Source organism: uncultured Serinicoccus sp. (genome assembly GCF_947500995.1).
Classification (GTDB): domain Bacteria; phylum Actinomycetota; class Actinomycetes; order Actinomycetales; family Dermatophilaceae; genus Ornithinicoccus.
In genome coordinates, this window is the sequence record NZ_CANMUA010000007.1 from 171458 (window position 1) to 227779 (window position 56322).

Here is a 56322-nt window from a genome sequence, read left to right on the forward strand (position 1 = left end):
GGCCGTGGAACCCGACCTGTCCTCCGCGGCCCCCTTCCTCGCCCTCGCGGCAGCCACCGGCGGGCGGGTCCTGGTGCCGGGCTGGCCGCAGCGCACCACCCAGCCGGGCGACCGGATGCGCGAGGTCCTGGCGTCCGTGGGTGCGCGCACGGAGGCCACCCCGGAAGGGCTCCTCGCGACCGGCGCGCCGGGCGGGCGGCTGTCCGGCGTCGACCTCGACCTGGGCGAGGTCGGCGAGCTCACCCCGGTGGTCGCCGCGCTCTGCGCCCTGGCCGGCTCCCCCAGCCGCCTGCGCGGGGTGGCTCACCTACGGGGGCACGAGACCGACCGCCTCGCCGCCCTGGCTGCCGAGCTGGCACGCCTGGGTGCCCGCGCGCAGGAGCTCCCCGACGGCCTCGCCATCGAGCCCGGCGACCTGGTCGGCGCCCGGGTGCGCACCTACCACGACCACCGGATGGTGATGTTCGGCGCGGTGGTCGGGGCCGTGGTCCCCGGCGTGGTGCTGGAGGACCCGGCGGCCGCCGGCAAGACCTTCCCCGGCTTCGACCTGGCCTGGGAGCAGGCGCTGGCCACGACCGCCGACGTCGACGCGGGATGAGCCCGTCATGAGCGGGCGCTACGACCACCTCGACGAGTCGGACGTGCGCGTCCGCCCGTCGCGCAAGGGCTCGCGGCCCCGGACCAAGGACCGCCCGGCCCACGTCGACGCCGTCCTCGGTGTGGTCACCGCGGTCGACCGGGGACGCTACACCGTCCGGGTGGCGGACCGGACGGTGGTCGCGATGCGGGCCCGCGAGCTGGGCCGCAGCCGCATCGTGGTCGGTGACCGGGTGGGCATGGTGGGCGACACCTCCGGGCGACCCGACACGCTCTCCCGCATCGTCCGGGTCGAGGAGCGCCGCACGGTGCTGCGCCGCAGCGCGGACGACTCCGACACCGTGGAGCGCGTCATCGTCGCCAACGCCGACCAGCTGGTCGTCGTGACCGCCCTCGCCGACCCCGAGCCCCGCGAACGCATGGTGGACCGGTGCCTGGTCGCCGCCTACGACGCCGGTCTCGACCCGCTGCTGGTCCTCACCAAGGCCGACCTGGCCTCACCGGCCGCCTTCCTGCGGCACTACGCGGCGCTCGACGTGCCCTCCGTGGTGACGGGCACGGTGCCCGGCGAGGGGGGCGGCGCGGTCGACCCGGCGGCCCTCGACCGGGTGCGCGCGGCCCTGCTCGGCCGCACCAGCGTGCTCGTCGGCCACTCCGGGGTCGGCAAGTCGACCCTGGTCAACGCCCTCGTCCCGGACGCGGCCCGCTCGACGGGTGAGGTCAACGCGGTGACCGGACGGGGGCGGCACACCTCCACCTCTGCCGTGGCCCTGGAGCTGGCGGGAGGCGGGTGGGTGGTCGACACCCCGGGCGTACGCTCCTTCGGCCTGGGGCACGTCGACCCGGCGAGCTTCGTGGAGCACTTCGACGATCTCGCCGCGGGGACCTCGGGCTGCCCGCGCGGATGCAGCCACGACGAGCCGGACTGCGCCCTGGACACCTGGGTCGAGGAGGGGCACGCGGGGCCGGCCGGGGCGGCGCGGCTGGAGTCGCTGCGCCGGCTGCTGCGCAGCCGCACCGGTGAGGACCACGGCTGAAGGCTGACCAGCGGTTACGGTGAACGGGTGCCTGGCTTCGACGACGACCTGAGACTCGCCCACGTCCTCGCGGACGCGGTGGAGCGCACCGCCCTCGAGCTCTCCGGGGCCCTGCAGGAGGAGGCCGAGGTGGACGCGGAGGGCGCGCTCACCACGCCGGCCGCCCGCCGCCTGGAGGAGCTGCTGCGCCACCAGCTGCACCGCACCCGTCCCCGCGACCGGGTCGAGGGGCGCACCCTCGACCCGACCGGGCACGGGGCGCGACGGTGGGTGGTCGACGCCATCGACGGCACGGCCAACTACGTCCGGGGCGTGCCGGTCTGGGCGACGCTCATCGGTCTCGTCGTCGAGGACGAGCCGGTGCTCGGGCTCGTCGCCGCGCCGCTGCTCGCCCGGCGCTGGTGGGCCGGCGTCGGTTCGGGGGCCTGGACCGGCCGCACGCTCTCCCGGGCGCGACGCATCGAGGTGTCGAGGACCGAGGTGCTGTCCCATGCCTCGCTGTCGACCGACGACGTGGCCGGATGGCTGCACGGGGATCATGGCGCCGGGTTCGCCACCCTCACCGACCGGGTATGGCGTACCCGCGCCTACGGCGAGTTCTGGAGCCACGCCCTGGTGGCCGAGGGCGCGGTGGACCTCTCGGTGGCCGCCTGGGCCGACGGCTACCAGCTCGCGGCGCTGGCACCGCTGCTGCGCGAGGCGGGGGGCACCGTCACCGACCTGGCCGGCGCCCCGGCCGCGTCCCCGCTGAGCTCGACGGCGCAGGCCCACCCGGTGGTGGCCACCAACGGGAGGATGCACGAGGAGGTGCTCATGATGCTGGGCCAGGGGGGCGGAGCCGAGGGCTGACCTGCGGCGGTCCGGCCGTCCGGACGCGGCCGACGCCGGCCTGCGCGACGGGCGCGATGGCATCGGGGTCGCCGACGACGACCACGGTCCAGCCCGGTCCGGACCGGACCTCGTCCCAGGCCTGCGCCGCCCGGCCCCTGGGGAGGTCGTGCACCTGCTGCAACGTCCTGGTCACCGTCTCGGGGCCGAGTCCGTCGCCGACCAGCGAGACGAGCTCGTCGGCGACGCTGTCCGCGGTGAGGTAGCGAGCGGGCGCGGTCATCGCGACGAAGTCCGCCGCCTCGCGGACCTCGTGCTCCTCCAGGGACTCCCCCGGGGTGTCGAGGATGCGCAGGGTCTCCTCCAGGGCGGGCCGCGTCGCATCGGCACGGACCGCCCCTCCGACCACGCACCGTCCTCCGACCTGCCGCGGCCGGAAGCCGAGGCGCATGCCGTAGGTCCAGCCGCGCTGCTCGCGGAGCACGCGGTCCAGGCGGGCGTGCGGAGCGCCGCCGAACAGCATCGAGAGGGCCTGGTAGGTGCCCCACCCGTGCGGGGTACGCCGGTCCGGGCCGGGCCGCGCGAGCAGCAGCTCGGTCTGCCCGGCGCCCGGCCGGGGCACGAGCACCACCTGGTCGGCGTCCGGCGCCCGCTCCGCCCGGCGCGGCCCGCCGGGAGCGTCCGGCCCGGAGGGCTCCCACGACCCCAGGGTGCTGGACAGCAGCCGGACCGGGTCCTGGACCGTCGAGAGGTCCCCGGCCAGCACCACCACCCCACCGCGCGGCCCCAGCATCCCGTGACGGGCGCGGAGGACGTCCGGGGTGAGGGCGTCCACGGACCAGGAGCTCCCCCCGACCGGCACCCGGGCCCGGTCCCCGGACGCGTAGTAGGCCTGACGCAGCTCGTGGTGCGCCCGCCCCGTCGGGTCGGCCAGCTCGTGGGCGATGTCGGTCAGACGGTGCCGCACCTGCCGCGCCACCTCCGCCTCGGGGAAGGTGGGCTCGTCGAGACACTCGACGAGCAGGTCCAGGGCGGTGCCGAGGTGCCGTCCGGTCACCTCGACACCGAGGTGCAGGCCGTGCTCCCCGGCCCCCGCGCCCAGCGCGATGCCGTGGAGCTCGGCGAGCTCGGCGAGCTCGGTGGCCGAGCGCGAGCCTGTCCCCTCGTCGAGGCAGCGGGCCATCATGAGGGTCGAGCCCTCGAGTCCTGGTGGCTCCCCGCTGATCGGCGCGGGGAGGGCGACGCGCAGGGACAGGACGTGCTGGCCGGGCAGGTCGACGACCAGGGCGTCCAGCCCGTTCGGCAGTCGGGTCCGCACCGGCTCGGGGAAGCGCCAGAGCGCCGGTTCCCCCACCCCCGGACGACGGCGGACCCGGGCGGGGCGCGTCATACCTCCTCCTCCCAGCGGTAGACGAGGGTGGCCACGGCCTCGGGGACCAGGTACCGCGCGGCGGCGCCGCCCACCTGCTCCGGTGTCACGGCCAGCACCTCGTCGACGTAGCGGTCGACCTGGCCGGGGTCGTCGAAGAGGAGGGTCGCCCGGCTGAGCAGGTCGGCCCGCTCGTCGTGGCCGGCCAGGGCCTCCAGCCAGGACCGCTCCGTGTCCGCCGCCGAGGCCTCCATCTCCACGGGCCTCGGGCCACGGTCGGCGAAGTCCTGCAGGATGTCCGCGAGCTGCGCCTCGACCGCCCGGGGGTCCACGCCCTCGGTCACGTCCACGACGACGAGGCCGAGGGAGGTGCCGTCCCGCAGGCCCAGCGCGCTCGCCGACGCCCCGCTGAGGACGTCGGCTCCCCGGACCAGCCGCTCGTGGACCCGGGAGATGGACGAGGAGGCCAGCGCGTCGAGGGCCATGGCGCAGGGCAGGAAGTCCGGGTCGGTGACCCCGGGGAGGCGGGCCGCGAGGAAGATCCGCTCGGAGGGCAGCTCCGGCCCGCCCACCACCACCTCGCGCACCGGCGCGGCCAACGGCGGGAGCGGAGGGCTCGAGGGCGGCCGTGGCCTCGTGGCGTCCTCGAGGTGGCCGAAGTAGGTCTCGACGAGGTCGAACCCCTCCTCGGCCTCGACGTCGCCGACGAGGGAGAGCACGCTGGTGCGTGGACCGTAGTGCCCCGCGTAGAAGGCACGGACGTCGTCCAGGGTCGCGGCGCGCAGGTCGGCCATCGAGCCGATCGTCGGATGGTGGTACGGGTGGCCGGCAGGGAAGACGAGCTCGCCCAGCCGGGAGAGCGCGGTGCCGTAGGGCACGCTGTCGTAGCGCTGGCGCTTCTCCTCCACGACGACGTCGCGCTGGTTGTCCAGCGTCGCCTGGGTGAGCGCCGGCAGCAGGTGGCCCTGGCGGTCCGCCTCCATCCACAGGGCGAGCTCGAGCGCGTTGCGGGGAACGGAGGCGACGTAGGAGGTGCGGTCGAAGCTGGTCGTCGCGTTGACCCGTCCACCGCGGGCCATGAGCGCCGCCATGTGCTCTCCCTCGCCCACCATCTCGCTGCCCTGGAACATGAGGTGCTCGAAGAGGTGCGCCAGGCCGGTGCGCCCCGGCTCCTCGTGGCGCGACCCGACGTCCACCCACAGGTTGATGCTGACGCTCGGGACGGCGTGGTCCTCGCTGACGACGACCTGCAGGCCGTTGGCCAGGGTCCGACGGGCGACGGGGAGGTCCAGGGTCATAGGGGTGCCACCCTATGCGCCCCGCCGACGTGTCCCGGAGGACGTCCGCCGGCGGACGTGCCCTGCGCCGGTGCGTGCGGGGTCCCCGGCGCACGACGAAGGCCCGGACCAGATGGTCCGGGCCTTCGAGCGCGTGCGACGCGATGCGTAGCGGGGGCAGGATTTGAACCTGCGACCTCCGGGTTATGAGCCCGGCGAGCTACCGAACTGCTCCACCCCGCGTCGTGGTGAGCACCACTCTACGTGATGCCGAGGTGCTCACCAAATCCCGGTCGCGAGACGCCCTATGCCCTCGCTCAGGGCTCCTGCGTCTGGGCCGCTCCGTCGTCGCTCGCGTCCTCCTCGCCGCCGTCGACGCTCACCGAGCCACCCGAGGGGTCGGCGTCGACCGCACGGTCGATGGCCTCCCGCAGCCGCTCCTGGGCCTGGCCGTAGGCCTCCCAGTCGCTCTCCGCGAGGGCGGCCTGACCGTCGTCGTAGGCGGCCTGGATGTCGGCCAGCGCCTGCGCCAGGGCACCCTCGTCGACCTGCCCGGAGCCGCCGTCGCCCTCGTCACCGGACGCCCCGTCCCCGTCGGTGGGGGTACCGGCGTCCCCGGCGTCCCCGGCCGTGGCTCCCGAGTCGCCGCCGAAGAGCTCGTCCAGCGCCCCGTCGAGGGTGTCGGACCAGGCCAGGTCGTTGCCGAAGGCCACCACGACGATGCGCTGCAGCGGGAAGGCGTTGCCGCCCTGGGCCTGCACGTAGACGGGCTCCACGTAGAGCAGCCCGCCCCCGACCGGGAGGGTCAGCAGGTTGCCCATGAGCACCTCTGAGGCCTCGGTGCTCCGGTTGAGGTTGAGGAACTGGGACAGCGTCTGCCCGAAGGCCTCGGAGTTGGCGTCCGAGGAGTTGATGTCGTTCTGGAACTGCCCGGGTCCGCGCACCGTGGTGTCACGGGGCAGCACCAGCATCCGCATCTGCCCGTAGCCGTCGCGCCGTTCGCCGGAGGTCGTGCCGGCGTCGGCGTCCACGGCGACGTACCCGGTGAGGTTCTGCCGCTCGTTGCCTCGCGGGATGTAGGTCGTGGTGAGGCTGAAGGTCGGCTCCTCCTGACCGGGCATCGTCACCGACAGGTAGTGCGGCGGCATGTCCGGCTGGTTCTCGCCCGAGACGGTCGGGTCCTCGGAGACCGCCCAGAAGTCCTGCCCCGTGAAGAAGGACCCGGCGTCGTCCACGTGGTAGCGGGAGAGCACCGAGCGCTGCACCTTGAAGAGGTCCTCGGGGTAGCGCAGGTGCGCCATCAGCTCGCCGTCGATCTCGGAGAGCGGCTGCACGGAGCTGTCGAAGGCCGACGACCACGCCTGCAGCAACGGGTCCTCCTCGTCCCAGGCATACAGGTCGACGCTGCCGTCGTAGGCGTCGACGGTGGCCTTGACCGAGTTGCGGATGTAGTTGACCTGGCCACCGCCGATCGAGGTGACGTTCTCGGCCCCCGTCTGCAGCGAGTCGAGGGTGACCTCGCCCAGCTCCTCCATCTGGCTGTAGGGGTAGCGGTCGCTTACGGTGTAGCCGTCCACGATCCACTTCACCCGGCCGTCGACCACCGCCGGGTAGGGGTTGCCGTCCAGCCGCAGCCACGGCGCCACCCGCTCCACCCGCTCGCGCGGCCCACGGTGGTCGAGCATGCGGGACTCGGTGTTGACCGAGTCCGAGAGCATGATCTCGATCTGCCGGTACTTGATGGCGTAGGCCGCGCGGCGCGCGAAGCTGCCCATGGCGACCCCGCCCCCGCCGCTGTAGGTGTTGCGCACCTCGCCGGTGTCCTGACCGCTCACCGGGTAGTCCAGCTCACGCGGGGGCTGGTCCTCGGGTGCCCCGACGATCGAGTAGTCGGGCGAGGACTCGCCGAAGTAGATGCGCGGCTCGTACTCCCCCAGCCCGCCGACCGGTGGGATGTTGCGCTCGAAGAGGATCGGCTCGCCCTCGGTCGAGCGACGGTTGCCGTAGCTGGCCACGACGCCGAACCCGTGGGTGTAGACGGTGCGGTCGTTGACCCAGTTGCGCTGGTCCGCGGAGATGCCCTCGAGGTTCAGCTCGCGGACCGCGATGACGGTGTCGACCAGCTCGCCGTCGACCTCGTAACGGTCGACGTCGAGGGCCTCGGGGAACTGGTAGTAGTTGCGGACGCCCTGCAGCTGCCGGAACGTCGGGGACACGATGGAGGGGTCCACGATGCGGATGCCGGGGATGGTGTCCGCATCGCTGCGCAGCTGGCCCGGTTCGGCCTCGGTCACGGCGTTGTAGTCGGTCCGCTCGATGTCCTCCAGGTCGTAGGCGCTGAGGGTCGAGTCGATCGCGCGCTGGATGTAGGGCGCCTCCAGCTGGGCCTCCGAGGGGTTGACCCGGAACTGCTGCACCAGCGAGGGGTATGCCCCGCCCAGCACCAGCGCGATGACCAGCAGACCGGCCAGCCCGATGACGGGCAGCCGCCACGTCTTCGTCCAGATGGTGGCGATGAAGAACGCCGCGCAGAGCAGCGCCGCCACCGCGAGGATGCTCCGGGTCGGCAGCAGCGCGTTGACGTCGGTGTAGGTCATGCCCGTGATGCGGGCGTGCTGGGTCATCGACAGCGAGAAGCGCTCGACCCAGTAGCCGGCGGCCCGGACGACGAGGATGAGCCCGAGGAGCACCGCCAGGTGGATGCGCGCCGCCGTCGTCGTGCGCTGGCCGCGGCTGCCTCCCTGCAGCTGGATGCCGCCGTAGATGTAGTGGGTGAGGAGTGCCCCGATGAGGCTGAGCCCCAGGACCAGGGTGGCGAAGGAGATGACCATCTGCCAGAACGGCAGGCTGAAGACGAAGAAGCCGACGTCCATCCCGAACTCGGGGTCGACCTCGCCGAAGGGCTGACGGTGGATGAAGAGCAGCACGGTCTGCCACTGGGCGGCGGCGGCGGTGCCGGCGAACAGCCCGAGCACCGCGGGGACGGCGATGAAGACGAGCCGGCGCACCGGGTCCAGGGCGCTGCGGTAGCGGTCGAGGGCGGCCTGCTCCGGGGTCGAGGGCGCGTAGATGGGCCGCTGCCGCCAGCCGAGCCAGAGGCCGGACCAGACGACGCCGGCCGTGACGACCGCAGCCAGGACGAACAGCCCGACCTGGTAGAGGAGCCGCGTGACGAGCACCTCGCGGAAGCCCAGCGCCTGGAACCACAGCAGGTCGGTCCACAGCGTCGCACCCCAGCCCAGCAGGCTGAGCAGGGCGAGCACGATGAGCACGGTCGGCAGGACGCGCCCTCTCGGCAGTCCTCCGCCACGGCGACCCGAGCGACCCGGGCGGCCGCCTCCACCCCCGCCACCGCCACCGGAGGACGGGCGGCCGGGTCCACCCCCACGGGCTCCGGGGTCCGCGCCGGCGCGCTCCTGAGGCCCGCCCGACCAGGCCTGTCCGGCCGGTCCGCCGCCCACACCGGCGGCACCACCGCCGCTGTCGTCGGGGTCCGGGCCGGGCTCTGGCTCGCGCTCGCTCACCGTTCCAGCGTAACTGCCGCCGCCGTGCTCCCCCGCGGCGACCCGGATGCGACGATGGCGACGTGCCTCCCACCGACCCTGACCCCTCCACGGCCACCGACCCCGCCCGCCCGAGCGCCCTGCTGCGGGCCGCCGTCGACACCGAGAAGCACGTCGCGCGCTCGGGGTGGGACCAGCCGCCCCGGTTGTTCGCGCTCGTGCGGACCGCTCTGCTGCGTGAGCGGGAGCCCTCCCTCGCCGGCCAGCTCAGCGACCCCGAGGACGACGGCTTCACCGCGGTCGAGCAGGAGCGGCTCCCCCCGACCGCCGACCTCGAGTCGCTGCTGGGCCGGATGGCCTGGCCGCCGGACGTCGAGGGCGTCGCCCTGTCGGTCGAGCGGATCGTGGTGCCCCCGGAGGCCGAGCGCGAGCTCCCGCGAGGGCCTCAGGAGGCGACGGACGCCCTCATGGCCCACCCCGACCGCAAGGACGTGCGGCTGCTGGCCGCCTGCCTGCGGGACGGCTCGCGCACCTGCCTGCTGCGTCAGCGCGACTTCGACGAGGACGACGCCGTGGCCGTCGGGCCGGACATCGCCCCCGGCCTCACGCACGCCCTCGCCTCCACCCTCGTCGACGGGACGGACTGACTCAGCCGGTCTGCTCCGCCTGGTCCTCCAGCGCCTCGGCGCAGGTGGGGAAGGAGAGCTCGCTCGCAGACGTGCTCGGGGACTCCTCGAGCTCGACGATGACCTCCAACGCGTCGTCGAAGGTCCCGACAGGGACCACCGTGAGCCCGCCGGGGTCGCTCCCGACGACCTCCGCGCAGTTGTCGCTCGGCGCGAAGAACACCTCGGCGCCGGCGTCGCGGGCGGCATACATCTTCTGGGTGATGCCCCCGATCCCCCCGACCGTCCCGTCGCCGGTGATCGTCCCGGTGCCGGCGATCGAGCGACCCCCGGTGAGCGAGCCGGGGGTGATCTCGTCGTAGACCGCCAGCGAGAACATCAGGCCGGCGCTGGGACCACCGACGTTGCCGGCGTCGATGGTGACCTCGTAGGGGTTGTCGTAGACCGGCGCGAGGTAGACGCCCACGATGGTGCGGCCGCTCTCCTCGTCCAGGCGGGTGGGCACGTCCAGCTCGATCTCCTCGCCCCCGCGGCGGACCGTGACCGGGACCTCCTCCCCGGGCTCCACGGCCTGGATCTGGTCCCGCACGGCCGTGGTGTCGCTGACCTCCTGGCCCGCGACCTGGACGATCTCGTCCTCGACCTCGAGCACCCCGTCGGCGGGGGCGTCGGCGATGACCTGGGCGACGACGACGTTCTCGTCGATCTGCACGCCCTGGGCCCGCAGCGCGACCACGGCGGCGTCGTCCTGGGAGTGCTGCATCAGCTCGGTGTTCTGCTCGCGCACCTGTTCGGCGGTGACGTCCTCGGGGAAGACCTCCTCGCGCGGCACCACGGTCGTCGACGGGTCGATGCTCGCCCGCAGCGCCTCCCACGCGGATACCGTGTCGCCGGGGCCGCCCTGGAGCCGGATGGTGGTGAAGTAGAGGTGGCCGTCGGTGTCGTCGTAGGTGGTGAGCTCGTCGTCCACGCTGACGACGTCCGCCCCGTCGATCTGTCCCAGGGTGTCGTAGACGGGCCCGGGGACGTAGATCACCCGTTGCACCGTGACGAGGTTGAGCACCGACCCCGTCAGCACGCCCGCCGCGACCACGACGAGCAGCGCCGCGGCACTGACGCCGACGCGCGTGTGCGGGGGCTGGCCCGCCCGTCCCTCCGGCCCGGCCTGCACGTCCCCGCTCACAGACCCACCCACTCGTGCTCGTGGCCGTCGAACTGCTGGCGCTTCCAGATGGGTATGCCGCTCTTCAGCTCCTCGATGAGCGTGCGGCCGGCCTCGAAGGCCTCGGCGCGGTGCTCGGCCGCGACGGCGCACACCACGGCGAGGTCCCCCACCTCCAGCGCGCCGACCCGGTGCACGGCATACACCCCGTGCACCTGCTCGTGCTGGGCCACCGAGGTCGCCAACGTGGTCAACCGGTCGGCCGCGTCCGGGTGCGCCGAGTAGTCCAGGCGCGTCACCCCGGAGCGTCCGGAGTCGTGGTCGCGGACGGTCCCCACGAAGATGGTCACGGCGCCCGCCCTGGGGTGCCGCACCGCGCGCAGGGCCTCGTCGACGGACAACGGCGCCTCGCGCACCCCGGCGACGATGCTCTGGTCCTCGCTCATCGCGTCATCATGCCTGATCTGCCTGACCGCTTCCCGGACCGCCCCCGCACGACGGCGGGAACTCTGCCGCCCCCGCCGGTGTTGAGACGAGGGAAGGGACAGCGCGCTCGACCGGTGCCCGGCGTCGCCGTCCGTCTCGTGACAGGCTGGGGCGCCGGAACCCCCGAAGGAGAAGGACGAGGACCGTGTCAGATCAGGACAACCCGGAGCGTCGCGACGAGCCCGACCCGCTCGAGGCGCTGTTCGGCGGGCCGGTCCCGCCCGAGCTGCGCGAGACCCTCAGCTCGATGGGCCTCGGCGACCTCGACCCCGACCAGGTGGCGCAGATGCGCTCCCAGCTCGAGATGCTCATGGGCGGTGGCAGCGGCGGCGACGACGGGCCGGTGAACTCCGAGCTGGCCCGGGACGTGGCCCGGCAGGCCGTGGCCGAGGACGACGCGTCGATCAGCGAGAGCACCCGGCGTGACGTCGAGCAGGTGGTCCAGGTGGCGACCCTGTGGATCGACCAGGTCACCGACCTCCCGCGACCGGAGGGCGCCGCGCTGGCGCTGAGCCGGGCCGAGTGGGTCGAGCGCACCCTCCCCCTGTGGGAACGCCTGACGGCACCGGTGGCCGAGGGTCTGCAGTCCGCGATGACCGCCGCCATGGAGCAGCAGCTCGGGCAGCTGGGCGAGGAGGGCGCTCCCCCCATCCCGGGCCTGCCCCCGGGGATGAACCCGGCGGCGATGATGGGCCAGATGGCGCCCATGGTGCGGCGCATGTCGGCCAGCATGTTCGGCGGCCAGGTCGGACAGGCCGTCGGCACCCTGGCCGGGGAGGTGCTCTCGGGCACCGAGGTGGGCCTGCCGATCCTCGGCGACGAGAGCGTGGCCATCCTGCCGGCCAACGTCGCCGACTTCGCGGACGGTCTCGAGGTCGACGCCGGTGAGCTGCACCTCTACCTCGCCGTGCGCGAGGCGGCCCGGGTGCGGCTCTTCGCCGGGGCGCCCTGGCTGGGACCGCAGCTGCTGACGGCGGTCGAGGAGTACGCCCGCGACATCAGGATCAACACCGAGGGCATCGAGGAGGCGGTCCGCCACGTGGACCCCCAGGACCCGGCGTCGCTCCAGGACGCCCTGGGCGACAGCCTGTTCTCCAACGACCACAGCCCCGCTCAGCAGGCGGCGCTCACCCGGCTCGAGACCCTGCTCGCCCTCGTCGAGGGCTGGGTCGACGTCGTGGCAGCCCAGGCCGTGGGACCGCACCTGCCCCACGCCGAGGCGCTGGCGGAGGCGGTCCGTCGCCGCCGGGCCACCGGCGGTCCGGCCGAGCGGACCTTCGCCTCGCTCGTCGGGCTCGAGCTCCGGCCGCGACGGCTGCGCGACGCCGCCAACCTCTGGGCGGCGCTGGAATCCCGCCACGGTCGCGACGCCCGGGACGAGGCCTGGGGCCACCCCGACGTCGCTCCCACCGGCGCCGACCTCGACGACCCCTTGGGCTACGTGGAGCGGCACGGCGCGCTGACGAAGGGCCTGACGGTCACCGACGAGGACATCGAGCGCCTGCTGAGTGACGGCGAGGGTCCTGGCCCGGAGGGCCGCACGGACACCTGAGGGCCGCACCGGCCTGTGGACAGCCGGCCGGCACGAGGCGCCGGGCGTGGCAGGGTCGGTCCATGACGGGCGACGGGGCGGTCGAGGGCGGGCACCGCTGGTGGCCCCCCGGCGCGGACGGCGCCGTGCAGCTCGGGGTGGGTCCCGGTGCGTGGGCGGTGGCCGGCGGACTGCCCCCGGGACCCGCGGAGACCCTGGGGTGGAGGGTGGTCGAACGGCTCGCGGCCACCCCGGTGCACCGGCACCGCGAGGTGACCGCGACCGACGTCCGTGGTCCTGGCCACCTGGTCGAGACGCTGCGTGCGCCTCTCGCGCACGCGGCGGCCCCGGTCCCCCGGTCGGGTGCTGGTGCCCCCGACCGGCCCCACGACCCCGGCCCACGGCCGGCATCGCCGTCCACGACCGGGCGTGCCGTCGTGACGGTGCACGACCACGTGGTGCCCGTCGGCACGGCCCGGCAGCCCGGGCTGGCCGGCCGGCCGGTCCTGCCCGTGGTCGCCCAGAGCACCCGGGTGGTCATCGGTCCGTGGACGGGCCTGACCGACGGACCGTGCCTGCACTGCCTGGACCTGCACCGCTGCGACCGTGACCCGACCTGGCCGGCCAGGGCCGCCGACCTCGAGGACCCGCTCACGGCCCCGTTGCCACCGGCCGTGCCGGACGAGGTGCTCCGCGTGGTGGTCGCCCTGGTGGTGCTGCTCACCGCACGGGTCCCCGCGACCGCGACCGGCGACGCCCACGAGGTGGGCCCGTGGCACCCGCACCTCGTCACCCGTCGGTGGTCCCGTCACGTCGCCTGCCCGTGGCACGCGGGCACCGGGGTCGGCTGACGACCGCCCCCGGCGCACCGCTCAGGCAGCCACCTCGTCCTTGCGGGGCCGCCCCCGGGGACGCTTGCGCGGCACCACCCGACCCTGCAGCATCAGCTCCCCACCCCACACGCCCCAGGGCTCGCGCCGTTCGAGCGCCCCGGCGAGACACTGCTCACGCAGGGGGCAGGGAGCACAGAGCTCCTTGGCGTGCTCGACCTCCGCGGGGAGCTCGGCGAACCACAGGTCCGCCGGGTGCTCGTGGCACGGCAGGGCCGCGCGGCCGAGCAGGAGCTGAGGTGCGACGGACTCGTGGGTGGCCTCGTGCTCTCGGCGCGCTGCGGGATACACGGTGGTTCCTTCCTGATGTCGGTGCTGCTGGGGTCGTGGGCTGGTCGTCATGGCGTCTGTCTTCCGAGATGGTCGGATCCAGGACCGCCGATGACGCCGGCTGACCGGCGAGCAACGAGAACGGCCGCGGATCCTCAGGCGAGGACTCGCGGCCGGAACGGGAAGGGGAAGCCTTCTACGGTGTCCGTGCTGAGCCCAGGCCCCGGGAGGGGTCGGCAACGTGCGGGAACGACGTCTGCGCGGTTCCGGCGCCGAACGGCGCGGTCGCGGACGTCCCCCCGACGAGGACCGTGGCGCGGGGGCGGACGGTCCGGAGGGTGGACGCGGCGTGCGTCGCTCGGGCGGGGAAGCCGCCGGTGACGATCGTGCTCTCCATCGTGATCCACCCTCCTCTCGGTGCGCGTGACCCCAGGGCGCCGTGGCCGTGGGCTTGACTCGGTCACTGTATGCCCCCCCTCGACCAGGGCGCAACGTCTTTTCGGCGGCCGTCCTCAGCCCGTGGTCGGAGGTGCTCCGGACAGGATCTCCAGCACCGCGTCGCCGTACATCTCCAGCTTGCGCTCCCCCACCCCGGAGACCTGTGACAGTGCGTCCCGGTCGGCCGGCACCTGCTCGGCGATCGCGACCAGGGTGGCGTCGGTGAAGACGACGTAGGCGGGCACGCTACCCTCTGCCGCCACCCCGCGGCGCCACTCCCGCAGCGCGGTGAAGGTCGCCTCGTCGTAGGTGGGCGGGCATGCGCCGCACCGGCCGATCTTGCGCTCCCCCGCCGCCGCGAGGACGGCGCCGCAGGACCGACAGGTCCGCGGCGGTCGCGGGGCGCGGCGGCCCCGCTCGCGCGCGCCGGCCGCCCGCCGCCCGGACTGCGCCCCCGCCCCGAGGACCCCCGCGGCCGATGCGAGGAAGGGTGAGACCTTGCGGCTCGCCCGCCCACCCGGGCTGCGCGCCCCGGCCCAGCTCACGGCGAGCCGGTGGCGGGCGCGGGTGAGCCCGACGTAGAGGAGGCGGCGCTCCTCCTCCACCCGTTCGGGCGTGTCGGCGAGGGTGATGGGCAGCAGCCCGTCGCTGGCCCCGACGAGGAAGACCGCGTCCCACTCCAGGCCCTTGGCGGCGTGCAGCGAGGCCAGGGTGATGCCCTGCACGGTCGGCGCGTGCTGCTCCTGGGCGCGCCGGTCCAGCTCGGCCACCAGGTCCGACGTCCGCGCAGCCGGGGCCTGCTCGACGAGGGAGTCCGCCAGCAGCGCGAGCGCCTGCAGGCTCTCCCACCGCTCCCGCACCGCGCCGGAGCCCTCCGGCGGCCTCGGCGCCCAGCCGGCGCCCGCCAGGACGTGCCGGACCAGGTCGCCCAGAGGTTGGGTGCCGTCGTCCGAGCGCACCGCCGCGCGCAGGAGCACGACCGCGTTGCGCACCTCGGCACGGGAGAAGAAGCGTTCGCCGCCGCGCACGAGGTAGGGGATCCCGGCGCGGGCGAGCGCGCTCTCGATCACCTCCGACTGGCTGTTGGTGCGGTAGAGCACCGCGATCTCGCTGGCCTCCTTCCCGGTGTCCATCAGGGCCCGGACGCCGTCGGCGACCCCCGCTGCCTCGGCCTCGTCGTCGGGGTAGGAGGTGAGGACGGGGGTCGGGCCGTCGGCCGCCTGCGCCACGAGGTCGGCCGAGGTGTCCCGCTGCCGACCGCCCGATGCCAGCACCAGGTTGGCCAGGTGCACGATCTGGGGGGTGCTGCGGTAGTTGCGGACGAGGCGCACGCGTCGCGCGTCCGGATGCAGCCGGGCGAAGCCGAGCAGGTGGTCGGCGCTCGCCCCGGTGAAGGAGTAGATGGACTGCGCGGGGTCCCCCACGACGCAGACGTCGTCACGCCGCCCCCGCCACAGCTCGAGCAGCTGCTGCTGCAGCGGGTTGACGTCCTGGTACTCGTCGACGACGAAGTGGCGGTACTGGTCGTGGATCGCGGCGGCGATCTGCGGGTGCTCGTCCAGCATGCCGACGGTGAGCAGCAGGACGTCCTCGAAGTCGATGACGTGACGCTCCGAGCACACCTCGTGGTAGGTCTCCAGGAGCCGGGCCATGGCGGTCGCGTCGAGGTCGGCGACCGACCGGCGCAGGATGCTGGCCCGCGCCGCGTAGGTCTGGGCGGTCAGCATGGAGACCTTGGCCCACTCGATCTCGGACGCGACGTCGCGCAGGGCGGCCCGGTCCAGGCGGAGCCGGAGGCGACCGGCGGCCTCCGCCACCGCGGGTGCCTTGTGGGCGACCACCGTCGGCGGCGGCCCGCCCACCGCCTGCGGCCAGAAGAACTGCAGCTGGCGCAGGGCTGCGGCATGGAACGTGCGCGCCTGGACCCCACGCACGCCCAGGCCCCGCAGGCGGGTCCGCATCTCCCCCGCGGCGCGTGCCGTGAAGGTCACGGCGAGGAGCCGGTCGGGGGGGTAGGCGCCGCTCGCGACCCCGTAAGCGATGCGGTGGGTGATGGCCCGGGTCTTGCCGGTGCCGGCGCCGGCGAGCACGACCATCGGCCCCAGCGGCGCGGCCGCCACCTGCCGCTGCTCAGGGTCGAGACCGTCCAGGATGGTGTCGGCGTCCGGCGCCGCGCTCACCGGGGCACCGCGGGACCGTGCCCCGGCAGCGGCCCGCCGAACCACTCCTCGATGAGCCGGTGGGCGATGGAGACGCGGGAGGGCAGGGTGAACCGACCGTCCTGGAGACCCTCGGTCAGCTGGTCCCGGGTGTACCAGGACGCGGACCGCAGCTCGCTCTCCTGGATGGTGAGGTCCGTCTGCCCGGTCCGGGCGCGGAAGGCGAGCATCAACGAGCCCGGGAAGGGCCAGGGCTGGTTGCCCCGGTAGACCAGGCCGTCGACCTGCACGCCGACCTCCTCCTCCACCTCCCGGGCGACCGCCGCCTCCAGGGACTCGCCCGCCTCGACGAACCCGGCGAGGACGGACAACCTCCCCTCGGGCCACGGGATGCCGGTGGCGAGCAGGAGCCGGTCGTCCGGGTCCGTGACCGCCATGATGACGGCGGGGTCGGTGCGCGGGTGGTGCTCCGACCCGTCGGTCGGGCAGCGGCGCAGCCATCCCCCCTGCACCACCTGCGTCGCTGCCCCGCACCGGGGGCAGTGACCGTGGCGGTCGTGCCAGGCCCGCAGCGCTGTCGCGGCCGTGAGCAGCCCGGCGTCACGGTCGTCGAGGTCGGCGCCGACCTCCCGGAGGCCCGCCCAGGTCACCTCCTCGCGGCCGCCCCTGTGGTCGTCGGCCTCCGGTGCGGCGCGATCGGCCGTCACCGCCACGTAGTCGACCCCGGCGTCCCGTCCGAGGAACCACGGCTCGTCGTCGTGGTCGGCGTCGCCCTCGCGAGGCGCCCGCAACAGCAGCCGCGTGGGGTCGTGCAGGACCGCCACCGCGTCCCCGCGCAGCTCCAGGACGCGCGTCCCCGGGCGCTGGAGGACAGCACCCAGCTCGGTGTCGTCGGTCCGCACCCGCGCGAGGCGGTCCACCCGGGACCGGGAGAGGGCCAGGTCCAGAAAGGTCTCGTCGGCAGCGCTCACCCGGACACTGTAGGTCCCGGGACTGACGGTGCCGCGGCGCCGGGGGCGGGCCGCTTCGGGGACGTGCCGGTGGAATGACGCCCCGGGTGGAGGACACGGCATACGGTGGGGGCGTGAAGCGCACCGACCTGGCCCTCGCTGCCCTCGCGAGCGCCGCCGTCCCGGGGATGAAGCCGGTGACCGTGGCCCGGATGAGCGTCGAGAGGGGGGCCGAGACCGAGCTCGAGCAGGCCGTGGTCGAGGACGCCACCGGTCGGCGGTGGCTGGTCCGCTCACCCCTGACCGCGATCGCCGGCGCGCGGTTGCACCGCAACGACGAGCTGGTCCGACAGCTCGCCAGGCACCTCCCGTTCAAGGTTCCCGCCGCTGCCGGCTACGCCGCGGTCGGCCGGGAGGGCCACGCTGCCGTCTACCCCCACGTGGAGGGTGCCACCCTCGACTTCACCCGCCTCCCGGCGGGGGCCGGGCTCGCCCACGCCGTGGGCCGAGCCGTCGCCGCCATCCACAACATCCCTGCAGCGGTCTTCGAGGAGCAGGACGTCCCCTCGTTCGACGCCGCCGACTGGCGACAGCGCCTCATCGCCGAGGTGGACCGTGCCGCCGAGACGGGTCGGGTACCCACCAGGCTCCTCGGCCGCTGGGAGGAGGCCTTCGACGCCTCACCCCTGTGGCAGTTCGCCAGCACCCCGGTGCACGGCTCCTTCCGTGGCGCCACCGTCGTCGTGACCTTCGCCGACGACGAGGCCGACAGCGGGCGTGTAGTGGCGGTGACCGACTGGGACGAGGCCATGGTGGGCGACCCGGCGACCGACCTCGCCGAGATCTACTCCCAGGCGTCCCCGGAGGCCTGGGAGTCGGTGCTGGACAGCTACGCCCTGGCTCGCGCGCAGCGCCCCGACCCCTACCTGCACGCCCGGGCCCGCTTCCTGTCGGAGACCGGCCGGCTGCGCGGGCTCGCGCAGCACGTGGCCTCCGGCGACGAGGAGTCGGCCCGGCGGGTCGTCGAGGCGCTGCGCCGCATGGACCGCCTCACCGAGGACGAGGACTCCCTGGTGCCCGCGACCGCCCGGGCGGGTGGGGCAGCGGTCGCGGCTGCCGGCCACCCGGACCGCGCGGCGGTGACGGCACCCACCGGCGGGTCGGGCACGGACGGGGCCGGCCCCGGCCTCGAGGCAGGTCCGTCCTGGTCCTCCGAGGAGCGTGGGCAGGACGTCGACCTCGACGACGAGGGGATGCCGGCGGTCGGGGCGTGGTCGGGCGACGAGGGTGATCTCCCCGAGCCCTCCGAGGGTGGCGGGGAGGCGGACGAGGAGGACGACGACCTCGACAGCGAGGACCCCGCTGCGCGGCCCGACCCCTACCTCGACGACGGCGACCCCGACCCGCACCCGGACGACCAGGTCGCCGGTCCCCACCCGTGGTCCGGCACCGGCGACGGCACTGACGACGACGCGGACATCACCACGGAGGTGCCGGTCGTCCGCCCTGTCGGCGCCCCCGGCGACCTGGCCGACGGACGGGCACCAGCCGGGGTGGACCGCACCCCCGAGGACGGAGCCCCCGACCCGGTGGACACCGCCGCCCCGCACGCCGGGACGGTCGACACCCCCGAGCCCGTCGACACTCCCGAGACGGTCGACATCCCGGAGACGGTCGACACAGCCGACCCCGAGGACAGCCCCGGTCCGGCGGCCGAGCCGGCGGACCCCTCGGCCGCAGGACCGGCCGGATCCCTCCCTGGGGCTGAGGAGTCGTCCGGCACGCCCCCTGACGGTGCGCGGGAGGCCGACGCCACGGACGCGCCGGAGGACGTCGAGCTCCTCGACGACGACACCCGGCTGCACGAGCTCTACGGCATGCCCTCGGAGGAGGACCGGGACCGCTGACCGTCCCCCGGTGGTCCCTGCTCGGTGGCCGGAGGACCCTCGTCCAGGAGCTGGGCGAGCTCGGCCTCCGTGGGCAGCGGCGGCCGGACCGTCGTGCCCGTCGCGGCGTAGAAGAAGGCCGCCCGCACCTCGTCCAGCGCCAGCCCGCGGAGCCGCGCGTAGGCCACGCGGTAGACGGCCAGCTGGACCGTCCGGGCCCGCTGCTGGGCCGGACTCCCGGGCGTCCCCGTCTTCCAGTCCACCACCGTCACACCGCCGTCGGCGTCGCCGAAGACGGCGTCGATGCGGCCTGCCACCGTGCGCCCGGCCAGCGTCGTCTGGAGCGGCACCTCTACCGCCAGCGGGACCCGGTCCGCCCACTCGCTGGCGAGGAAGTGCCGCTGCAGGGTGCCGAGCCCGGACACCGCGTCGGCGGGGTCGGACCCGCTGTCCGGGTCGTCCAGGTCGACGAGGGTGGCCGCGGCATAGTGCCGCTCCACCCAGGCGTGGAAGAGCGTGCCGACCCGTGTCCTGGGCCTGGGCGGCGCGGGCATCGGACGGCGGAGGTCCCGCAGGTATGCCTCACGGTCGGTCGCCAGCGCCACCACCGCCGACGTGGACAGGTGTCCGGGGAGCTGCGGGCCGTCCGGACGGGTGTGCCGGTCGGCGCGCTCGGCGAGCAGCAGGTCGACCGTCTCGACCCAGGGGTCGGTGGCGGCGTCGCCGCGGCTCCCGGGAGGGCCGCCGACGGCCCCCGCCGCGACGAGGGCGGCCGCGACGTCCCGGACCGTCTCCCGTCGATCCTCACGCTGGACCGGCCACTGCGCCGCCGTCTGCTCGCCCAGGCGGGGGTTCTGCAGCTCCTCCCCGGGGTCGGGCATGTCCGCCCACGGCCCGACCACGGCCCCTGGCAGGGCTGCGACCTCGTCGAGGAAGCGTGAGCTCACCCTGGGCTGCTTGCCGGTCGACCACACGGGGGCGGTGAGCAGCAGTCGCTGCCTGGCCCGCGTCGTCGCCACGTAGGCGAGGCGCCGCTCCTCCTGGACGCCGAACCGTCCCTGGTCCAGGGCGAGCTGTGCCAGCGCGGCCCGCAGCGCTCGGGTGTCGGGGATCCGCGCCCAGTCCAGGTCCGGCCGCCCCTCTCGGTCACCTCGCAGCGGGGTCGGCAGGCGTCCGATGCCCGCCAACCACCCGTTGTCGGTCCGTTCCTTGGTGCGCCAGTGACCGTCCCGGTGCTCCGGCGTGACCCGCCCCGAGGGGAAGACGCCCTCGACCAGGCCGGGGACCGCCACCGCGTCCCACTCCAGACCCTTGGCGGCGTGCACCGTGAGGACCTGGACCGCCGTCGCGTCGACCGACACCTCGGCCAGCTCGGGGGTCTCGGCGTCCTCCAGCCCGCGCTGGTGCTCCCGCGCGGCGTCGAGCCAGTGCAGGAAGGCACCGAGGGTGGCCCGGTCCGCCCCGTGGTCGAACCCGGCGGCGACCTCGACGAGAGCGTCCAGCGGCGCGCGCCCCCAGGTGGGGTGCAGGTCCGGGTCGGCGGCCACCTCGATGTCGAGCCCGAGCAACCGCTCGGCCTCGGACACCAGGTCGGGCAGCGGGAGACCGGCGAGGGACCGCACGCGGCGGAGCACCTCGGCGAGCCAGGACACCCGGTCGCGGCCACGGGGCGACAGGCGCTGGCCCTCCTGGCCCGTCCAGGACTCGCTCGGCACGTGCTCGAGGGCCTCGGCCAGCACGGGCGCGTGCTCACGTTCCCGGGCCACCACGCCACCCGCCGCCCGGGCCAGCTCGCGCGCCCGCGCCCACAGGGCGTCCAGGTCCGCCGCACCCAGACGCCCGACCGGTCCGGCGAGCAGGCGCATCACCTGGTCGCCGCGCGTGGGTTCCTGCGCCACCCACAGCAGGGCGACGAGGTCGAGGACCTCGGGCGTGTCCAGCAGCCCGCCCAGGCCGACCACCTCGACCGGCAGTCCGCGCCGGCGCAACGCGTCGACCACCGGCCCGAACTGCGCGCGGGTGCGGCAGAGGACGGCCGCCGTGGCCCCGCTCGCGGACCGGGCACGCACCCACTCCGCCACGTGCTCGGCCTCGGCCACGTGGTCGACCAGGCGGGCCACCTCCACCGTCCCGGACCCGGCTCCTGGTCGCGGGTGCAGCGTGGCCACGGGCACCGCGGTCTCCTCGCGCAACGGCCCGGCCACGGCGTTGGCCGCGCCCAGCACCAGCTCGTCGTTGCGCCAGGAGGTGCTCAGCTGCAGGACCTCCGCCGGGCGCCCGTCGACCGCGAACTGCTGCGGGAACCGGGTGAGGGTCGTGGCGCTCGCCCCGCGCCAGCCGTAGATGGACTGGTGCGGGTCGCCCACCGCGGTGACCGGCATCGCCAGACCCGAGAAGAGCGAGGTGAGCAGCACGAGCTGGGCCTCGGAGGTGTCCTGGAACTCGTCCAGCAGCACGGCGGCATACCGGCTGCGTTCGGTGGCACCGACCACGGGCACGTCCCGGGCGAGGCGGGCAGCCAACGCCATCTGGTCGCCGAAGTCCAGGGCCCCGCGCTCCGCCTTGGCGCGACGGTAGGCGAGCACGAGCGGGTAGAGGCAGGCCTGCTGACGCAGGGTCGCGGCGAGGTCCCCCCCGGCCTTGAGAGGACGGCCCTCGTGCGGGAGGTCCTCGTAGCGTTCCGCCAGCTCCAGCAGCAGCTGCTCGGCGGTCTGGGGCTCCACCAGGTGCTCGCCGAGCTCGCCCGACAGCGCGATCACGGCGCGGACCACGGTGCTCGGCGCGCGGTCCATCGACGTCATGTCCCCGTCGTAGCGGCTGACGACGTCGTGCGCGAGCTGCCAGCAGGCGGCCTCGGAGAGCAGCACGGCGTCGGGCTCGACGCCGAGGCGCAGCCCGTGCTCGCTGACGAGGCGGCCGGCGTAGGCGTGGTAGGTCGAGATGGTCGGCAGGTCGAACCCGTCGCCGCCCCCCGGCGCCGTCTGAGGGCCGACCGCGACCGGCTCGCCCGACCAGAGTCCAGCCTCCCGGAGCCGGCGCAGCTTGCCCGTGAGCCGGGTCGTCAGCTCCACCGAGGCCTTGCGGGTGAACGTGAGTCCGAGCACGTCCTGGGGCGCCACCAGGCCGTTGGCGACCAACCACAGCACCCGCGAGGCCATGGTCTCCGTCTTGCCCGAGCCTGCCCCGGCGACGACGACGCCGGGCAGCAGGGGCGCGGTGATGACGGCTGCCTGCTCCGGGGTGGGTTCCGGGGTCCCCAGCGCCTGTGCCAGGTCCTGGGGGGAGAAGCGGGGGCCGCTCGACCCGCTCACCGTTCGCGGCCCTCGGGCTGCAACGGACAGGCGAACCGCGCCGGGCACCGGCGGCAGGCCCGCTCCTGGTCCCACGCGGTGAACTCGGCCCCGGCCATGCGCGTGGCGGCGTCCTGGATCGTGGACAGTGCCCACTGGGGGTCGTCCGCGGAGGTCAACGGCGGTTGCGACCGCTCGACCGTGCCCGACGCCCCCAGCTGCACGAGCCGGGCGCCTCCGCTCGCGGCACCCAGGTCGGCGAAGGCCCCGTGCGACACCGCGACCTGGTATGCCGCGAGCTGGGCGTGCCGGTCCACGTCCGCCCGAGGGACGGGGGTGCGCCCCGTCTTGAGGTCGGCGACGACGAGCGCACCGTCGGCCTGCCGTTCGAGGCGGTCCACCGCTCCCGTCAGCCGGGGCTCCCGGGCGCCCTCACCCTCCCCCGGTGGCAGCGCCACCGACAGGTCCAGCTCGGCACCCACGAGCTCGCGCCCGGCGGCCCGGGCGTCGCGGACGTAGGAGACGTAGCGCTCCAGCATGCGGTGCGCGTCCTGGCGGGTGCGGTCCGAGACCCATCCGTCGACGAGCCCCAGGTCCGCCCACCGGCGGTCCAGCTCGGCGACCAGCTCGCCGGCCGGAGCGTCGGGCCGGGTGGCGACGATGTCGTGCACCAGGGTCCCCAACGCAGCGCCGGAGGCCTCCCCGGTCTCGGCCCCCCTCGAGGTGAGGAACCACCTCAGCTCGCAGTCCAGGAACGTCTGCAGCCGGGACGGGGAGACACGGACCGGCCCCTCCGGCTGGACGGGCGACGTGCTGGACAGCTCGCGCAGGTCCCACCACGCCGCCGGGTCGGCCCCCGGCACCTGCTCACGTGCCAGCCGCACCAGCAGCTCGACGGCCGCCGTCCGGGCGGGCCGGTCGCCGTCGCGGTGGGCCCGGACGGCGGTGCGGCGCAGCTCACCGGCCAGGCCGCGCAGGGTGAGGGGCGGCGGCACCTCCACCGGGGGGCGGTCCCGGAACCCGGGGTCGACGAGGTCCAGCAGGGCGGAGGGCTGGTCGTCGGTGCTGGCCGTGGCCGTCACCAGCACCTCCTCCTGGGCACGGGTCAGCGCGACGTGGAACTGGCGCAGCTCGTCCGAGCGCACGGCGGCCTGGGCGTGCCGCCACGCCTCGGTGCCCGTCACCGGACGGCCCTCGACAGCGGCCACCAGCGCCTGGGACCCCAGCAGCGAGTCCCGCAGGCGGAGGTCCGGCCAGACCCCCTCCTGCACCCCGACGACGGCGACCCGGCGCCACCGGCGGCCGGCCGCCGAGTGAGGGGTGAGGATCTCCACGGCAGCGGGCTGCTGGCCCCCCACCACCAGCGTGTCGGCGGCGACCTCCGCCCCCCGCACGGTGTCGAGGAAGGTCCTGGCCCGGGCCCCCGGGAGCCGGTCCACGTGGTCCTCCGCCGCGGCGAACAGGACGAGGACCGCGTCGAGGTCGCGGTCGGCCCGCGCACCCAACGGCCCTCCGGCAAGCGCCTGACGGGACCACGTCCTCGCGAGCCCGCTCCGGGCCCAGAGCGCCCAGAGGACCTCGTCCGGCCCCGGGAGGCCAGGCACACCGCGCGGTCGGTGCTCGGTCGCGGGAGTCGCCTCCGACGCCTCGCCCCGCACGGTCGCCACCACGACGTCGCGTCCGGCCTGCAGGATCTCCGCCACCCGTCGCAGGGCCTGCAGCTCGACGGGGACGTCGTGCGGGGCCTGCCGTCGCAGGTCCGGGTCGCCGAGGCGCAGGGCCAGCAGCTCGTCCGCACCCCGGCTCCCGCCCTCGGCCAGCTCGGCGGCCCGGACCTGCCTGCGCAACCGGCGCAGCCCCACCGGGTCCAGCCCCCCCAGGGGGCCGGTCAACAGGTCGACGGCCTCCTGCGGGGCGAGGGACCACCCCGGGTCGTCGTCGCCCCCCCGGGTCACCACGTCCAGGGCCAGGAGCAGCGGACGCACGGCAGGGTCCGACCCGAGCGGCACCGACGAGCGGTCCGCCCGCACGGGGACGCCCCCGGACGCGAGCGCCCGGCGGAGAGTGGCCTGCTGCGCGCGGCTGCGGGCCACCACGGCGAGCTCCTGCCACGGCACCCCGTCGAGGAGGTGCGCCTGTCGCAGCCACCGGGCCACCAGCGCCGCCTCCTGGGCCGAGCTGCGGGTCACGTGGACCCGGACCGCCCCCGGGCGCTCACCGTGGGCGGGTCGGCGCTGGCCTGCAGCACCCACCACGCCGATGCGCTCGGCCACCCGGTCGGCCGCCCGTCCGACGTCGCCGTCCACACCGTGCTGGGTGCCCAGGGTCAGGGTCGTCGGCCCTGCGGCTCCCGACCAGCGACGGGCCAGCGCCAGGAAGGCGCCCGGGACCGCACCGCGGAAGCCCTGGACGGCGGAGTCGGGATCACCCACGAGCACGCTGTCCACCCCAGGGGGGCGCACCGCGTCGAGCAGGCGGGCCGCGGACGCGGTGAGCTCCTGCGCGTCGTCGACCAGGAGGGCCCCCACCCGGCGGTGCACCAGGGCGCGGAGGTCGGGGTCGCTCTCCAGCGCCTCCGCCGCGGCCGTGGTGATCCAGGCGGGGTCGTAGCTGCCCGGCTGCGCGAGCGCGGTGACCTGGTCGTACTCCTCCAGCACCGCTCCAGCGCACGCCCACTCCGGCCGGTCGTGGGCCTGCGCGAGGACCTCGAGGTCCTCGCGTCCCACGCCGTGCTCGACCGCACGCATGAGCAGGTCGCGCAGCTGGGCCCGGAACCCGTCCGTGCGGCGGGCCCGGTCGAGCTCCTCGGGCCAGGGCGGGCCGCCACCGTCCGCCTCGTGCCCCGCGAGCAGCTCGCGCAGCACGGCGTCCTGCTCGGCCCCCGAGATCAACCGCGGCATCGGCCCGTCCTCCCGTGCCGCGGACAGCCGCAGCACGGAGAACGCCAGGGATGCGGCGGTCCGCGCGAGCGGCTCGGTGTGGGTGGTGGCGAGGTCCTGGCCGATGTGAGCGCGCAGGCGGCCGGCCCCCTGCCGGGTCGCGGCGACGACGAGGCAGCGGTCCGGCTCCAGCCCCTCGCGCAGCCGGGCCTGCGCCTGGGCGACGACGACGGTGCTGCGGCCGGTCCCGGGGGCCCCCAGGACGAGGAGCACGCCGCCGCGGTGCTCCACGGCGCGACGCTGGTCCGGGTCGTCGACCGGCGGTCTCGGCGGGGCGGTCTGCGGTCGAGCCATGGGGCCATCACATCACCCGGTGCCGACAGACCGCCCCCGCGCGGTCCGGTGGGCCTACGATGGGAGGATCGAGAAGGAGGGAGCCCCGTGACCAGCCCCCTGACCCCCGAACGACGAGTGCGCCTGCCCCGAGGGGAGCGCCGGGCCCAGCTGCTCGGCGCCGCCCTGGAGGCGTTCGCCGAGTCCGGGTACCACGCCACCGCCATGGACGACATCGCCGACCGTGCCGGGGTCAGCAAACCGGTGCTCTACCAGCACTTCGACAGCAAGCTCGACCTGTACGTCGCGATCGCGGAGTCGGTGGCCGCCGACGTCGTCCGGCGGATCGAGGCGGCGCTCGCGTCCGACGAGGGCAACCAGGCCCGGATCTCGGGGTGCCTCAGCAGCTTCTTCGAGTTCGTCGAGCAGCCGTCGTCCGGCTATCCGGTGCTCTTCCGCTCCGACATGACGTCCGACCCCTCCGTGGCCAGCATCCTGGAGCGCACCCGCCGGGCCTGCGGTGAGTCCATGGGCCGGGTGCTGGCGGAGGAGACCGAGCTCAGCTGGGACGAGTGCGTCCTGCTCGGGACGACCATGGCCGGGATGGCGCAGGCCGCCGCCGTCGCCTGGTACGACCGCCGAGGCAGCGTGAGCCGGGAACGCGTCCTGGAGCTGCTCTCGACCATCGCCTGGCGCGGGTTCGGCGCGGTGCCCCCGCGCGCCAGGGTGGTCTCGGTCCCGGGCTAGGCTGGGTCGTGCCCCGCATCCGGGGTTGCACCCACTGCCACTCGACAGGGAGGAACCCACCGTGGAGGTCCGCATCGGAGTCCGGGACGTCGGACGCGAGGTCACCTTCGAGTCGGCGCAGACGCCGGCCGCCGTCCGCCAGGTCGTGACGGAGGCGCTCAGCGGCGACTCCGCGGTCCTCGAGCTCGAGGACGAGAAGGGTCAGACGATCATCGTGCCCACCGCGACCATCGCCTACGTCGAGATCGGTGTGCAGGAGAAGGGGCGCGTGGGCTTCGGGACCCACTGAAGCCCGTCCGGCGGTCACGGGATCGTCACGACATGGCCTCGACCGGACGTGTCGGTTGGTGTTCCTGCCGCGCGATCCCTACTGTGAGGGCGATCTTCGCGGGAGCGTGCTCACGCGTCGATCACCCAGAGGGCTTTCTCCTCCTGGGCTGACTTGTGCGAAAGGGTCATACCCATGATCACCACCATCATCGTCGCTCTCATCGTCGGCTGCATCGTCGGCCCCCTCGCCCGGCTGATCCTGCCGGGAGACCAGAACATCTCCGTCCCCATGACCGTCCTGCTGGGCGCCGTCGGATCGCTCATCGGCTCCTGGGTCGGGGCCAACTTCCTCGGGACCAGCGGTGCGCAGTTCAGCTTCTGGGGCCTCATCCTCGGCACGGTCTTCGCGATCGTCGCCGTGATGGGCTACATCGCGGTCACCCGCCGCAAGGCTGTGCGCTGACCGCGCGCTGACCCAGCCCGTCCGGACGGCGCGTCCCCCCGTGGGAGGCGCGCCGTCCGGCGCGTCCGGTCCCGGACGGCCTCTCGGGTAGGCTGGAGGCTGTACACCGGTGCCCGGTCGGCCGTCATGCCACGATGGTCAGACGGTTGTTCGCGGGTCGGGCGAATGGCCCGGCCCCTTTCATCGCCCCAGTTCCCGATCGGCCCGGACCAGCCCGACGTCACCTCGTCGGGAGCTGGCCGCACTCACCCGATCAGGGAGTACCCATGCAGGAAACGCGCACGTTCGCCGACTTCGGGCTGCATCCGGACATCGTCCGGGCGCTCGCCGACGGTGGCATCACCCACCCGTTCCCCATCCAGGCGATGACGCTGCCGGTGGCGCTGTCCCGGCACGACATCATCGGCCAGGCCAAGACCGGCACCGGCAAGACCCTCGGCTTCGGCCTGCCGCTGCTGCACAACGTGGTCGCTCCGCAGGACGACGCGTTCACCGACCTGGAGAAGCCCGGCGCCCCTCAGGCCCTGGTGGTCGCCCCCACCCGTGAGCTCGCCGTCCAGGTCGCCGGCGACCTGTCCAAGGCGGCCGCCCACCGCTCGACCCGCATCCTCACCGTCTACGGCGGCCGCGCCTACGAGCCGCAGATCGAGGCGCTGAACCGCGGCGTCGAGATCGTCGTGGGTACCCCGGGTCGCCTGCTGGACCTCGCCGCCAAGGGTCACCTCACCCTCGGGCACGCCCGCACCGTCGTCCTCGACGAGGCGGACGAGATGCTCGACCTCGGCTTCCTGCCGGACGTGGAGAAGCTGCTGGCCCTGACGCCCGCCGGCCGCCAGACCATGCTGTTCTCGGCGACCATGCCCGGCGCCGTGGTCTCGCTGGCCCGTAGCTACATGACCCAGCCCACGCACATCCGTGCGGTCAGCGACGACGACGACGGCAGGCAGACCGTCGCGGCGGTCGAGCAGTTCGCCTACCGGGCCCACGCCATGGACAAGGTCGAGATGCTGGCCCGCATGCTGCAGGCCGACGGACGAGGACTCACCATCGTCTTCGCCCGGACGAAGCGGACGGCCGCCAAGGTCGCCGACGAGCTGGGCGACCGCGGTTTCGCCGCGGCCGCCATCCACGGCGACCTGGGCCAGGGGGCCAGGGAGCAGGCGTTGCGGGCCTTCCGCAGCGGCAAGGTCGACATCCTCGTGGCCACGGACGTCGCGGCCCGCGGTATCGACGTCGAGGCCGTGACCCACGTCATCAACTACCAGTGCCCGGAGGACGAGAAGACCTACCTGCACCGCATCGGCCGCACCGGCCGGGCGGGCGCGACCGGTGTCGCCGTGACCTTCGTGGACTGGGACGACATGCCGCGGTGGGGCCTCATCAACAAGGCGCTGGACCTGGGCTACCCCGAGCCGGAGGAGACCTACTCCTCCAGCCCGCACCTCTTCGAGCAACTCGGCATCCCCGAGGGCACCCGTGGCACGCTCCCCAAGTCCGCCCGCACCCGGGCCGGCCTGGGCGCCGAGGCGGTGGAGGACATCGAGGGCACCTCGGGCCGGGAGCGGGGCGACCGGCGCGGACGCGGCCGGGGCGGCCGCTCGGGGCGCGGTGGCCAGGACGGCGGTCGGGCCGGGGCCCGCGAGGGGCACGGCCCGAGGGGCGGATCAGCAGGAGAGGGCACCGGGGGCTCGGCGCGCCGATCCAGCTCGACCGAGTCCGCGGGCTCCGGAGGCCGGCGCCGCCGTCGTCGTCGCTCGAGCGCAGGTCACGGCGAGGCGCCCAGCAGCTGACCCCCCGTCCGCTCCAGCAGGGCGGAGAGGACCCGGGGCAGCGTGGTGTGCTCGCCCAGACGGTTGGGCTTGCCCGAGCCGTGGTAGTCGCTGGACCCGGTGGGCAGCAACCCGTGACGGGTGGCGAGCCGACGGGCCAGCTCCCGTCCGGTCCCGTCGTGGTCGCGGTGGTCCACCTCGATCCCTGCGAGGCCGGCCTCGACGAGGTCGCCCAGGAGCTCGCGCGGCATGGCCCGGCCCCGGCCGGCGGCGAAGGGGTGGGCGAGCACGGCGGCCCCTCCGGCGGACCGCACCAGCCCGACGGCCGACCGTGGGTCCGGCGCGTAGTGGGCCACGTGGAAGGGGCTGCTGGAGTGCAGCACGTCGGCGAAGGCGGCGTCGCGGTCCGCATACCTGCCGTGCCGCACGAGGACGTCGGCGATGTGCGGACGCCCCAACGAGGCGCCGGCCGAGCTCTGGTCCAGCACCTCCTCCCAGGACACCGGGAAGCCGGCCTCCGCCAACCGGTCGACCATCCTGCGCAGGCGCTCGTCCCTGCTGCGCCGGATGCGCTCCAGCTCCTCGAGCAGGGCCGGGTCGGTCGGGTCCACGAAGTAGCCGAGCAGGTGGACCGACGCGCCCCCCGCGCTGCAGGAGATCTCCAGCCCGGGCACCACCGCGACGCCTCGCTCCCGGCCGGCCCGGTCAGCCTCCTCCCAGCCCGACACCGCATCGTGGTCGGTCAGCGCCACCACGTCCAGGCCGGACTCCTGGGCCCGGCCCACGACCTGGGCGGGTGCCTCGGTGCCGTCGCTGTGCGTGGAGTGCACGTGCAGGTCGATCCGGGCGCTCGGCGCGAGACGGGGCATGAGCCCACCGTAGGCGCCGGCCCTGGACGGGCATACTGGAACCCCGATCCCCCATCTGCGCGCGCCACCGGCGCGGCCGACACGAGACACCGAGGAGAAGCATGACCACGACCCGAGCCTCGCTCCGGACCGCCGGAGCCGCGACCGTGCTCGCCGTACTGGCCCTGGCCGGCTGCGCGGAGGAGGAGCCGGTCGCGGAGCCCACGGCGACCAGCACCGCGACCGACGACGCCGCGACCAGCAGCGCCCCGGAGGACGCGCAGGAGGAGACGGCCTCCGACGACGTCGCGGCGGACACGGCCACGCAGACCGAGCAGGCGGAGGCGACGAGCGAGCCGGAGGAGCTCGAGCTCAGCGCGAGCGACGGGTCCTTCACGGTCACCGTCCCGGCCGGTTGGGAGGACGCGACCTCGACGGCGCAGGAGCAGACCGAGACGGCCGTGCTGGCGGCACGGGACGGCGAGCGGGTCGACTCCTTCTACAGCAACATCGTCATCACCCAGGAGGAGTACGTCGGCAACCTCACCTCGGCGGTGGAGAGCTCGGCGGAGCAGCTGGCCGGCGAGGACGGGGAGTACGAGCTGCTGGAGCCGGCCGAGGTGGACGGGAACCGGGCCCCGGGCTACACCCTGGTGCGCGAGGTCCAGGACGCGACCGTGCACCAGACGCAGCGCTGGGTCTCCCACGAGGGCACGCTCTACGTCGTGACGCTGTCCGCGGTGGAGAGCCAGGCCGAGGACGCCGAGCCGGTCCTCGAGGACCTGCTCGCCGGCTGGAGCTGGAACGACTGAGCGCCGCACCGACCGCGCACGTCCAGCCCCGGCGGGCCTGCGCGGTCCGGCTGCCGCTCAGGCCTCGGCCACGTAGGTGCCCCGGGACCGACGCCGTGCCCGGAGCGCGGCCCGGTCCAGCCCGAGCTTGCGACGGGCGAGGTAGCCGCCGATGGCCAGCCCGCCCGCCAGGCCCAGCCCGGTCGCCATCGCCTCCACGAAGAAGATGACGGCGTTCGACACCGTCGACGCGTCGTTCTGCATGATGACGTAGAGCGCGCGGTAGACCGCCAGGCCCGGCAGGAGCGAGACGATCCCCGCCGTGGCCACGGCGGCCTCCGGCACGTGCATCACGCGGAACGCGACGTAGGCGAAGGCGCCCACCAGCGAGGCGGCGACGGCGACCCCGGCCGGGGCGGCGAACCCGACGAAGAGCGCGGCCTCGAGCACGAGCCACGCCGGAGCGGCGATCCCGATGCTCACCAGGATGGTGCGGGTGCCCGAGTAGGTGCTGAGGCAGAAGCCGAGCGCGATGAGCATCGCGCCGATCGTCGAGATGAACGGGGTGCCACCCAGCGCGATGATCGGCGACACCTGCATGTTCACCCCGAACCACCGCGAGATGCCGAGCACCGAGGCCACCCCGACCGCGATGCCCAGGGTCATCATGAGGACCTCCAGGCCCCGCGCCCCGGCCGTCACGTAGTAGCCGTCGATGGCGTCCTGCGCGGCGCCCAGGACCCCCAGCCCGGCCAGGAGGACGACGATGCCGGACACGACGACCACCGAGGGGGCCTCCCGACCGACGGCGTACATGACCAGCGCGATACCCGTGGGGATCGCGGCACTGAGGACCTGGGTGAAGAAGGCCGCGACCCCCCAGGTGTAGAGACGGCGCTGAACCCGGTCCACGATGGCCGCGGACAGCGCCGCCACCGCCCACATCAGGGGCCCCGCCCCGAAGAGCATGACGACGCCGACCGACATGATGGCGGCTCCGACGGTGACGACCCAGCGGCGGTAGGGATGGGGAGACGCGAGCAGGGTGGACAGGTGGGCCCGAGCCGCGTCGACGTCCAGCGATGGTCCCTCGCTGCTGCCCTCGGCCGAGCGGACGATGTCCTCGATGTGCCGCTGCACGGCCTCCAGCCGGGTGTAGTCCGGCGCGCGGTCGTTGATGACGCGCATCACGGTGAGGGAGTCCTCGTCGACCCCCCGGTGCACCGAGACCGAGATCGAGGTGTAGGTGATGTCGACGTGCATCGACCGGATCCCGTAGGCGTGCCCGAGGCGCAGCACGATGGCGACCGTGTCCGCCGCCGACGCCCCCGTCGACAGCAGCGCCTCGCCGACGCGCAGGGCCAGGTCGCACACCGCCCGGGCGTGCCGCTGGCTCGCCTCGTCGCCTCCGGTCCGCACCCCCAACGCCTTGGTCGGGGGCGAGCTGGACCGCACGACGTGCACGGCGGCGTGCTTGAGGTGGCGGCCGAGGCGCGCCGCGGGGATCAGCTGCGGGCGGGCGATCCGCTGGGGTCCGGTCACCTCGCCGGGCATGGTCGTGAAGGGGGTCTGCTCGCTCATCAGGATCCAGCGTAGGGCCCACCGCTGACCGTCCGCTCGGTGCTCCCTGGGCACCGCCTACGATGAGCCGGGTGAGTGAGAAGCAGCACAAGGCAGAGCACCGCAACCGGCCCACGGGCGAGGCCTTCATGGCCTTCATGCGGGAGGGCTGGGCACCCCGGTCGGACGAGCTCCCCGAGCTCACCGACGCCGCCCGGTATGCCGCGGCGCGGCGCGAGGCGTTGTCCGCGACCTTCCCGGGCGAGCGACTCGTCGTGCCCGCCGGTGGGCTCAAGATCCGCAGCAACGACACCGACTACGTCTTCCGCCCGCACAGCGCCTTCGCCCACCTCACCGGTCTGGGGGCCGACCGGGAGCCGGACGCCGTGCTCGTCCTGGACCCGCTGCCCTCCGGGGAGGGACACGGGGCGACCCTCTACTTCCTGCCGCTGGCGGACCGCGACAGCGAGGAGTTCTTCGCCGACTCCCGGTCCGGGGAGTTCTGGGTCGGGTCCCGACCCACGCTGACCAGCGCCTCGGCCGAGCTGGGCCTCTCGACGCGCCACCTGTCCGAGCTCCCGGACGCCATGGCCAAGGACCTCGGCCCCTCCGGACTGGCGGTGCGGGTCGTGCGCGACGCCGACCGCGAGGTCGCGACCACGGTCGACCGGGTCCGCGAGCAGTCCGGGCTGTCCTCCGGCGAGCAGGCGCAGGAGGCCGACCTGGAGCTCGCGCGGACGCTCTCGACGATGCGCCTGGTCAAGGACGCCTGGGAGGTGGCGCAGATGCAGGAGGCGGTCGAGGCCACCGCGACCGCCTTCGACGCCGTCGTGGAGCACCTCCCGGAGGCGGTCCGCCGCGGGCGCGGGGAACGCTGGGTCGAGGGCGTCTTCGGGCTGCACGCGCGCCACGCCGGCAACGGCGTCGGCTACGACTCCATCTGCGCCGCCGGCGACCACGCGACCACCCTGCACTGGATCCGCAACACGGGCGAGGTGAGGGACGGGGATCTCCTGCTGCTCGACGCCGGCGTCGAGACCGACGCGCTCTACACCGCCGACGTCACCCGCACCGTGCCGGTGTCCGGTCGCTTCACCGAGCCGCAGCGACGCGTCTACGAGGCCGTCCTCGAGGCCCAGGAGGCCGGGCTGGCCGCGGTACGGCCCGGCAACAAGTTCAAGGACGTCCACGCGGCCGCCATCGAGGTCATCGCCCGGCACCTGCTGGAGTGGGGGCTGCTGCCCGAGGACGTCACGCTGGAGCAGACCCTCGACGCCGACGAGGGGCAGTTCCACCGCCGCTGGATGGTGCACGGCACCAGCCACCACCTCGGGCTCGACGTGCACGACTGCGCCCAGGCCCTGCGCGAGGACTACGTCGAGGGCGAGCTGCGCGAGGGCATGGTCCTCACCGTGGAGCCGGGGCTGTACTTCAAGTCCGACGACCTGCTCGTCCCGGAGGAGCTGCGCGGGATCGGGGTACGCATCGAGGACGACGTCGTCGTGACCGCCGACGGCGCGCGCAACCTGTCGGCCATGCTGCCGCGGACGGTTCCCGAGGTGGAGGCCTGGGTGCGCGAGGGCGGGCGCCGGCGCTGACCGGACGCCGGTCGCTCAGGACAGCCGGCCGTCCAGCAGCTCCCGGGCCCGCTCGACGAGCTTGTGCTCGGTGAGCACCTCGTAGCGGGTGGCCACCACCTGGGTCACCGAGGTGAAGTCACGACGGCCCCGGGTGAAGGCGTAGCCGATGAGGCCCCAGACCAGGCCGAAGACGGCGCCGAAGCAGGCCGTCCAGATCACCGTCATGAGCGCGTCCCGGGGTCCGGCGAAGAGGGCGAAGATGAGGCCCACGAACAGCCCCAGCCAGACGCCGGACAACGCTCCGCCGAGCGCCACGCGCCCCGTGGTGAGCCGGCCGGTGACCCGCTCCACCTGCTTGAGCTCGGTGCCGACGATGAGGACCTGGTCCACCGGGAACTCGTGGTCGGAGAGGTAGTCGACGGCCTCCTGGGCCTGGTCGTAACGCTCGAAGACCCCGAGGCTCTTGGGGTAGTCGAGGTCCAGGGTCGGCCGGGGCAGGGCGGCGCGGGGACCGGTCGGAGTAGTCACCCCCTCATTGTGCCCACCACCCCCGCGGCCGCGCCATTCCGGCGCACCGCGGTCCCCCGGGAGGTCGGCGACCTCGTATTGTCCTGGGGGTGAGCACCCACCGTGTCTTCGTCGCCCGCCTCAACGGCCTGAGCGTCTTCGACCCGCTGGGTGACGAGGTGGGCCGGGTGCGCGACGTCGTCGTGACGCTCACCGCCCGCTCGGCCGCTCACGGGCCGCGGGTCATCGGTCTGGTGGTCGAGGTCCCGGGACGGCGGCGCGTCTTCGTGCCGATCACCCGGGTGACGTCGGTCGACGCCGGACAGGTCATCACCACGGGGCTGCTCAACATGCGCCGCTTCGAGCAGCGGGCGGGTGAGACCCTCGTCGTGGGTGAGCTCTTCGACCGGCAGGTCACCGTGACCGAGGGGTCGGAACGCCGTCCTGCCGTGGTCGAGGACATGGCCATGGACCAGCAGCGCAGCGGGGACTGGCGGATCACCAAGATCTTCGTCCGCAAGGGTCGGGACGAGGCCCCACGGCGGGGGCTGCTCCGCCGGCGGCGCGGCGAGACGCTGCTCGTCGACATCGACGCCGTCGAGGGCCTGCAGGAGCAGGGTCCCCCGCAGGCTGCCACCGCCCTCCTGGAGGCCTACGAGGACCTCAAGCCGCAGGACCTCGCCGAGGCCATCCACGACCTGTCGACCAAGCGTCGCGCCGAGGTGGCCGACGCCCTCGACGACGAGACGCTGGCGGACGTGCTGGAGGAGCTGCCCGACGACGACCGCCTCGAGATCCTGACCCACCTGCCGACCGACCGGGCGGCCGACATCCTGGAGGTCATGCAGCCGGACGACGCCACGGACCTGCTGTCCGACCTCCCGGAGGCCGTGCAGGAGGAGCTCCTAGCCCTCATGCGGCCGGACGAGGCCGCCGACCTGCGGCGGCTGCTGACCTACGACGAGAACACCGCCGGTGGTCTCATGACGACCGACCCGGTGATCCTGGGGCCGGAGGCCAGCATCGCCGAGGCCCTGGCCCTGGTCCGCCGGGAGGAGATGCACCCCGCGACCGCGTCGCTGGTCTACGTCACGCGCCCCCCGCACGAGACCCCGACCGGCCGGCTGCTCGGCAGCATCCACATCCAGCGGCTGCTGCGCGAGGCCCCGCACCAGCCCGTGGGCTCGATCCTCGACACCGACATCGACCCCGTCTCCCCCGGCGCCAGCCTGGGCGTCGTCACGCGGGCGCTGGCGACCTACAACCTCGTCGCCCTCCCCGTGGCCGACCGGGAGGGCCGCCTCCTGGGGGCCGTGACCGTCGACGACGTCCTGGACCACATCCTCCCCGACGACTGGCGAGAGACCGACCTGACGGAGGCGGACGATGTCTGAGCCGACCCGCCACACGGCACGGGCCCGCGGGGGCACCCGCCGGGCGGACCCCACCTCCACGGGCCCGCGTCTGGACCAGCCCCTGGACAAGCAGTCGCGCTGGATGCCGCAGGCGCGCATGGACCCCGAGAGCTTCGGGGCGTTCGCGGAGCGCTTCGCGAGGTTCATGGGCACCGCGCGCTTCCTCGTCTGGATGACGCTGTTTGTCCTCGTCTGGATCGCCTGGAACACCGTGCTGCCCGCGGAGGCGCGCTTCGACCCGTACGCCTTCATCTTCCTCACCCTCATGCTCAGCCTCCAGGCGTCCTACGCGGCGCCGCTCATCCTGCTCGCGCAGAACCGGCAGGACGACCGCGACAAGGTGCAGATGGAGCAGGACCGCACCCGGGACGAGCGCACGCAGGCCGACACCGAGTTCCTCACCCGGGAGGTGGCGGCCCTGCGCCTGGCCATGCGCGACATCGCGACCCGTGACTTCGTGCGCTCCGAGCTGCGGGACATGCTGGAGGAGCTGCGCGCCCGGGACGCCGGCGAGGACCCCGCCCCGGAGCGCCCGCAGCACGGCGAGGGGGGTGCGGGAGACCGCCACGACCGCTGAGGGCGCCGTCGCCGGTGCCCCGGACGGCGCCTACCATGGAGGTATGCCCCTTCCCAGCGACGACGCCCTGCACGCTGCCCTGGCCCGCGTCAACGACCCGGAGATCAAGAAGCCGATCACCGAGCTCGGGATGCTCGAGGCGGTGGACGTCGCCGACGACGGCCACGTCCAGGTCACGGTGCTGCTGACCGTCCCCGGCTGCCCGCTCAAGGAGACCATCACCCGCGACGTCACCGCTGCGGTGAGCGAGGTCGAGCACGTCACCGGCGTCGACGTCCGGCTGGGCGTGATGACCGAGGAGCAGCGCGGTGCGCTGCGTGACCAGCTGCGCGGCGGGCAGGCCGAGCGCGAGATCCCCTTCGCCCGGCCCGACTCCCTCACGACCGTGTATGCCGTGGCCTCCGGCAAGGGCGGCGTGGGCAAGTCGTCGGTCACCGTCAACCTGGCCGTCGCCCTGGCCGAGGAGGGCCTGCGGGTGGGGGTGGTCGACGCCGACATCTACGGCTTCTCCGTGCCCCGGATGATGGGCATCACCCAGGCACCCACCCAGGTGGACGACATGATCCTGCCGCCGGTCGCCGAGCCGAGCGGGGTCAAGGTCATCTCCATCGGCATGTTCGTCCCCGGCAACCAGCCGGTCGTCTGGCGCGGCCCGATGCTCCACCGCGCCATGCAGCAGTTCCTGGCCGACGTCTACTGGGGCGACCTGGACGTCCTGCTGCTGGACCTGCCGCCCGGCACCGGCGACATCGCCATCACCGTGGCCCAGCTGCTGCCGAGCAGCGAGCTGCTGGTGGTCACCACGCCGCAGCAGGCCGCCGCCGAGGTGGCCGAGCGGGCCGGCGCCATCGCGCTGCAGACCCACCAGCGCCTCGCCGGGGTCATCGAGAACATGTCCTGGCTGGAGCTGCCCGATGGCTCCCGCTCCGAGCTCTTCGGCAGCGGTGGCGGCCAGGCGGTCGCCGACTCGCTCTCCCGGTCCATCGGCGCGCAGGTGCCGCTCCTGGGGCAGGTGCCGCTCGACGTGGCCCTGCGCGAGGGGGGCGACCACGGCACCCCCGTCGTCGCCGCCCAGAACGGCGCCGCCGACACCCCCGCCGCGACCGCGCTGCGGGGGGTCGCGCGCCAGCTGGCCCGGCGCGGCCGCGGTCTGGCCGGGCGCAAGCTGGGCATCACGCCCACCGCTCGCGCCTCGTCCTAGGGACGAGGTCGCGGCACGACCACGTCGGGCAGGGGCCTAGGTCGCGTCGCTGTCGAACGGCGTGGGCCGCGAGGGGTCGTGCCCCGCGCCGAGCCCCGGGGGCATCCGGGCCGAGACCGGCTTCTCCTCCTTCTCCCCGGCCACGGCTCCCGTCCGGCCCGAGGCCGACGTCGCGCCCCGGGGCTCGGTGAGGGCCTCGCGCACGATACGGCGGGGGTCGTACTGGCGGGGGTCCAGCTGCTGCCAGTCGATGTCGTCGAAGCCGGGGCCCAGCTCGTCGCGCAGCTGTCCCTTGGCCCCCTCCGCGAGGTCGCGCAGGTACCGGACACCCTGGCCGAGCTTGGCGGCGTAGCCCGGCAGCCGGGTCGGGCCGAGGATGATGAGCGCGGCCAGCACCAGCAGCAGGATCTCACCGCCCGCGAGGTTGCCGATCACGCCGCTCCTCCGCTCCAGGGGCCACCTCGTGCAGGTGGACGGGACACCGGTGTCACCCTACCTAGTCACCCGAGCCGACGAGGGTGACGCTCACCGTGCGGTCCTCGCCGGCGGCGGTCCGCAGCTCCAGCTCGACGGTGTCGCCCACGGCGTACGAGCGCAGGACCACGATGAGGTGCTGGGAGTCCCGGATCGACGTCCCGTCGACGGAGAGGATGACGTCGCCCGGTCGCACCCCGGCACGGTCGGCCGGACCACCGGCGACCACCGGGTCGTCCTCGCCCGCCACCTGCCTGCGGACCCGGGCGCCGTCCCCGGTGTAGGTGAGGTCGACGAGGACGCCCATGACCGGGTACTCGCTCGTCCCGGTCTCGATGAGCTGGGTCGCCGTCCGGTCCGCCTGCTCGGCGGGGACGGCGAAGCCCAGACCGATGCTGCCCGACCTGCCGCCGAACCCGGCGGCCTGGGGCACCTGGGCGATGGCCGAGTTCACCCCGACGACGCGTCCGGACAGGTCGAGGAGGGGTCCACCGGAGTTGCCGGGGTTGATGGCGGCGTCGGTCTGGATGGCGCTGATGTAGCTCGTGCTCTCCTGCGTCTCGCCCGCGACGACCGGGCGGTCCTTCGCCGACACGATGCCGCTGGTGACGGTGCTGTCCAGCCCCAGGGGGGCACCCACGGCGACGACCGTCTGCCCCACCAGCACGTCGTCGGAGTCGGCGAACGCCAGCGGGGTGAGGTCCTCGCGCTCCACCCGCAGCACGGCGATGTCGTAGGCGGGGTCGGACCCGACCACCTCGGCCTCGAGCGGGTCCTCCCCGGGCAGCTCGACGACGATCGGGTCACCCTGACCCGCGCCCTCGATGACGTGGTGGTTGGTGACGAGGTAGCCGTCGCGGCGCACGACGAAGCCGGACCCCAGGCCCAGCGACCCGTCCTCGCCGATGGAGATGAGCGCCACGCTGGGCAGCACCGCGCGGGACAGCCCGCTGATGGTGCCGTCGGCCTGGGCGGGCGGGACGGCGGGGCTGCTCGCCCACGCGTCGTCCCGGGCGGCCTCGTCGGCCCGGTCGACCGGCTGCTCCGGCGACGACGTCGAGGACGGGTCCGCCGGCTCGATGCGGTCCGCGAGCACCGCTCCCCCCAGACCGCCCAGCGCCCCACTGACCAGGGCCACGAGGACCACGGGCACGAGGGAGCGTCGTGCGGGGCGACGCCCGGCGGCACGACCGGGCGCCGGGCCAGCGGGTGGCGGGGCGGGGCCGTCGGTGGGCCGCTCGGTCGTGGGGTCGGTCATACCCACGGATTCTGCCAGCGCCGACGTCAGCCGAGCGCGGCGGCCGGTCGCCCCAGCCCGGCACCCGCGGGACGCAGCCCGCGGCTGGGACGGCGGTGGGCGAGCGACTGACGCAGCAGTGCCCGGCCCCGGTGGATGCGCGAGCGCACCGTCCCCATCTTGATGCCCAGGGTCTGGGCGACCTCCTCGTAGGAGAGGCCCTCGATGTCGGACAGGACCACCGCGGCACGGAACTGCGGCGGCAGGGCGTTGAGCGCCTGCTGGATGTCCCCGTCGAGGTGGGTCATGGCGTAGACCTGCTCGGGGTCGGTGCCCGAGGCGCGCAGGGGCAGCCGGGCGGACAGTTCCTCGGTCAGCGCGTCGAAGCGGATCCGCTGCCGACGGCGCATCTTGTCCAGGAACAGGTTGGTCGTGATGCGGTGCAGCCAGCCCTCGAAGGTCCCGGGGCGGTAGGAGTCCAGGGAGCGGAAGACCCGGACGAACACGTCCTGGGTGAGGTCCTCGGCCTCGTGCGGGTCGCCGGTCAGCCGGTAGGCCAGGCGGTAGACCCGGGGAGAGTGCTCGCGCACGATCTCCTCCCAGCTCGGGGGGACCCAGTCCGGCGTCGACATGGGAGAACGGTGTCAGGTCCGGCTGGGAGGAGGCTGGACGGTCCCGGCGGGATAGGCTACGCCCCATGGCAGCACCCAAGGCATCCTCGGTCGCCTACGCCGAGGACTTCATCGCCCCCCACCCCGTCATCGAGTCGGCCCAGCGGCGCGGCGAGGAGCTCGGAGCGACCCCCCTCGGCAACGGTGCGGGCGCGACGCTGCGGCTGCTGGCCGCGGCGGTCCGGGCCGCCCACGTCGTCGAGGTGGGCACCGGCGCCGGGAGCTCGGGTCTGTGGCTGCTGCAGGGTATGCCGCGCGACGGGATCCTCACGACCATCGACAGCGACCCGGAGCACCAGCGGGCGGCCCGGGAGGCCTACGCCGCCGCGGGCATCCCGCCGCAGCGCACCCGGGTCATCAGCGGGGACGCGGCGGCCGTGCTCGGCCGGCTGACCGACGGTGCCTACGACCTGGTCCTCGTGGACGCGGACAAGGACGGCTACCCGGTCTACGCCGAGGCCGCCCTGCGTCTGCTGCGTCCGGGCGGGCTGCTCGTCCTCGACAACATGCTCTGGCACGACAAGGTCGCCGACCCGGCCGCCCGCGACGAGACCACCAGCATCCTGCGCGACCTGGGGAAGACCTTGCGCGAGGAGGACGGTCTCGTCCCCGCCCTGCTCCCGGTGGGCGACGGCCTCCTCGTCGCGGTCAAGCGCTGAGCAACGGCAGAGCCCCCGGACGATCACGGCGTCCGGGGGCTCTGCGGCGGTGCGGGGGGCGCGTCAGCCCACGCAGTCCTTGATGGCGTCGCCGAGAGCGCTCGCCTCCTCGGCGTTCATCTCGACGACGAGCCGGCCACCGCCCTCCAGAGGCATACGCAGGACGATGCCGCGGCCCTCCTTGGTCACTTCCAGCGGACCATCCCCGGTGCGAGGCTTCATTGCTGCCATGGTTGCCCTTCCTCGTGGCGCGGCCTGCCGCCGCTCCTCCGCCGCGGTGTCGACGGAGACATACCACCGAATTATCCCCCCTGGCTGACGCCGTGCCTAATCGGGGTGACCCGGCGTGCGGCACACTGTCCCCGTGCACGCCCGCTCCGCCGTCGTCGATCTCTTCGGCGACCACCTCCGACGACGTGGCTGGTGGGCCCCTGTTTCGGCGGTCCTCGCGCTCACCTCCGCGGTCGAGGTGGCCGGCCCGGCCACCCGGACCGCGATCTCCCGGCTGGTGGCCCAGGGGTGGCTCGAGGCACGGGCCGAGGAGGGGGTGCGGGGGTATGCCGCGACCCCCCGCGCCCGGGTCCGCTGGGAGCGCGCGCACGACCGGGTCTACGCCCCCGGTCCCCCCGTCTGGGACGGGTGCTGGCACCTGGTCCACGTCGACTCCGGCGGCGACCGCCGACGTCGCGAGCAGGTGACCCGGACCATGACCTACCTCGGCTACGGCCGGCTGGGCTCCGGCGGCTGGGTCAGCCCCCGACCCAGCCCCGAGCTCGAGCCCTCGCTGGAGCCGCTCGGGGTCGGCTGGGTGGCGGTGCACGGCCGGCTGGAGCCGGGCCAGGACCCCGCCCGGCTCGCGGGCCGGGTGTGGGACCTCGACGCCCTAGCCCGGGAGCACCACGGGTTCGCGCAGACGCTCACCTCCGCCCCGGCGGTCGCCGGGTTGGGTCCCGAGCTGGCGTACCGCGAGCGCACCGCCCTGGTGCACGCCTGGCGACGCTTCCTCTTCCGGGACCCCGACCTCCCTCCCGAGGTGCTGCCGGTCGGCTGGCCGGGCCACCGCTCGCGTCAGCTCTTCCTCGACCGGGCGGCCGCGCTGGCCCCCGCCGCCGACGACTACGTCGATGGCGTGCTCGCCTCGACCGTTCGGTAGGTTGGGACGATGAGCAGCGCCGCCTCTCCCGTCCAGGTGGACCACGACGCCGGCAGCGGCGTCGCCGTCCTCCGGTTCCACCGACCGGAGGCCATGAACTCCCTCGACGTCGCGACCAAGGAGTCCCTGCTCCAGGCCCTGCGGACCGTCGCCGGTGACCCCGAGGTCCGCTGCGTGGTGCTCACCGGGACCGGTCGGGCGTTCTGCGTCGGCCAGGACCTCAAGGAGCACGTGCAGCTGCTCGGTGAGGACGCCGAGGCGTTGTGGCGGACCGTCGCCGAGCACTACAACCCCGTGGTCGAGCTGCTCGCCACCATGGACAAGCCCGTCGTCGCCGCGGTGAACGGCGTGGCGGCCGGGGCCGGTGCGGCCTTCGCCTTCGCCTGCGACCTGCGCTACGTCGCGGCCTCCGCCGGCTTCAACCTGGCGTTCACCGGCATCGCGCTGTCCTGCGACTCGGGGACCTCCTGGTCCCTCCCCCGACTGGTCGGCACCGCCCGGGCCAAGGAGTTGCTGCTCTTCCCGCGCACCGTCCCGGCGGAGGAGGCGCTCGACCTCGGGCTGGCCACGGAGGTCGTCCCCGACGAGGAGCTGCTGCCCCGTGCCCTGGACGTGGCGCGGCGGCTGGCCGCCGGGCCGACCCTGGCCTACGGCGCCGTGCGGCGGGCCGTCGCGTTCTCGGCCGGTCACGGCCTGGCCGACTCGCTGGCCGCCGAGGAGACCCTCATGGCCCGGACCGGAGCCAGCGCCGACCACCGCACGGCCGTGGACGCCTTCCTGGCCAAGGAGAAGCCGGTCTTCACCGGCCGCTGAGGCCCCCGGTCACGGCGGGTAGTCGCTGGGGGGCTCGAAACGGAAGAGGTACCACCCCCACCAGACCTGCCACGCGACCATGAGGGCCGCCAGGGCGCCGGTGCGGACCCAGAGCAGCCACCGTGGCTGCTCGTGGGTCCCCGGGGCCCAGCCCGCCCCGGCCAGCACGACGAAGAGCGGGAAGAGCAGCATGAGGTAGCGGTACAGGCTGGTCCAGGGGTCCAGCGCCGCGAACAGGTAGAGCGCGTACCCGAGGCACCAGGTGCGCAGGGCCAGGCCGAGCCCGGCCGCCCACGGGCCGAGCACGGCCAGGACGAGCACCCCGATGCCGCCCGCCAGCACGAGCAGCCCGGCGAGGTCACCCCACAGCCACTGCGCCCGTTCGATGCTGGGCAGGAACGGCAGCACCTGCTCGCCGCCGCGCCACGCCGACATCGTGGAGGTGTAGGCGTCGGCGCGGCCGGTCCGCAGCCAGGCGATGGCCGGCCACAGCAGTCCGGCGAGCCCGCACCCCACGAGGGCGGCCGCCATCGCGAGGTACTCCCGGGGACGCAGCGGGCGCTCGCGCCTGCGGCGCCACCGAGCGACCACGACCACCAGCGCGACCAGCCCCAGCGGCAGCGCCACCGGACGGGCCAGGCCGGTGAGCAGGGCGACGGCTCCCGCGGCCCACCACCGCTCACGGACGAGCAACCAGAGCGCGGCCGCCAGCACGAGCAGCGCGATCGACTCGGTGTAGGCGACCTGGAAGGTGGGTGAGCTCGGGTACGCCCCGAGGAGGGCCACCCCCGCCAGCGCACCGGCCGGGCCGACCTTGTCGCGCAGCAGGCCCGCCACGACGACGGCGGCGGCATACCCCAGGACCGTGGCGACGACGGGGCCGGCGACCGCGAACGGCCACCCGGTGAGCGCCATGACACCGCGCGCCAGCAGCGGGAAGGCGGGGTAGAAGGCCCACGGGTTCTGCTGGACGACGCCGTCCGTCCCGACGGGCACGTCGTCGGGATAGCCCTCGGTGGCGATCCGCTCGTACCACTGGCCGTCCCACAGGGTGGCGAACTGGAAGTACAGCCCGACGCCGGGGTCGTCGTAGACCGAGGGGTCCTGGTGGTCGTGGGCCAGCCGGAGCAGGATCACCCCGCTGAGCGCCCGCAGCAGGGTCCAGAGGAGCAGCACCGCCCCCACGAAGCGCAGGTCGAGCAGGCGGGCCGGTCGCGGGGCCCGGGTCGCCGCGCGGGTCATGAGGTGGCGCGCATCTCCGTCGGACGGAGCCCGGAGCGGGCCGACCCGGCGCGGAAGCACCCGACGAGGTGGTCGTCGACCAACCCGCAGGCCTGCATCGCGGCGTACAGGGTGGTGGGGCCGACCTGCTCGAAGCCGGCCTTGCGCAGCCGCTTGGCGACCAGCTCGGACTCGGCCGTCTGCGTGGGGACGTCGGCGAACCGACGCGGCCTCGGCGTCGGCTCCGGCGCGTGCGTCCACAGCAGCTCCTCCAGACCGCTGTGCTCGCGCAGCCCCAGGGTCGCCCGGGCGTTGGCGATGGTGGCCTCGATCTTGCGCCGGTTGCGGACGATCGACTCGTCCGTGAGCAGCCGCCGCACGTCGGTCTCGGTGAACTCGGCGACCACCTCCGCGTCGAAGCCGGCGAAGGCGCGCCGGAAGGCGGGACGCTTGCGCAGGATGACCAACCACGACAGGCCGCTCTGGAACCCCTCCAGGCACAGACGCTCCAGCAGCGCCGACTCCCCGTGGACCGGCTTGCCCCACTCCCGGTCGTGGTAGTCGCGGTAGTCCGCGTGCTGCAGCCCGGGCCACCCGCACCGGGCGACCCCGTCCGGACCCACCGTCAGGTCCTGCGCTCGCGTGTCGCTCACCTCTCCCCCTCCGACGTCCGGTCCGGCCACTCCCCCGCCACCGCGGCCGACCCCTCGCGCAGCCGGGCGATCTCGGCGTCCCGCTCCCCCAGCTCCACGGCCAGCCGGTCCATGACCCGGTCCACCTGCTCCATGCGGTAACCCCGCAGCGCCTGGTCGAAGCGGACCGCGCCCACCGCCTCCGGCGGCACCGGACCCGCGGGCAGCCCGCGGGCCGACTGCGTGTCGACCGCCGGGCCCACCCCGGGCACCTCACGGCGGGCGACCGCCCAGGCCAGCACGGCGCCGAGGGCGACCACCAGGCAGACGACCCCGAGGATGATCACGGCACCGATCATGGCACGCCAGGGCCCCGGGGACCGACACCGCCCCGGCCGTCTCAGACGTCGCGGTGCTCCGCCGCCACGCGCTGCTCGCGGTGCGCGCGGACCCACCGGACCGCCTCGTCCACGTCGTCGGTGACCTGCAGCAGGTCGAGGTCGCCCGCCGAGATCATGCCCTCGGCCAGCAGGGTCGAGGTCAGCCACCCCAGCAGGGGGGACCAGTAGTCCCGCCCGAGCAGCACGATCGGGAAGTGGGTGACCTTCCCGGTCTGGATGAGGGTGACCGCCTCGAAGAGCTCGTCCAGCGTGCCCATGCCTCCGGGCAGCACGACGAAACCCTCGGAGTACTTGACGAACATCGTCTTGCGGACGAAGAAGTAGCGGAAGTTGACCCCGAGGTCGACGTGGTCGTTGAGGCCGGTCTCGAAGGGCAGCTCGATGCCGAGGCCGACGGAGGTGCCCCCGGCCTGCGCGGCGCCCCGGTTGGCGGCCTCCATCACCCCCGGCCCACCGCCGGTGATGACGGCGTAGCCGGCCTGGACGAGGGCGCGACCGACGCGCTCGCCCCAGGCGTAGTACGGGTGGTCGGTCGCTGTCCGGGCCGAGCCGAACACGGCCACCGCCGGGCCGATCTCGGCCAGCGCCCCGAACCCCTCCACGAACTCGGCCTGGATGCGCATGACCCGCCACGGGTCGGAGTGCACCCAGTCCGCAGGACCGGCGTCGTCGAGGAGTCGCTGGTCGGTGGTCGTCCGCGGGACCTGCGTGCCCCGGAGGGTCACCGGCCCCTTGTGGTAGTCGCGACGGGTCACGCGGACGACCCTACGCGAGGGTCCGCCGGGGCGCCGAGGAGGACTCCTAGACTGGACCGGTGCCCCGCTCCACCGTCAGCCGCCTCCTCGTGCCCGCGCTCGTCATCGGGCTGACGGCGACCGGGGCGGTGCTGGGGACCCGGTGGGCGGCGGCCGAGCTGGCCCCGGCGCGGTGCACCTTCAGCGCCGCCGACCGGGAGGTGCGGCTCACCCCCGAGCAGGCGGCCAACGCCGCGACGATCGCCGCCGTGGCCGTCCAGCGCGGTCTGCCGCCGCGCGCGGCCACCATCGCGCTGGCCACGGCGATCCAGGAGAGCAAGCTGCGCAACCTGCGCTACGGCGACGCGGACAGCCAGGGGCTCTTCCAGCAGCGCCCCAGCCAGGGCTGGGGCACCGTCGAGCAGGTCACCGACCCCGTCTACGCCAGCAACGCCTTCTACGACGAGCTCATCGAGGTGCGCGGGTGGGACGAGGGGGTCGTCACCGAGGTGGCCCAGGAGGTCCAGCGCAGCGCCTTCCCGGATGCGTATGCCGACCACGAGTGGGAGGGACGCGTCCTGGCCTCGGTGCTCACCGGGCAGGAGGGGACGGGCACCGCCCTCGACTGCCGCCTCGGTGGTCGCGCCGGGCCCGGGTCGACCACCGAGGTGGCCGACGAGGCCGCCGCGCAGCTGGGGCTGGCCGGGCGCACGGACGGCCGGGTGGTGCTGCTGGACGCCGGCGACCCCGCCCGCGCCTGGGCCGCCGCGACGTGGGCGGTCGCTCACGCGCAGGCCGAGGACATCGTCCGGGTGCAGGTGCAGGGCCGCGTGTGGGACCGCTCGTCCGGGACGTGGTCGGACGCCGACGACGACGGGGCGGCGAGCGGGTCGCCGACCACCGTCGTCGTGGAGGTGGGCTGAGCGGCGCTCAGCCGCGCTGGTCCACCGGGGTGTAGTCGCGCGCGCCCTCGCCGACGTAGACCTGCCGCGGGCGGCCGATCTTGGTGGCCGGGTCGTTGATCATCTCGCGGTACTGGGCGATCCAGCCGGGCAGCCGCCCGATCGCGAAGAGGACCGTGAACATGTCGGTGGGGAACCCCATGGACTCGTAGATGAGGCCGGTGTAGAAGTCGACGTTGGGGTAGAGCTTGCGCTCGACGAAGTAGTCGTCCTCGAGCGCCTTCTGCTCCAGCTCCATCGCCAGCTCCAGCAGCGGGTTGCTGCCCGCCTTGGCCAGCATCTCGTGGGCGGTCTCCTTGACGATGGCCGCCCGGGGGTCGTAGTTCTTGTAGACCCGGTGGCCGAAGCCCATGAGCTTGACCCCGTCCTCCTTGTCCTTGACCTTGCGGACGAACTCGGAGACGTCGCCGCCGTCGGCCTTGATCTGGTCCAGCATCGCCAGGACGGCGCTGTTGGCGCCGCCGTGCAGCGGACCGGACAGGGCGTGGATGCCGGCGGAGATGGCGTTGTAGAGGTTGGCCTCCGAGGAGCCCACGAGCCGCACGGTGGAGGTGGAGCAGTTCTGCTCGTGGTCGGCGTGCAGGATGAACAGCTGGTCCAGCGCCCGGGCCACGAGCGGGTCCAGCTCGTAGCGCTCGGTCGGCTGCCCGAAGGTCATCCAGAGGAAGTTCTCGACGAGGTTGTAGTCGTTGTTGGGGTAGAGGATCGACTGGCCCTGGCTCTTGCGGAAGGCGTAGGCCGCGATGGTCGGCAGCTTGGCCATGATCCGGACCGTGGAGATCTCCACGGCCTCCGGGTCGTGGGGGTCCAGGCTGTCCTGGTAGAAGGTGCCCATCGCCGAGACCCCGGAGGAGAGCACGGACATGGGGTGGGCGTCCCGGGGGAAGCCGTCGAAGAAGTTCTTCATGTCCTCGACGAGCAGGGTGTGCCGGCGCAGCCGCTGGTCGAACTCCTCCAGCTCGGACGCGGAGGGCAGCTGGCCGTAGATGAGCAGGTAGCTGGTCTCCAGGAAGGTGGACTGCTCGGCCAGCTGGTCGATCGGGTAGCCGCGGTAGCGCAGGATGCCCTCGCCGCCGTCGATGTAGGTGATCTCCGACCGGCAGGAGGCGGTGTTGACGAAGCCTACGTCGAGGGTCACGTCCCCCGTCGTCTTGAGCAGCGAGCTGATGTCCAGCCCGTTGTTGCCCTCGGCAGCCGGCACGACCGGCAGGGACAGCTCGTGGCCGGCGTGGGTCAGGGTGGCCGGGGTCGTGCTCGTGGTGTCGGTCATGAGGTCCTCCTGGTCGGGGTGGGCCGGTGGGGGGTGCGCGTCACTCGTCGTGGGCCTGCGGGGGCAGCACCGCCACGACCGGGTGGTCCTTGGCGATGACACCCATCTTGGCCGCCCCACCGGGGCTGCCGAGGTCGTCGAAGAACTCGACGTTGGCCTTGTAGTAGTCCGCCCACTCCTCCGGCACGTCGTCCTCGTAGTAGATCGCCTCGACCGGGCAGACCGGCTCGCACGCACCGCAGTCCACGCACTCGTCGGGGTGGATGTAGAGAGAGCGTTCCCCCTCGTAGATGCAGTCGACCGGGCACTCCTCGATGCAGGCCTTGTCCTTCAGGTCCACGCAGGGCTGGGCGATCACGTACGTCATGGGCACAGACTACGGCGTCCCAGGCCAGGACCGCCTCACGGGGTCCTCGCCCCGCACGGCGCGTCGCGCCGGCTCACCGGGCCCCCGCGCGGGGGTTGGTGCAGACGATCTCGTCGGCCGCCGCGTAGGTCGTGGTGAAGTCGTCGCGGGCGACCTCGTCCCCGCCCTGGAGCAGGATCCGGATGTTGCGGATGGTGAAGCCCTCGGAGGGTGCCTGGTCGACGCAGTCCTCGCTGTCGTCCTCGCGCCGCTCGCCCCGGGTGACGTCTCGGCGCTCCCCGTCCACGGTGCGGACGGTGTACTGCTTGTCGCCGAGGAGGACCATGTGGATCTCGTCCCCGGTGATCCAGGTGCGCACGACCACCGGGGTGTCGGTGTCGTTGGTCCACAGGTTGTCGATCCAGGGCAGGGCGAGGGTGGCCTCGCGCCCGGCCGGGTAGCGCGGGATGTAGAACGAGTGGGTGGTGTGGGCGTCGAGCTGGACGCCCGCGAACCACGAGGCGTTGAACACCACGGTGGAGATTTGCGACAGCCCGCCGCCGAGCCCCATGACCAGCTCCCCGTCGACGATGACGGGGGCCTCGGCATACCCGGCCTCCTCGCTGACCTCCCCGAGGGCGGCGCCGAGGCTGAACTGCTCCCCCGGCATGACGACCGTGCCGTTGACGTTGCCGACCCCCGTACGGAGGTTGGCCGTGCGCGCCTCGTAGTCCGGACCGCTGGGGAAGACGGACACGAAGGAGGACATCTGGGAGAAGGACCACTCGCGCGCGACGGCGTTGGTGATCTGCGGTCGGACGGTGTCGATGTCCGCCGCGACGGTCCGCTCCTCGCCGGTCTCGGCCAGCGCTGCCTCGACGGCCTCGACGAGGCCCTCCTCGACGAGGGCGTAGCCGACCTGGCCCCCGACCACCTCGACCGAGGACCCCTCCAGGCGGACGGTCGCGTCGCGCGGGCCGCGCTCGAGCCGTCCGAGGTCCTGCCGGACCCGTGCGAGCGTGGCCTCGGCGTCGATGCCCAGCGCGAGGGCGCCGTCCTCCTGCTCGACGGCGAGCAGCTGCAGCAGGTCCCGTCGCGCGAGCTCGGCGCTGGCCTCCTCCTCCTGCTCCCCCTCGCCCCGGGACGCCTCCACCACGACGGGTGCCGCCAGCGCCGGGTCCAGGACCTCCTCGGTGAACCGCTCGATCTCCGCGGCGGTCAGCTCGGGCCGCTGGCTCGAGGCGACGCCGGCGACCTCGCGGTCCGGCCCCTGCTCCTCGCCCCAGACCTGCCCGACCCAGGCCTCCTCCAGCTCCTGCACGGTCTCGTCGACCTGCACCGTCCGTCCGGGCTGCGCCTCGGTGACCTCCACCCCGTCCGGCGTCAGGCCGACCTCGCCGTCGACCGGCTCGGTGTCGTAGTCGGCGGCGAGGCGGGTGACCTCCGCGCGCAGCGCCTCCTCGTCCACGCCCCCGTAGAGGGGCAGGTCCCGGTCGGCGCCCGCGACGTGGTCCCAGAGCCGTGCCGGGTGGAACGACAGCCCGGTCACCCCCCTCAGGGTGCGGTCCAGGTCGAGGGACAGGCCGGCGTCCTCGGGGACCACCTCGATCCGCTCGACCTCCTCCGCCGACCCCCCGTCGGGGCTCAGGGTGAGCACGAGCGGCTCGGTGGTGCGGTCGCCGAACTCGCGGGTGAGCTCGGCCCCGGCCTCCTCGTCGGTCAGCGACCCGATGTCGACCCCCGCCACGCTGACGCCGGAGGCCGGACGGTCCTGGAAGTAGAGCGCGGCACCGACGTAGACCGCTGCGAGCACGAGCAGCGCCGCGGTCAGGCGGCCCACCACGGACCACCAGCCGCGGCCGTCGCCCTCCTCGCGGAGGGTCCCTGGTCGATCGGTGGCGTCAGCCATCTGCGCTCCGTCCCTGTCGTCCGGTCCCGGTCGTGGCGGGGGCGCAGCGCCCCGTGGTCACCGCAGCTCTCCCAGCCGTCCACGGTAGTGCACGAGGGCCGGGCGGTCGGTCGGCCTCGCCTCGAGGGCGACGACCTCGCCGAGCGCGAGGACGTGGTCACCGGCCTCCCGGAGGTCGACGGTCCGGCACTCGAAGCTGGCGAGCGCGTCGTCCACCACCGCCATGCCGCTGGCGGCACCGCGGTGGTGCGGCACCCGCCCCAGCTGGTCGTGCAGCGGCCGGCCCGTCTCACCGAGCCACTCCGCCGTGCCCCGCTGGGCCGCGGTGAGCACGCTGACCGCGAAGTCCGCCCCCGCCTCGAGCCCCTCCAGGACGCGCGCCTCCGGGTGCAGGCTGACGAGGAGCAGCACGGGCTCCAGGGAGACGCTGGTCAGCGAGTCCACGGTGAGCGCGACGTCGTGGCCGCGCACCTGGGACGTCACCACCGCGACGCCGCTGGCGAACCGGCTCATCGCGAGGCGGTAGGTCGCGGGGTCGACGGTTCCGGGGACGTGCGGGGCCGGCTCGTGCGCGCTCATGCCGGCGGCTCCCCCTGCGCCCGGGCGAGCGCCTCCCGGGACGCCGGCCACGCGGCATACCCCTCGCGCCCGGGGAGCCGGGCGGCCACGTCGTTCGACAGGGTGTACCACCCCTCGTGGAGGGTCACCTGGGTGGGATGCTCGGCGAGCGCCGCCCGCTGGCGGGGCAGCGCGCCCTCGTCCACGACGGCGTGCGTGACGAGGTCGTCGGCCACGACGTTCGGAGGACAGGGGTCGTCGGGGCCCGGCACCCGCACCAGGCCCCCGGCGGGGCTGCGCGTTCCGTCCGGGACGTGCGCGGCCAGCCAGCGCCGGTCCTCCCGGGCCCACGAGGCCGGGACGAGCGCGACGTAGAGCCGGGGCGCGGCACCTGGCGTCCCCTCGGCGAGCAGCTCCACCGCCCGGGCGGTCACGCGGTGGGTCTGGACGTGGTCGGGGTGCCCGTACCCGCCCCAGGGGTCGTAGGTCAGCACGAGGTCGGGCCGCACCCCCTGCAGCAGGGCGGCGAGGTCGCGGGCGGCCTCCTCGAGGTCGGCGCCGGAGAAGGCCTGCGGGTGGGCGGCGGCGGGCGAGCCGGCCATGCCGCTGTCCCGCCAGCGGGGCTGCTCGCCGCCGAGGAGGTGGTGCCGCACCCCCAGCCGGCGCATCGCGCGGTCCAGCTCGCCCCGACGGTGCTTCGCGAGCGCCGGCCCGTCCCCCTCCAGGGCGGCGAGCGAGGGGGTGATGACCTCGCCCTCCTCACCCAGGGTGCAGGTGACGACGTGGACCTCGTCGCCGGCCTCGACATGGTGCGCCAGCGCCAGTCCGGTGGCGAGCGTCTCGTCGTCGGGGTGGGCGTGCACCGCGACCAGCCGCAGCGGCCTGCCGGAGGGCAGCCCGTCACGCAGGTCCGGGCGCACCGGCACGGCTCAGCCCTTCGAGCGGGCCGCCTTGGCCCGCTGGTTGGCGTCGAGGATCACCTTGCGGACGCGGACCGCCTCGGGGGTCACCTCCACGCACTCGTCCTCGCGGCAGAACTCCAGCGACTGCTCGAGCGAGAGCACCCGCGGGGGGACGAGCCGCTCGAGGACGTCGGCGCCCGCGGAGCGCACGTTGGTGAGCTTGCGCTCCTTGGTGATGTTGACGTCCATGTCGTCGGCCCGGGAGTTCTCCCCGACGATCATGCCCTCGTAGACCTCGGTCGTCGGCTCCAGGAACATCGTGCCGCGCTCCTGGAGGTTGAACATGGCGTAGGTGGTGGCGACCCCGGAACGGTCGGACACCAGCGAGCCGGACTGGCGGGTACGGATCTCCCCGAACCACGGGGCGTAGCCGTCGAACACGTGGTGCGCGATGCCGGTGCCCCGGGTCTCGGTGAGGAACTCGGTGCGGAAGCCGATGAGCCCGCGCGAGGGCACGACATACTCCATCCGGATCCAGCCGGTGCCGTGGTTGGTCATCTGCTCCATCCGGCCCTTGCGCGCGGCCATGAGCTGGGTGATGGTGCCGAGGTGCTCCTCGGGGGTGTCGATGGTGAGCCGCTCCACCGGCTCGTGCAGCTTGCCGTCGACCTCCCGGGTGACCACCTGCGGCTTGCCGACGGTCAGCTCGTAGCCCTCGCGGCGCATCTGCTCGACGAGGATGGCGAGCGCCAGCTCACCACGCCCCTGGACCTCCCAGGCGTCGGGCCGCTCGGTGGGCAGCACCCTGAGGGAGACGTTGCCCACGAGCTCCTTGTCCAGCCGGTCCTTGACCAGGCGGGCCGTGACCTTGCCCCCCTTGACCCGGCCGGCCAGCGGGCTGGTGTTGGTGCCGATGGTCATGGAGATGGCCGGCTCGTCGACGGTGATGAGCGGCAGCGGCACCGGGTCGGCCGCGTCGGCGAGGGTCTCGCCGATGGTGATGTCGGGGATGCCGGCGATCGCCATGATGTCCCCCGGGCCGGCCTGCTCGGCAGGCTTGCGCTCCAGGGCCTCGGTGAGCAGCAGCTCGGTGATCTTCACCGACGTGACCGAGCCGTCGCGACGGCACCAGGCGACCTGCTGCCCCTTGCGGATCTCGCCCTCGTGCACGCGGCACAGCGCGAGCCGGCCGAGGAAGGGGCTGGAGTCCAGGTTGGTGACGTGCGCCTGCAGCGGCGCGCCCGGGGTGAAGGTCGGGGCGGGCACCGTCTCGAGGATGGTCGCGAACAGCGGCTCCAGGTCGGGGCTGTCCGGCAGCTCGCCGTCGACCGGCGGCTGCAGGCTGGCGCGGCCGGCCTTGGCCGAGGCGTAGACCACCGGGAAGTCCAGGGCCAGCTCCACCTGGGCCGGGTCGTGCTCGTCCAGCAGGTCCATGAAGAGGGCGTAGACCTCGTCGACGACCTCGCTGATGCGGCTGTCGGGCCGGTCCACCTTGTTGATGCAGAGCACGACGGGGAGGTGGGCGGCGAGGGCCTTGCGCAGGACGAAGCGCGTCTGCGGCAACGGCCCCTCCGAGGCATCGACCAGGAGCACGACGCCGTCCACCATCGACAGGCCTCGCTCGACCTCTCCCCCGAAGTCGGCGTGACCCGGGGTGTCGATGATGTTGATCGTCATGCCGCCCTCGGGGGCCGAGGCACCGGTGTAGCGGATGGCCGTGTTCTTGGCCAGGATCGTGATGCCCTTCTCGCGCTCGAGGTCTCCGGAGTCCATCACCCGGTCCGGACCCTCACCCCCGCGCTGCTGCTGGTCGGCGAAGGCTCCGCCCTGGGTGAGCATGGCGTCGACCAGGGTCGTCTTGCCGTGGTCGACGTGCGCCACGATGGCGACGTTGCGGATGTCTGCGCGCACTCCTGCGGGCAGGGCGGGGTCACGGTCAGCAAGGGGCATGGGCCCAGTGTCTCACCCCGGGGACGCGGGACCGACCTCACACCGGCGGGCCGGTCAGTGGTGCAGCAGCGGCACGAGGTGCCGCACGACCGGCACGTCGTGCTCGAGCCAGGGCACGCCCAGCAGGTCCTCGGGGCCCAGCCACCGCAGCTCACCGTGGTCCTGCAGCGGGCGGGGAGGCAGCTGGCCGGGCTCGGGGACCGCCCACCACAAGCGCATCGACCACGGGTGCGCCAAGGGCCAGTCTCCCCCGACCCGGCCCCCCAGGAGCACCCGCACGCCGAGCTCCTCGCGCGCCTCCCGCACCGCGGCGGCGGCGGGATCCTCCCCCCGCTCGACCTTGCCCCCGGGGAACTCCCAACCGCCGGCCAGCGCCGCGGGGGCGCTGCGGCACCCGGCCAGCACCCGCGTCGGCCGCGCCAACGAGTCGCAGAGGGCGACGGCGGCGACGAGCTGCATCGGCTCATCCTCCCAGCACGCCGGGCTTGCCGCAGGGGCAGGTCACGGTCCCGTCACGAACGGCCCGTCACCCTTGGCAACCGGGCCCCGGTGTGGTGAGGTCACCCCCTATACCGGGCTATCCGCGTCCGGTCATGACGCTGTAGGAGGAACGATGAAGAACCGCAGGGTCGCGATCGCCGCGACCAGCGCAGCTCTGGCCCTCGTGCTGAGCTCGTGCGCCGAGTCCGAACGCGACGACAGCTCCGGCGAGGGCGACGGCGCCTCCGGGTCCGAGGACGCCGGCGGCGCAGAGGCCTCGGACGCCACCTTCGTCTTCGGTGCCGCCGGCGCCCCCACCACCTTCGACCCCTTCTACGCCAGCGACGGGGAGACCTTCCGCGTCACCCGGCAGATCTTCCAGAACCTCGTGGGCATCGAGCCCGGCGGCACCGAGTTCGTGCCGGAGCTCGCCACCGAGTGGGAGTCCTCCGAGGACGGCCTGACCTGGACCTTCCAGCTCCAGGACGGCGTGACCTTCCACGACGGCGAGCCCTTCGACGCCGAGGCGGTCTGCTACAACTTCGAGCGCTGGGCGGACCAGAACGAGGCCGGCCAGAACCCGTCGGCGGCCTACTACTACGGCAACGACTTCGGCTTCGGCGAGGACTCGCTCTACGAGAGCTGCACCGCCACCGACGAGATGACCGCCGAGGTCGTCCTCACCCGGGCCACCGGCAAGTTCCCCGGTGTCCTCTCGCAGAGCTCCTACGGCATCTCCTCCCCCGCTGCCCTCGAGGAGTACGACGCGAACGGCATCGAGGTCCAGGGCGAGGGCTTCACCTTCCCCGAGTACGCCACGGACCACCCGACCGGGACCGGGCCGTTCGTGTTCGACTCCTTCGACGGCACCAGCAACGTCACGCTCACCCGCAACGACGACTTCTGGGGCGAGCAGGCCGGCGTGCAGGAGATCATCTTCCGGATCATCAGCGACGAGACCGCGCGCCGCCAGGAGCTGGAGTCGGGCACCATCAACGGCTACGACCTGCCGAACCCCGTGGACTGGGCCGGGCTGGAGGAGGCCGGCAACCAGGTCCTCATCCGCGACCCCTTCAACATCCTCTACCTCGCCCTGAACCCGGTGGCCGACCCGCAGCTGGAGGACCCGCTCATCCGGCGGGCGCTCTACCACGCCATCAACCGGGAGGAGCTGGTGGCCAGCCAGCTGCCCGACGGCGCGGAGGTGGCCACGCAGTTCATCCCGCCGACCGTGGCCGGCTACAACGAGTCCATCGAGCCCTACGCCTACGACCCCGAGGCGGCGCAGGACCTGCTCGAGGAGGCCGGCGCGTCCGACCTCACCATCGACCTGTGGTACCCCACCGAGGTGACCCGGCCCTACATGCCGAACCCGCAGGCCATCTACGACGCGGTCGCCGCGGACTGGGAGGCCGTCGGAGTGACCATCAACCCCGTCGCCCGCCCCTGGGCCGGCGGCTACATCGACGGCACGCAGCAGAGCCAGGCGCCCGCCTTCTTCCTGGGCTGGACGGGTGACCTCAACTCGGCGGACAACTTCCTGTGCGCCTTCTTCTGCGGTGAGGACAACCAGTTCGGGACCTCGGCGCTGCCCTTCCAGGACGAGCTCCAGGAGGGCCTGCGCGCCGGAGACGCCGAGCCCGACGAGGACGCCCGCACGGCACTCTACGAGGAGCTCAACGCCCAGATCATGTCCGAGGAGTGGCTGCCCGGCCTGCCGCTGAGCCACTCCCCGCCGGCCATCGTGGTCGGTCCGAACGTCGAGGGGCTCATCCCCAGCCCCCTGACGGCCGAGGACTTCTCGACGATCACCCTCAGCGAGTGATCCCGCGGTGGCAGGACGGGAGACCGTCCTGCCACCGATGATGACGACGGGCCGACCTCCCCGGTCGGCCCGTCGTCATCCTGGTCCCTGTTCCGCACCCCTGCTGGGCCGAGGAGTCCGCCGTGCTGAAGTTCGTCATCCGCCGTGTCCTGCAGATGGGGCTGGCGCTGTTCATGCTGAGCCTGCTGCTCTTCGCCTGGCTGCGCGCCCTGCCCGGCGGTCCGGTCAGCGCGCTGCTCGGCGAGCGGGGCTCCCCCGAGGCCGCCGCCGACCTGCGCCGTCAGCTGGGTCTGGACCAGCCGTTGCCCGTGCAGTACGTCCGCTTCGTCCAGCGGGCGCTGGACGGTGACTTCGGCATCTCCACCGGGGTGTTCCGCGGACAGCCGGCGATCGACATCTTCCTGACCCGGTTGCCGGCGACCGTCGAGCTGAGCATCTTCGCCCTGGCCATCGCCCTCACCCTCGCGATCCCCCTGGGCTACATCGCCGCCCGCCGCCGCGGCGGTGTCCTGGACACCGGGCTCGTCATCAGCTCGCTCGTCGGGGTGGCGGTCCCGGTGTTCTTCCTGGCCTTCGTCCTCAAGTACCTCTTCGCGGTGCGGTGGGGCCTGCTGCCCCCGTCCGGCTACCAGACCGCCGGCATCGACGCCACGAGGGTGACCGGGTTCGCCGTGCTGGACGGCATCCTGACCCGGGAGTGGGACGCGTCCTGGGACGCGTTCCGGCACCTGCTGCTGCCCGCGATCGCGCTGTCCTCCATCCCGTTCGCGGTGATCTTCCGCATCACCCGGGCGTCGGTGCTCGACGTCATGGACGAGGACTACGTCCGGACGGCCCGGGCCAAGGGCCTGCGCGCGCCGGTCATCCGGGTGCGGCACATCATGCG

Annotated in this window: 51 protein-coding genes and 1 tRNA gene (2 of these 52 only partly in view); 22 read left to right on the top strand and 30 right to left on the bottom strand. The window is 74.0% G+C overall.

Annotated elements, in window-relative coordinates:
- The 3 genes in view from aroA to Q0967_RS12265 are tightly spaced (at most 27 nt apart) and all read left to right on the top strand, a layout consistent with a single transcriptional unit that may run on beyond the window.
- On the top strand, positions 1 to 598 hold the 3' end of the coding sequence (gene aroA / locus Q0967_RS12255) for a 3-phosphoshikimate 1-carboxyvinyltransferase (protein WP_298750628.1). The gene continues 722 nt to the left of window position 1, outside the view; the window shows 598 of its 1320 coding nt (coding positions 723-1320); its start codon lies off the left edge, out of view; the stop codon is at positions 596 to 598.
- A 7-nt stretch (positions 599 to 605) separates the two neighbouring features.
- Positions 606 to 1634 carry a ribosome small subunit-dependent GTPase A gene (gene rsgA / locus Q0967_RS12260; protein WP_298750630.1) on the top strand — a complete coding sequence of 343 codons (1029 nt, stop codon included), beginning with the start codon at positions 606 to 608 and terminating at the stop codon, positions 1632 to 1634.
- A gap of 27 nt (positions 1635 to 1661) precedes the next feature.
- Positions 1662 to 2483 (top strand): inositol monophosphatase family protein, encoded by an 822-nt coding sequence (locus Q0967_RS12265; RefSeq protein WP_298750632.1) that lies wholly within the window; start codon positions 1662 to 1664, stop codon positions 2481 to 2483.
- On the opposite strand, the gene Q0967_RS12270 is transcribed toward Q0967_RS12265, so the two are convergent.
- From Q0967_RS12270 to Q0967_RS12285, 4 genes are all read right to left on the bottom strand, one after another.
- Entirely contained in the window at positions 2446 to 3852 is a 1407-nt protein-coding gene (locus Q0967_RS12270) for a pitrilysin family protein (RefSeq protein ID WP_298750633.1), read from the bottom strand. The genes Q0967_RS12265 and Q0967_RS12270 overlap by 38 nt on opposite strands.
- Positions 3849 to 5129: a pitrilysin family protein gene (locus Q0967_RS12275; RefSeq protein ID WP_298750636.1), complete on the bottom strand. Its 1281-nt coding sequence runs from the start codon at positions 5127 to 5129 to the stop codon at positions 3849 to 3851. The genes Q0967_RS12270 and Q0967_RS12275 overlap by 4 nt, the downstream gene beginning before the upstream one ends.
- A gap of 148 nt (positions 5130 to 5277) precedes the next feature.
- A tRNA-Met gene (locus tag Q0967_RS12280) sits at positions 5278 to 5351 on the bottom strand.
- 74 nt (positions 5352 to 5425) lie between these two features.
- Positions 5426 to 8632, bottom strand: coding sequence for a UPF0182 family protein (locus Q0967_RS12285; RefSeq protein WP_298750638.1), 3207 nt, complete (start codon positions 8630 to 8632; stop codon positions 5426 to 5428).
- A gap of 62 nt (positions 8633 to 8694) precedes the next feature.
- Between Q0967_RS12285 and Q0967_RS12290 the strand changes: the two genes are divergently transcribed.
- Positions 8695 to 9258 carry a PPA1309 family protein gene (locus tag Q0967_RS12290; protein ID WP_298750640.1) on the top strand — a complete coding sequence of 188 codons (564 nt, stop codon included), beginning with the start codon at positions 8695 to 8697 and terminating at the stop codon, positions 9256 to 9258.
- Position 9259: 1 nt separating this feature from the next.
- On the opposite strand, the gene Q0967_RS12295 is transcribed toward Q0967_RS12290, so the two are convergent.
- Positions 9260 to 10420 (bottom strand): PDZ domain-containing protein, encoded by a 1161-nt coding sequence (locus Q0967_RS12295; protein ID WP_298750642.1) that lies wholly within the window; start codon positions 10418 to 10420, stop codon positions 9260 to 9262.
- Positions 10417 to 10845 carry a molybdenum cofactor biosynthesis protein MoaE gene (locus Q0967_RS12300; RefSeq protein WP_298750644.1) on the bottom strand — a complete coding sequence of 143 codons (429 nt, stop codon included), beginning with the start codon at positions 10843 to 10845 and terminating at the stop codon, positions 10417 to 10419. The genes Q0967_RS12295 and Q0967_RS12300 overlap by 4 nt, the downstream gene beginning before the upstream one ends.
- A gap of 185 nt (positions 10846 to 11030) precedes the next feature.
- Here Q0967_RS12300 and Q0967_RS12305 point away from each other — a divergent pair, with 185 nt between their 5' ends.
- Positions 11031 to 12437: a zinc-dependent metalloprotease gene (locus tag Q0967_RS12305; protein WP_298750646.1), complete on the top strand. Its 1407-nt coding sequence runs from the start codon at positions 11031 to 11033 to the stop codon at positions 12435 to 12437.
- Positions 12438 to 12499: 62 nt separating this feature from the next.
- The gene (locus Q0967_RS12310) at positions 12500 to 13267 is read left to right on the top strand and encodes a hypothetical protein (RefSeq protein WP_298750648.1); all 768 of its coding nucleotides are present in this window, start codon (positions 12500 to 12502) and stop codon (positions 13265 to 13267) included.
- 21 nt (positions 13268 to 13288) lie between these two features.
- On the opposite strand, the gene Q0967_RS12315 is transcribed toward Q0967_RS12310, so the two are convergent.
- From Q0967_RS12315 to nudC, 4 genes are all read right to left on the bottom strand, one after another.
- A complete protein-coding gene (locus Q0967_RS12315; protein ID WP_298750870.1) occupies positions 13289 to 13537 on the bottom strand; it encodes a WhiB family transcriptional regulator in 249 nt (82 codons plus the stop codon).
- Between the two features lie 235 nt (positions 13538 to 13772).
- Positions 13773 to 13973 (bottom strand): hypothetical protein, encoded by a 201-nt coding sequence (locus Q0967_RS12320; protein WP_298750649.1) that lies wholly within the window; start codon positions 13971 to 13973, stop codon positions 13773 to 13775.
- A 115-nt stretch (positions 13974 to 14088) separates the two neighbouring features.
- Positions 14089 to 16194 carry an ATP-dependent DNA helicase UvrD2 gene (locus Q0967_RS12325; protein ID WP_298750652.1) on the bottom strand — a complete coding sequence of 702 codons (2106 nt, stop codon included), beginning with the start codon at positions 16192 to 16194 and terminating at the stop codon, positions 14089 to 14091.
- Positions 16191 to 17144, bottom strand: a complete 954-nt coding sequence (nudC, locus tag Q0967_RS12330) for an NAD(+) diphosphatase (protein ID WP_298750654.1) — start codon at positions 17142 to 17144, stop codon at positions 16191 to 16193. Before nudC ends, Q0967_RS12325 begins: the two co-directional genes overlap by 4 nt.
- Positions 17145 to 17257: 113 nt before the next feature.
- Here nudC and Q0967_RS12335 point away from each other — a divergent pair, with 113 nt between their 5' ends.
- The gene (locus tag Q0967_RS12335; protein WP_298750656.1) at positions 17258 to 19030 is read left to right on the top strand and encodes a phosphotransferase; all 1773 of its coding nucleotides are present in this window, start codon (positions 17258 to 17260) and stop codon (positions 19028 to 19030) included.
- On the opposite strand, the gene Q0967_RS12340 is transcribed toward Q0967_RS12335, so the two are convergent.
- Both Q0967_RS12340 and Q0967_RS12345 read right to left on the bottom strand, forming a co-directional pair.
- Positions 18994 to 22320, bottom strand: a complete 3327-nt coding sequence (locus Q0967_RS12340) for an ATP-dependent DNA helicase (RefSeq protein WP_299450307.1) — start codon at positions 22318 to 22320, stop codon at positions 18994 to 18996. The genes Q0967_RS12335 and Q0967_RS12340 overlap by 37 nt on opposite strands.
- The gene (locus Q0967_RS12345; RefSeq protein ID WP_298750661.1) at positions 22317 to 25532 is read right to left on the bottom strand and encodes an ATP-dependent DNA helicase; all 3216 of its coding nucleotides are present in this window, start codon (positions 25530 to 25532) and stop codon (positions 22317 to 22319) included. The genes Q0967_RS12340 and Q0967_RS12345 overlap by 4 nt, the downstream gene beginning before the upstream one ends.
- 87 nt (positions 25533 to 25619) lie before the next feature.
- Here Q0967_RS12345 and Q0967_RS12350 point away from each other — a divergent pair, with 87 nt between their 5' ends.
- From Q0967_RS12350 to Q0967_RS12365, 4 genes are all read left to right on the top strand, one after another.
- Complete coding sequence (locus Q0967_RS12350) at positions 25620 to 26258, top strand: TetR/AcrR family transcriptional regulator (RefSeq protein ID WP_298750663.1); 639 nt, start codon at positions 25620 to 25622, stop codon at positions 26256 to 26258.
- Positions 26259 to 26319: 61 nt separating this feature from the next.
- Entirely contained in the window at positions 26320 to 26547 is a 228-nt protein-coding gene (locus Q0967_RS12355) for a DUF3107 domain-containing protein (RefSeq protein ID WP_298750665.1), read from the top strand.
- A gap of 174 nt (positions 26548 to 26721) precedes the next feature.
- Positions 26722 to 26991, top strand: coding sequence for a GlsB/YeaQ/YmgE family stress response membrane protein (locus Q0967_RS12360; RefSeq protein ID WP_298750667.1), 270 nt, complete (start codon positions 26722 to 26724; stop codon positions 26989 to 26991).
- A gap of 266 nt (positions 26992 to 27257) precedes the next feature.
- Complete coding sequence (locus Q0967_RS12365) at positions 27258 to 28781, top strand: DEAD/DEAH box helicase (protein WP_298750671.1); 1524 nt, start codon at positions 27258 to 27260, stop codon at positions 28779 to 28781.
- Here the strand turns inward: Q0967_RS12365 and Q0967_RS12370 are convergent.
- Positions 28757 to 29629, bottom strand: a complete 873-nt coding sequence (locus Q0967_RS12370; RefSeq protein ID WP_298750673.1) for a PHP domain-containing protein — start codon at positions 29627 to 29629, stop codon at positions 28757 to 28759. The two genes, Q0967_RS12365 and Q0967_RS12370, sit on opposite strands and share 25 nt — an antisense overlap.
- 101 nt (positions 29630 to 29730) lie before the next feature.
- Here Q0967_RS12370 and Q0967_RS12375 point away from each other — a divergent pair, with 101 nt between their 5' ends.
- The gene (locus Q0967_RS12375) at positions 29731 to 30420 is read left to right on the top strand and encodes a DcrB-related protein (protein WP_298750675.1); all 690 of its coding nucleotides are present in this window, start codon (positions 29731 to 29733) and stop codon (positions 30418 to 30420) included.
- A 57-nt stretch (positions 30421 to 30477) separates the two neighbouring features.
- Here the strand turns inward: Q0967_RS12375 and Q0967_RS12380 are convergent, their stop codons facing one another.
- Complete coding sequence (locus Q0967_RS12380) at positions 30478 to 31980, bottom strand: threonine/serine exporter ThrE family protein (protein WP_298750677.1); 1503 nt, start codon at positions 31978 to 31980, stop codon at positions 30478 to 30480.
- A 71-nt stretch (positions 31981 to 32051) separates the two neighbouring features.
- Here Q0967_RS12380 and Q0967_RS12385 point away from each other — a divergent pair, with 71 nt between their 5' ends.
- A complete protein-coding gene (locus tag Q0967_RS12385; protein WP_298750679.1) occupies positions 32052 to 33557 on the top strand; it encodes an aminopeptidase P family protein in 1506 nt (501 codons plus the stop codon).
- A 15-nt stretch (positions 33558 to 33572) separates the two neighbouring features.
- Here the strand turns inward: Q0967_RS12385 and Q0967_RS12390 are convergent, their stop codons facing one another.
- Positions 33573 to 34067 carry a general stress protein gene (locus Q0967_RS12390; protein ID WP_298750681.1) on the bottom strand — a complete coding sequence of 165 codons (495 nt, stop codon included), beginning with the start codon at positions 34065 to 34067 and terminating at the stop codon, positions 33573 to 33575.
- A gap of 89 nt (positions 34068 to 34156) precedes the next feature.
- On the opposite strand from Q0967_RS12390, the gene Q0967_RS12395 reads away from it, so the two are divergent.
- The 3 genes from Q0967_RS12395 to Q0967_RS12405 are packed head-to-tail and all read left to right on the top strand — an operon-like array spanning position 34157 to position 37239.
- On the top strand, positions 34157 to 35440 hold the full coding sequence (locus tag Q0967_RS12395; protein ID WP_298750683.1) for a magnesium transporter MgtE N-terminal domain-containing protein: 1284 nt from the start codon (positions 34157 to 34159) through the stop codon (positions 35438 to 35440).
- Complete coding sequence (locus Q0967_RS12400; RefSeq protein ID WP_298750685.1) at positions 35433 to 36038, top strand: DUF1003 domain-containing protein; 606 nt, start codon at positions 35433 to 35435, stop codon at positions 36036 to 36038. Before Q0967_RS12395 ends, Q0967_RS12400 begins: the two co-directional genes overlap by 8 nt.
- Positions 36039 to 36081: 43 nt before the next feature.
- Positions 36082 to 37239 (top strand): Mrp/NBP35 family ATP-binding protein, encoded by a 1158-nt coding sequence (locus Q0967_RS12405; RefSeq protein ID WP_298750688.1) that lies wholly within the window; start codon positions 36082 to 36084, stop codon positions 37237 to 37239.
- Between the two features lie 36 nt (positions 37240 to 37275).
- On the opposite strand, the gene Q0967_RS12410 is transcribed toward Q0967_RS12405, so the two are convergent.
- From Q0967_RS12410 to sigE, 3 genes are all read right to left on the bottom strand, one after another.
- Complete coding sequence (locus Q0967_RS12410) at positions 37276 to 37674, bottom strand: Sec-independent protein translocase TatB (RefSeq protein ID WP_298750690.1); 399 nt, start codon at positions 37672 to 37674, stop codon at positions 37276 to 37278.
- A 61-nt stretch (positions 37675 to 37735) separates the two neighbouring features.
- The gene (locus Q0967_RS12415; protein WP_298750692.1) at positions 37736 to 38971 is read right to left on the bottom strand and encodes a S1C family serine protease; all 1236 of its coding nucleotides are present in this window, start codon (positions 38969 to 38971) and stop codon (positions 37736 to 37738) included.
- A 26-nt stretch (positions 38972 to 38997) separates the two neighbouring features.
- Positions 38998 to 39582, bottom strand: a complete 585-nt coding sequence (gene sigE / locus Q0967_RS12420; protein WP_298750694.1) for an RNA polymerase sigma factor SigE — start codon at positions 39580 to 39582, stop codon at positions 38998 to 39000.
- Positions 39583 to 39647: 65 nt separating this feature from the next.
- On the opposite strand from sigE, the gene Q0967_RS12425 reads away from it, so the two are divergent.
- A complete protein-coding gene (locus tag Q0967_RS12425) occupies positions 39648 to 40280 on the top strand; it encodes an O-methyltransferase (protein WP_058889874.1) in 633 nt (210 codons plus the stop codon).
- Positions 40281 to 40343: 63 nt separating this feature from the next.
- Here the strand turns inward: Q0967_RS12425 and Q0967_RS12430 are convergent, their stop codons facing one another.
- Positions 40344 to 40511, bottom strand: a complete 168-nt coding sequence (locus Q0967_RS12430) for a DUF3117 domain-containing protein (protein WP_010147956.1) — start codon at positions 40509 to 40511, stop codon at positions 40344 to 40346.
- A gap of 133 nt (positions 40512 to 40644) precedes the next feature.
- Between Q0967_RS12430 and Q0967_RS12435 the strand changes: the two genes are divergently transcribed.
- The gene (locus Q0967_RS12435) at positions 40645 to 41433 is read left to right on the top strand and encodes a PaaX family transcriptional regulator C-terminal domain-containing protein (RefSeq protein ID WP_298750706.1); all 789 of its coding nucleotides are present in this window, start codon (positions 40645 to 40647) and stop codon (positions 41431 to 41433) included.
- Between the two features lie 9 nt (positions 41434 to 41442).
- Positions 41443 to 42246, top strand: a complete 804-nt coding sequence (locus tag Q0967_RS12440) for an enoyl-CoA hydratase/isomerase family protein (RefSeq protein ID WP_298750708.1) — start codon at positions 41443 to 41445, stop codon at positions 42244 to 42246.
- Positions 42247 to 42255: 9 nt separating this feature from the next.
- Here the strand turns inward: Q0967_RS12440 and Q0967_RS12445 are convergent, their stop codons facing one another.
- Genes Q0967_RS12445 through Q0967_RS12460 form a run of 4 tightly spaced genes read right to left on the bottom strand, consistent with a single transcriptional unit; the run spans position 42256 to position 45255 of the window.
- Complete coding sequence (locus Q0967_RS12445) at positions 42256 to 43488, bottom strand: hypothetical protein (protein ID WP_298750710.1); 1233 nt, start codon at positions 43486 to 43488, stop codon at positions 42256 to 42258.
- Positions 43485 to 44120, bottom strand: a complete 636-nt coding sequence (locus Q0967_RS12450; RefSeq protein ID WP_298750713.1) for a DNA-3-methyladenine glycosylase I — start codon at positions 44118 to 44120, stop codon at positions 43485 to 43487. Before Q0967_RS12450 ends, Q0967_RS12445 begins: the two co-directional genes overlap by 4 nt.
- Positions 44117 to 44446: a DivIVA domain-containing protein gene (locus Q0967_RS12455; protein ID WP_298750716.1), complete on the bottom strand. Its 330-nt coding sequence runs from the start codon at positions 44444 to 44446 to the stop codon at positions 44117 to 44119. The genes Q0967_RS12450 and Q0967_RS12455 overlap by 4 nt, the downstream gene beginning before the upstream one ends.
- A gap of 53 nt (positions 44447 to 44499) precedes the next feature.
- On the bottom strand, positions 44500 to 45255 hold the full coding sequence (locus Q0967_RS12460; RefSeq protein WP_298750718.1) for a TIGR00730 family Rossman fold protein: 756 nt from the start codon (positions 45253 to 45255) through the stop codon (positions 44500 to 44502).
- A 59-nt stretch (positions 45256 to 45314) separates the two neighbouring features.
- Here Q0967_RS12460 and Q0967_RS12465 point away from each other — a divergent pair, with 59 nt between their 5' ends.
- A complete protein-coding gene (locus Q0967_RS12465; RefSeq protein WP_298750720.1) occupies positions 45315 to 46157 on the top strand; it encodes a hypothetical protein in 843 nt (280 codons plus the stop codon).
- 7 nt (positions 46158 to 46164) lie between these two features.
- Here Q0967_RS12465 and Q0967_RS12470 read toward each other — a convergent pair whose 3' ends face one another.
- From Q0967_RS12470 to Q0967_RS12500, 7 genes are all read right to left on the bottom strand, one after another.
- Entirely contained in the window at positions 46165 to 47466 is a 1302-nt protein-coding gene (locus tag Q0967_RS12470) for a citrate synthase (RefSeq protein WP_298750722.1), read from the bottom strand.
- Between the two features lie 40 nt (positions 47467 to 47506).
- On the bottom strand, positions 47507 to 47833 hold the full coding sequence (fdxA, locus tag Q0967_RS12475) for a ferredoxin (protein ID WP_298750724.1): 327 nt from the start codon (positions 47831 to 47833) through the stop codon (positions 47507 to 47509).
- A gap of 73 nt (positions 47834 to 47906) precedes the next feature.
- Positions 47907 to 49721, bottom strand: coding sequence for a VanW family protein (locus Q0967_RS12480; protein WP_298750726.1), 1815 nt, complete (start codon positions 49719 to 49721; stop codon positions 47907 to 47909).
- 57 nt (positions 49722 to 49778) lie between these two features.
- Positions 49779 to 50300: a flavin reductase family protein gene (locus Q0967_RS12485; RefSeq protein ID WP_298750728.1), complete on the bottom strand. Its 522-nt coding sequence runs from the start codon at positions 50298 to 50300 to the stop codon at positions 49779 to 49781.
- Positions 50297 to 51205 carry an N-acetyl-1-D-myo-inositol-2-amino-2-deoxy-alpha-D-glucopyranoside deacetylase gene (gene mshB, locus Q0967_RS12490; protein WP_298750730.1) on the bottom strand — a complete coding sequence of 303 codons (909 nt, stop codon included), beginning with the start codon at positions 51203 to 51205 and terminating at the stop codon, positions 50297 to 50299. Before mshB ends, Q0967_RS12485 begins: the two co-directional genes overlap by 4 nt.
- A 3-nt stretch (positions 51206 to 51208) precedes the next feature.
- On the bottom strand, positions 51209 to 53131 hold the full coding sequence (gene typA / locus Q0967_RS12495) for a translational GTPase TypA (protein ID WP_298750733.1): 1923 nt from the start codon (positions 53129 to 53131) through the stop codon (positions 51209 to 51211).
- Between the two features lie 54 nt (positions 53132 to 53185).
- A complete protein-coding gene (locus tag Q0967_RS12500; protein ID WP_298750735.1) occupies positions 53186 to 53590 on the bottom strand; it encodes an NUDIX domain-containing protein in 405 nt (134 codons plus the stop codon).
- 154 nt (positions 53591 to 53744) lie between these two features.
- On the opposite strand from Q0967_RS12500, the gene Q0967_RS12505 reads away from it, so the two are divergent.
- Positions 53745 to 55436, top strand: coding sequence for an ABC transporter substrate-binding protein (locus Q0967_RS12505; RefSeq protein ID WP_298750737.1), 1692 nt, complete (start codon positions 53745 to 53747; stop codon positions 55434 to 55436).
- Between the two features lie 122 nt (positions 55437 to 55558).
- Positions 55559 to 56322 carry the 5' portion of an ABC transporter permease gene (locus tag Q0967_RS12510; protein WP_298750739.1) on the top strand. The gene runs 247 nt beyond the window's last position, so only the first 764 of its 1011 coding nucleotides appear in the window; the start codon lies at positions 55559 to 55561; its stop codon lies off the right edge, out of view.

What these genes read in the sequence shown, in the direction of transcription:
- Q0967_RS12500 (WP_298750735.1), bottom strand. Translation starts at nt 53,590, where the DNA reads ATGCAGCTCGTCGCCGCCGTCGCCCTCTGCGACTCGTTGGCGCGGCCG.
- Q0967_RS12480 (WP_298750726.1), bottom strand. Translation starts at nt 49,721, where the DNA reads ATGGCTGACGCCACCGATCGACCAGGGACCCTCCGCGAGGAGGGCGAC.
- Q0967_RS12310 (WP_298750648.1), top strand. Translation starts at nt 12,500, where the DNA reads ATGACGGGCGACGGGGCGGTCGAGGGCGGGCACCGCTGGTGGCCCCCC.
- Q0967_RS12275 (WP_298750636.1), bottom strand. Translation starts at nt 5,129, where the DNA reads ATGACCCTGGACCTCCCCGTCGCCCGTCGGACCCTGGCCAACGGCCTG.
- Q0967_RS12440 (WP_298750708.1), top strand. Translation starts at nt 41,443, where the DNA reads ATGAGCAGCGCCGCCTCTCCCGTCCAGGTGGACCACGACGCCGGCAGC.
- fdxA (WP_298750724.1), bottom strand. Translation starts at nt 47,833, where the DNA reads ATGACGTACGTGATCGCCCAGCCCTGCGTGGACCTGAAGGACAAGGCC.
- sigE (WP_298750694.1), bottom strand. Translation starts at nt 39,582, where the DNA reads ATGTCGACGCCGGACTGGGTCCCCCCGAGCTGGGAGGAGATCGTGCGC.
- Q0967_RS12300 (WP_298750644.1), bottom strand. Translation starts at nt 10,845, where the DNA reads ATGAGCGAGGACCAGAGCATCGTCGCCGGGGTGCGCGAGGCGCCGTTG.
- Q0967_RS12425 (WP_058889874.1), top strand. Translation starts at nt 39,648, where the DNA reads ATGGCAGCACCCAAGGCATCCTCGGTCGCCTACGCCGAGGACTTCATC.
- Q0967_RS12375 (WP_298750675.1), top strand. Translation starts at nt 29,731, where the DNA reads ATGACCACGACCCGAGCCTCGCTCCGGACCGCCGGAGCCGCGACCGTG.
- Q0967_RS12365 (WP_298750671.1), top strand. Translation starts at nt 27,258, where the DNA reads ATGCAGGAAACGCGCACGTTCGCCGACTTCGGGCTGCATCCGGACATC.
- Q0967_RS12270 (WP_298750633.1), bottom strand. Translation starts at nt 3,852, where the DNA reads ATGACGCGCCCCGCCCGGGTCCGCCGTCGTCCGGGGGTGGGGGAACCG.
- Q0967_RS12360 (WP_298750667.1), top strand. Translation starts at nt 26,722, where the DNA reads ATGATCACCACCATCATCGTCGCTCTCATCGTCGGCTGCATCGTCGGC.
- Q0967_RS12470 (WP_298750722.1), bottom strand. Translation starts at nt 47,466, where the DNA reads ATGACCGACACCACGAGCACGACCCCGGCCACCCTGACCCACGCCGGC.
- Q0967_RS12400 (WP_298750685.1), top strand. Translation starts at nt 35,433, where the DNA reads ATGTCTGAGCCGACCCGCCACACGGCACGGGCCCGCGGGGGCACCCGC.
- Q0967_RS12485 (WP_298750728.1), bottom strand. Translation starts at nt 50,300, where the DNA reads ATGAGCGCGCACGAGCCGGCCCCGCACGTCCCCGGAACCGTCGACCCC.
- Q0967_RS12505 (WP_298750737.1), top strand. Translation starts at nt 53,745, where the DNA reads ATGAAGAACCGCAGGGTCGCGATCGCCGCGACCAGCGCAGCTCTGGCC.
- Q0967_RS12320 (WP_298750649.1), bottom strand. Translation starts at nt 13,973, where the DNA reads ATGGAGAGCACGATCGTCACCGGCGGCTTCCCCGCCCGAGCGACGCAC.
- Q0967_RS12430 (WP_010147956.1), bottom strand. Translation starts at nt 40,511, where the DNA reads ATGGCAGCAATGAAGCCTCGCACCGGGGATGGTCCGCTGGAAGTGACC.
- Q0967_RS12415 (WP_298750692.1), bottom strand. Translation starts at nt 38,971, where the DNA reads ATGACCGACCCCACGACCGAGCGGCCCACCGACGGCCCCGCCCCGCCA.
- Q0967_RS12445 (WP_298750710.1), bottom strand. Translation starts at nt 43,488, where the DNA reads ATGACCCGCGCGGCGACCCGGGCCCCGCGACCGGCCCGCCTGCTCGAC.
- Q0967_RS12405 (WP_298750688.1), top strand. Translation starts at nt 36,082, where the DNA reads ATGCCCCTTCCCAGCGACGACGCCCTGCACGCTGCCCTGGCCCGCGTC.
- Q0967_RS12380 (WP_298750677.1), bottom strand. Translation starts at nt 31,980, where the DNA reads ATGAGCGAGCAGACCCCCTTCACGACCATGCCCGGCGAGGTGACCGGA.
- Q0967_RS12345 (WP_298750661.1), bottom strand. Translation starts at nt 25,532, where the DNA reads ATGGCTCGACCGCAGACCGCCCCGCCGAGACCGCCGGTCGACGACCCG.
- typA (WP_298750733.1), bottom strand. Translation starts at nt 53,131, where the DNA reads ATGCCCCTTGCTGACCGTGACCCCGCCCTGCCCGCAGGAGTGCGCGCA.
- rsgA (WP_298750630.1), top strand. Translation starts at nt 606, where the DNA reads ATGAGCGGGCGCTACGACCACCTCGACGAGTCGGACGTGCGCGTCCGC.
- Q0967_RS12370 (WP_298750673.1), bottom strand. Translation starts at nt 29,629, where the DNA reads ATGCCCCGTCTCGCGCCGAGCGCCCGGATCGACCTGCACGTGCACTCC.